The 55,806-nt window shown below is 73.3% G+C and carries 54 protein-coding genes and 2 pseudogenes (1 of these 56 only partly in view); 22 read left to right on the top strand and 34 right to left on the bottom strand.

Annotation, left to right across the window (positions count from 1 at the left end; all coding sequences use genetic code 11):
* From AB0D45_RS21475 to AB0D45_RS21455, 5 genes are all read left to right on the top strand, one after another.
* Window positions 1-1,215: the 3' portion of a hypothetical protein gene (locus AB0D45_RS21475; RefSeq protein WP_362461378.1), read on the top strand. Its footprint begins 4,488 nt before the window's first position; the window shows 1,215 of its 5,703 coding nt (coding positions 4,489-5,703); its start codon lies beyond the left edge, outside the window; the stop codon is at window positions 1,213-1,215.
* A 291-nt stretch (window positions 1,216-1,506) separates the two neighbouring features.
* Window positions 1,507-2,202, top strand: coding sequence for an RES domain-containing protein (locus AB0D45_RS21470; protein WP_361596721.1), 696 nt, complete (start codon window positions 1,507-1,509; stop codon window positions 2,200-2,202).
* Window positions 2,203-2,920: 718 nt separating this feature from the next.
* Complete coding sequence (locus AB0D45_RS21465; protein ID WP_361596724.1) at window positions 2,921-3,328, top strand: XRE family transcriptional regulator; 408 nt, start codon at window positions 2,921-2,923, stop codon at window positions 3,326-3,328.
* Window positions 3,329-3,843: 515 nt separating this feature from the next.
* The gene (locus AB0D45_RS21460) at window positions 3,844-4,053 is read left to right on the top strand and encodes a hypothetical protein (protein WP_361596727.1); all 210 of its coding nucleotides are present in this window, start codon (window positions 3,844-3,846) and stop codon (window positions 4,051-4,053) included.
* Between the two features lie 43 nt (window positions 4,054-4,096).
* Window positions 4,097-4,840, top strand: a complete 744-nt coding sequence (locus AB0D45_RS21455) for a restriction endonuclease (RefSeq protein WP_362461374.1) — start codon at window positions 4,097-4,099, stop codon at window positions 4,838-4,840.
* Between the two features lie 131 nt (window positions 4,841-4,971).
* On the opposite strand, the gene AB0D45_RS21450 is transcribed toward AB0D45_RS21455, so the two are convergent.
* A complete protein-coding gene (locus tag AB0D45_RS21450) occupies window positions 4,972-5,625 on the bottom strand; it encodes a hypothetical protein (RefSeq protein WP_362461371.1) in 654 nt (217 codons plus the stop codon).
* Window positions 5,626-5,756: 131 nt separating this feature from the next.
* Window positions 5,757-6,305 (bottom strand): hypothetical protein, encoded by a 549-nt coding sequence (locus tag AB0D45_RS21445; RefSeq protein ID WP_362461368.1) that lies wholly within the window; start codon window positions 6,303-6,305, stop codon window positions 5,757-5,759.
* Window positions 6,306-6,503: 198 nt separating this feature from the next.
* Between AB0D45_RS21445 and AB0D45_RS21440 the strand changes: the two genes are divergently transcribed.
* A complete protein-coding gene (locus AB0D45_RS21440; RefSeq protein ID WP_362461366.1) occupies window positions 6,504-7,046 on the top strand; it encodes an AAA family ATPase in 543 nt (180 codons plus the stop codon).
* Window positions 7,047-7,115: 69 nt separating this feature from the next.
* On the opposite strand, the gene AB0D45_RS21435 is transcribed toward AB0D45_RS21440, so the two are convergent.
* The 6 genes and pseudogenes from AB0D45_RS21435 to AB0D45_RS21410 all read right to left on the bottom strand — a co-directional run bounded on the left by AB0D45_RS21435 (window position 7,116) and on the right by AB0D45_RS21410 (window position 11,412).
* The gene (locus AB0D45_RS21435) at window positions 7,116-7,664 is read right to left on the bottom strand and encodes a hypothetical protein (protein ID WP_362461363.1); all 549 of its coding nucleotides are present in this window, start codon (window positions 7,662-7,664) and stop codon (window positions 7,116-7,118) included.
* Window position 7,665: 1 nt separating this feature from the next.
* Window positions 7,666-8,109, bottom strand: a pseudogene (locus AB0D45_RS21430) (matrixin family metalloprotease); the annotation flags it as partial.
* 220 nt (window positions 8,110-8,329) lie between these two features.
* A complete protein-coding gene (locus AB0D45_RS21425) occupies window positions 8,330-8,677 on the bottom strand; it encodes a metalloregulator ArsR/SmtB family transcription factor (RefSeq protein WP_362461396.1) in 348 nt (115 codons plus the stop codon).
* A gap of 174 nt (window positions 8,678-8,851) precedes the next feature.
* The gene (locus AB0D45_RS21420; protein WP_362461360.1) at window positions 8,852-9,226 is read right to left on the bottom strand and encodes a hypothetical protein; all 375 of its coding nucleotides are present in this window, start codon (window positions 9,224-9,226) and stop codon (window positions 8,852-8,854) included.
* Between the two features lie 262 nt (window positions 9,227-9,488).
* Complete coding sequence (locus AB0D45_RS21415; RefSeq protein ID WP_362461357.1) at window positions 9,489-10,247, bottom strand: MBL fold metallo-hydrolase; 759 nt, start codon at window positions 10,245-10,247, stop codon at window positions 9,489-9,491.
* A 151-nt stretch (window positions 10,248-10,398) separates the two neighbouring features.
* Window positions 10,399-11,412, bottom strand: coding sequence for a helix-turn-helix domain-containing protein (locus AB0D45_RS21410; protein WP_362461354.1), 1,014 nt, complete (start codon window positions 11,410-11,412; stop codon window positions 10,399-10,401).
* 467 nt (window positions 11,413-11,879) lie between these two features.
* Between AB0D45_RS21410 and AB0D45_RS21405 the strand changes: the two genes are divergently transcribed.
* Window positions 11,880-12,146 (top strand): DUF6225 family protein, encoded by a 267-nt coding sequence (locus AB0D45_RS21405; protein WP_361610938.1) that lies wholly within the window; start codon window positions 11,880-11,882, stop codon window positions 12,144-12,146.
* A gap of 68 nt (window positions 12,147-12,214) precedes the next feature.
* Here the strand turns inward: AB0D45_RS21405 and AB0D45_RS21400 are convergent, their stop codons facing one another.
* Window positions 12,215-13,816, bottom strand: a complete 1,602-nt coding sequence (locus tag AB0D45_RS21400; protein ID WP_362461351.1) for a TROVE domain-containing protein — start codon at window positions 13,814-13,816, stop codon at window positions 12,215-12,217.
* Window positions 13,817-14,110: 294 nt separating this feature from the next.
* Between AB0D45_RS21400 and AB0D45_RS21395 the strand changes: the two genes are divergently transcribed.
* Window positions 14,111-14,287 carry a hypothetical protein gene (locus AB0D45_RS21395; protein WP_362461348.1) on the top strand — a complete coding sequence of 59 codons (177 nt, stop codon included), beginning with the start codon at window positions 14,111-14,113 and terminating at the stop codon, window positions 14,285-14,287.
* A gap of 57 nt (window positions 14,288-14,344) precedes the next feature.
* Here AB0D45_RS21395 and AB0D45_RS21390 read toward each other — a convergent pair whose 3' ends face one another.
* A complete protein-coding gene (locus tag AB0D45_RS21390; protein ID WP_362461345.1) occupies window positions 14,345-15,571 on the bottom strand; it encodes a ParB/RepB/Spo0J family partition protein in 1,227 nt (408 codons plus the stop codon).
* Window positions 15,568-16,728 (bottom strand): ParA family protein, encoded by a 1,161-nt coding sequence (locus AB0D45_RS21385; RefSeq protein WP_362461342.1) that lies wholly within the window; start codon window positions 16,726-16,728, stop codon window positions 15,568-15,570. Before AB0D45_RS21385 ends, AB0D45_RS21390 begins: the two co-directional genes overlap by 4 nt.
* 310 nt (window positions 16,729-17,038) lie before the next feature.
* Here AB0D45_RS21385 and AB0D45_RS21380 point away from each other — a divergent pair, with 310 nt between their 5' ends.
* Window positions 17,039-17,413: a DUF6228 family protein gene (locus tag AB0D45_RS21380; RefSeq protein WP_362461339.1), complete on the top strand. Its 375-nt coding sequence runs from the start codon at window positions 17,039-17,041 to the stop codon at window positions 17,411-17,413.
* On the opposite strand, the gene AB0D45_RS21375 is transcribed toward AB0D45_RS21380, so the two are convergent.
* From AB0D45_RS21375 to AB0D45_RS21365, 3 genes and pseudogenes are all read right to left on the bottom strand, one after another.
* On the bottom strand, window positions 17,334-17,954 hold the full coding sequence (locus AB0D45_RS21375) for a hypothetical protein (RefSeq protein ID WP_362461336.1): 621 nt from the start codon (window positions 17,952-17,954) through the stop codon (window positions 17,334-17,336). The two genes, AB0D45_RS21380 and AB0D45_RS21375, sit on opposite strands and share 80 nt — an antisense overlap.
* A 601-nt stretch (window positions 17,955-18,555) precedes the next feature.
* The gene (locus AB0D45_RS21370; RefSeq protein WP_362461333.1) at window positions 18,556-18,888 is read right to left on the bottom strand and encodes a hypothetical protein; all 333 of its coding nucleotides are present in this window, start codon (window positions 18,886-18,888) and stop codon (window positions 18,556-18,558) included.
* A gap of 261 nt (window positions 18,889-19,149) precedes the next feature.
* Window positions 19,150-19,242: pseudogene (locus tag AB0D45_RS21365) on the bottom strand.
* Between the two features lie 967 nt (window positions 19,243-20,209).
* On the opposite strand from AB0D45_RS21365, the gene AB0D45_RS21360 reads away from it, so the two are divergent.
* The 5 genes from AB0D45_RS21360 to AB0D45_RS21340 all read left to right on the top strand — a co-directional run bounded on the left by AB0D45_RS21360 (window position 20,210) and on the right by AB0D45_RS21340 (window position 25,514).
* Window positions 20,210-20,911, top strand: a complete 702-nt coding sequence (locus AB0D45_RS21360; protein WP_361608566.1) for a hypothetical protein — start codon at window positions 20,210-20,212, stop codon at window positions 20,909-20,911.
* A 63-nt stretch (window positions 20,912-20,974) separates the two neighbouring features.
* A complete protein-coding gene (locus AB0D45_RS21355; protein ID WP_361608564.1) occupies window positions 20,975-21,394 on the top strand; it encodes a hypothetical protein in 420 nt (139 codons plus the stop codon).
* Window positions 21,395-22,349: 955 nt separating this feature from the next.
* Complete coding sequence (locus tag AB0D45_RS21350; RefSeq protein WP_362461393.1) at window positions 22,350-23,375, top strand: bifunctional DNA primase/polymerase; 1,026 nt, start codon at window positions 22,350-22,352, stop codon at window positions 23,373-23,375.
* The gene (locus AB0D45_RS21345; RefSeq protein ID WP_361608562.1) at window positions 23,372-24,919 is read left to right on the top strand and encodes a phage/plasmid primase, P4 family; all 1,548 of its coding nucleotides are present in this window, start codon (window positions 23,372-23,374) and stop codon (window positions 24,917-24,919) included. The genes AB0D45_RS21350 and AB0D45_RS21345 overlap by 4 nt, the downstream gene beginning before the upstream one ends.
* A gap of 208 nt (window positions 24,920-25,127) precedes the next feature.
* On the top strand, window positions 25,128-25,514 hold the full coding sequence (locus tag AB0D45_RS21340) for a DUF6009 family protein (protein WP_361608560.1): 387 nt from the start codon (window positions 25,128-25,130) through the stop codon (window positions 25,512-25,514).
* 166 nt (window positions 25,515-25,680) lie between these two features.
* On the opposite strand, the gene AB0D45_RS21335 is transcribed toward AB0D45_RS21340, so the two are convergent.
* The 5 genes from AB0D45_RS21335 to AB0D45_RS21315 all read right to left on the bottom strand — a co-directional run bounded on the left by AB0D45_RS21335 (window position 25,681) and on the right by AB0D45_RS21315 (window position 30,120).
* Entirely contained in the window at window positions 25,681-25,950 is a 270-nt protein-coding gene (locus AB0D45_RS21335; RefSeq protein ID WP_361608558.1) for a hypothetical protein, read from the bottom strand.
* A 97-nt stretch (window positions 25,951-26,047) separates the two neighbouring features.
* The gene (locus AB0D45_RS21330) at window positions 26,048-27,043 is read right to left on the bottom strand and encodes a glutathione S-transferase C-terminal domain-containing protein (RefSeq protein WP_362461328.1); all 996 of its coding nucleotides are present in this window, start codon (window positions 27,041-27,043) and stop codon (window positions 26,048-26,050) included.
* 110 nt (window positions 27,044-27,153) lie between these two features.
* A complete protein-coding gene (locus tag AB0D45_RS21325) occupies window positions 27,154-28,287 on the bottom strand; it encodes a hypothetical protein (protein ID WP_362461325.1) in 1,134 nt (377 codons plus the stop codon).
* Between the two features lie 68 nt (window positions 28,288-28,355).
* Window positions 28,356-29,192, bottom strand: coding sequence for a peptidoglycan recognition family protein (locus AB0D45_RS21320; RefSeq protein WP_362461322.1), 837 nt, complete (start codon window positions 29,190-29,192; stop codon window positions 28,356-28,358).
* 142 nt (window positions 29,193-29,334) lie between these two features.
* Window positions 29,335-30,120: a PIG-L family deacetylase gene (locus AB0D45_RS21315; protein WP_362461319.1), complete on the bottom strand. Its 786-nt coding sequence runs from the start codon at window positions 30,118-30,120 to the stop codon at window positions 29,335-29,337.
* 229 nt (window positions 30,121-30,349) lie between these two features.
* Between AB0D45_RS21315 and AB0D45_RS21310 the strand changes: the two genes are divergently transcribed.
* Complete coding sequence (locus AB0D45_RS21310; RefSeq protein ID WP_362461317.1) at window positions 30,350-31,249, top strand: aminoglycoside phosphotransferase family protein; 900 nt, start codon at window positions 30,350-30,352, stop codon at window positions 31,247-31,249.
* Between the two features lie 70 nt (window positions 31,250-31,319).
* Here the strand turns inward: AB0D45_RS21310 and AB0D45_RS21305 are convergent, their stop codons facing one another.
* Window positions 31,320-32,252: an NUDIX hydrolase gene (locus tag AB0D45_RS21305; protein WP_362461314.1), complete on the bottom strand. Its 933-nt coding sequence runs from the start codon at window positions 32,250-32,252 to the stop codon at window positions 31,320-31,322.
* Entirely contained in the window at window positions 32,249-34,261 is a 2,013-nt protein-coding gene (locus AB0D45_RS21300; protein WP_362461311.1) for an ABC transporter ATP-binding protein, read from the bottom strand. The genes AB0D45_RS21305 and AB0D45_RS21300 overlap by 4 nt, the downstream gene beginning before the upstream one ends.
* Before the next feature lie 494 nt (window positions 34,262-34,755).
* Between AB0D45_RS21300 and AB0D45_RS21295 the strand changes: the two genes are divergently transcribed.
* A complete protein-coding gene (locus tag AB0D45_RS21295; protein WP_362461308.1) occupies window positions 34,756-35,613 on the top strand; it encodes a Sir2 family NAD-dependent protein deacetylase in 858 nt (285 codons plus the stop codon).
* A gap of 198 nt (window positions 35,614-35,811) precedes the next feature.
* Window positions 35,812-37,206 (top strand): FAD-dependent oxidoreductase, encoded by a 1,395-nt coding sequence (locus AB0D45_RS21290; protein WP_362461305.1) that lies wholly within the window; start codon window positions 35,812-35,814, stop codon window positions 37,204-37,206.
* Here AB0D45_RS21290 and AB0D45_RS21285 read toward each other — a convergent pair.
* The 9 genes from AB0D45_RS21285 to AB0D45_RS21245 all read right to left on the bottom strand — a co-directional run bounded on the left by AB0D45_RS21285 (window position 37,193) and on the right by AB0D45_RS21245 (window position 45,342).
* Window positions 37,193-38,365, bottom strand: coding sequence for an MAB_1171c family putative transporter (locus AB0D45_RS21285; RefSeq protein WP_362461302.1), 1,173 nt, complete (start codon window positions 38,363-38,365; stop codon window positions 37,193-37,195). The two genes, AB0D45_RS21290 and AB0D45_RS21285, sit on opposite strands and share 14 nt — an antisense overlap.
* On the bottom strand, window positions 38,362-39,534 hold the full coding sequence (locus AB0D45_RS21280) for an MAB_1171c family putative transporter (RefSeq protein WP_361596224.1): 1,173 nt from the start codon (window positions 39,532-39,534) through the stop codon (window positions 38,362-38,364). Before AB0D45_RS21280 ends, AB0D45_RS21285 begins: the two co-directional genes overlap by 4 nt.
* A 3-nt stretch (window positions 39,535-39,537) precedes the next feature.
* On the bottom strand, window positions 39,538-40,131 hold the full coding sequence (locus AB0D45_RS21275) for a toxin-antitoxin system, toxin component (RefSeq protein ID WP_361596221.1): 594 nt from the start codon (window positions 40,129-40,131) through the stop codon (window positions 39,538-39,540).
* Window positions 40,132-40,653: 522 nt separating this feature from the next.
* Window positions 40,654-41,646 (bottom strand): CU044_5270 family protein, encoded by a 993-nt coding sequence (locus tag AB0D45_RS21270; protein WP_362461299.1) that lies wholly within the window; start codon window positions 41,644-41,646, stop codon window positions 40,654-40,656.
* Complete coding sequence (locus tag AB0D45_RS21265; RefSeq protein ID WP_362461296.1) at window positions 41,643-42,401, bottom strand: sigma-70 family RNA polymerase sigma factor; 759 nt, start codon at window positions 42,399-42,401, stop codon at window positions 41,643-41,645. Before AB0D45_RS21265 ends, AB0D45_RS21270 begins: the two co-directional genes overlap by 4 nt.
* Window positions 42,402-42,468: 67 nt before the next feature.
* A complete protein-coding gene (locus AB0D45_RS21260) occupies window positions 42,469-43,128 on the bottom strand; it encodes a nucleotidyl transferase AbiEii/AbiGii toxin family protein (protein ID WP_362461293.1) in 660 nt (219 codons plus the stop codon).
* Between the two features lie 4 nt (window positions 43,129-43,132).
* On the bottom strand, window positions 43,133-43,498 hold the full coding sequence (locus AB0D45_RS21255) for a hypothetical protein (protein ID WP_362461290.1): 366 nt from the start codon (window positions 43,496-43,498) through the stop codon (window positions 43,133-43,135).
* A 109-nt stretch (window positions 43,499-43,607) separates the two neighbouring features.
* Window positions 43,608-44,513 carry an erythromycin esterase family protein gene (locus AB0D45_RS21250; RefSeq protein WP_362461288.1) on the bottom strand — a complete coding sequence of 302 codons (906 nt, stop codon included), beginning with the start codon at window positions 44,511-44,513 and terminating at the stop codon, window positions 43,608-43,610.
* A gap of 13 nt (window positions 44,514-44,526) precedes the next feature.
* On the bottom strand, window positions 44,527-45,342 hold the full coding sequence (locus AB0D45_RS21245) for a hypothetical protein (RefSeq protein ID WP_362461285.1): 816 nt from the start codon (window positions 45,340-45,342) through the stop codon (window positions 44,527-44,529).
* 129 nt (window positions 45,343-45,471) lie between these two features.
* On the opposite strand from AB0D45_RS21245, the gene AB0D45_RS21240 reads away from it, so the two are divergent.
* From AB0D45_RS21240 to AB0D45_RS21230, 3 genes are all read left to right on the top strand, one after another.
* Window positions 45,472-46,014, top strand: a complete 543-nt coding sequence (locus tag AB0D45_RS21240) for a GNAT family N-acetyltransferase (RefSeq protein WP_362461282.1) — start codon at window positions 45,472-45,474, stop codon at window positions 46,012-46,014.
* 110 nt (window positions 46,015-46,124) lie between these two features.
* Entirely contained in the window at window positions 46,125-46,643 is a 519-nt protein-coding gene (locus AB0D45_RS21235; RefSeq protein ID WP_362461279.1) for a hypothetical protein, read from the top strand.
* Between the two features lie 995 nt (window positions 46,644-47,638).
* Window positions 47,639-48,556, top strand: a complete 918-nt coding sequence (locus tag AB0D45_RS21230; RefSeq protein ID WP_362461276.1) for a hypothetical protein — start codon at window positions 47,639-47,641, stop codon at window positions 48,554-48,556.
* 71 nt (window positions 48,557-48,627) lie between these two features.
* Here AB0D45_RS21230 and AB0D45_RS21225 read toward each other — a convergent pair whose 3' ends face one another.
* Together AB0D45_RS21225 and AB0D45_RS21220 are read right to left on the bottom strand one after the other, a co-directional pair.
* A complete protein-coding gene (locus AB0D45_RS21225) occupies window positions 48,628-49,098 on the bottom strand; it encodes a hypothetical protein (RefSeq protein WP_362461273.1) in 471 nt (156 codons plus the stop codon).
* Between the two features lie 359 nt (window positions 49,099-49,457).
* On the bottom strand, window positions 49,458-50,561 hold the full coding sequence (locus tag AB0D45_RS21220; protein WP_362461270.1) for an acetylhydrolase: 1,104 nt from the start codon (window positions 50,559-50,561) through the stop codon (window positions 49,458-49,460).
* An 89-nt stretch (window positions 50,562-50,650) separates the two neighbouring features.
* Here AB0D45_RS21220 and AB0D45_RS21215 point away from each other — a divergent pair, with 89 nt between their 5' ends.
* Window positions 50,651-51,616 carry a winged helix-turn-helix domain-containing protein gene (locus tag AB0D45_RS21215; RefSeq protein ID WP_362461390.1) on the top strand — a complete coding sequence of 322 codons (966 nt, stop codon included), beginning with the start codon at window positions 50,651-50,653 and terminating at the stop codon, window positions 51,614-51,616.
* Between the two features lie 30 nt (window positions 51,617-51,646).
* On the opposite strand, the gene AB0D45_RS21210 is transcribed toward AB0D45_RS21215, so the two are convergent.
* Together AB0D45_RS21210 and AB0D45_RS21205 are read right to left on the bottom strand one after the other, a co-directional pair.
* The gene (locus AB0D45_RS21210; protein WP_362461267.1) at window positions 51,647-52,789 is read right to left on the bottom strand and encodes an ABC transporter substrate-binding protein; all 1,143 of its coding nucleotides are present in this window, start codon (window positions 52,787-52,789) and stop codon (window positions 51,647-51,649) included.
* A gap of 130 nt (window positions 52,790-52,919) precedes the next feature.
* A complete protein-coding gene (locus AB0D45_RS21205) occupies window positions 52,920-55,049 on the bottom strand; it encodes an MFS transporter (RefSeq protein WP_362461264.1) in 2,130 nt (709 codons plus the stop codon).
* Between the two features lie 125 nt (window positions 55,050-55,174).
* Here AB0D45_RS21205 and AB0D45_RS21200 point away from each other — a divergent pair, with 125 nt between their 5' ends.
* On the top strand, window positions 55,175-55,762 hold the full coding sequence (locus AB0D45_RS21200; RefSeq protein ID WP_362461261.1) for a CGNR zinc finger domain-containing protein: 588 nt from the start codon (window positions 55,175-55,177) through the stop codon (window positions 55,760-55,762).
* Window positions 55,763-55,806: the final 44 nt, after the last annotated feature.

Below are 55,806 nucleotides of genomic sequence, written 5' to 3'. Positions count from 1 at the left end.
GCCGCCCTCACCCTCGGGGAACGCCACCTCCTCGCGGCCGGGGCGGGCAGCTGGATCGCCGTATGGGACGTCTCCCGGTGGGACACCGCCGCGAAGGAGCCGCCGGCGCTGCTCGGCGGGCACACCGCCGCCGTGACGGCGCTGGCCTCCCCCGAGGCGGGGCTCCTCGCCTCCGCTTCCACCGACGGCACGCTGCGCCTGTGGAACCGGGAGGTCCTGGAGCGGGCGCTGGCCACCGCCCGGACGCCCGCCGAGCCGGCGCCGACGGGCGGGGCGCTGCTCCTGCCGGGGCCGGGTCAGCCGAACGGCCCGTCCTGGTTCGCGCTCAGCGGCGGCCGCGGCGACATCGAGGTCCGGGACATCGCCACGGGGGCGGCGGTCGCCCGGCTCGACACCGGCCGGCCGGTGTCCGCGTTGGCCTGGGCCCACCGCAGGGAGGGCGGCGTCCTGGTGTCGGCCGGCTGTGACGACCACGGCATCCGGCTGTGGGACGTGGGCACCCGGCAGGCGTTGCCGGACGTCCTGGAGGGGCATTTCCTGCCCGTGCGCGCCCTGGCCGCCTGCACCACGGCGGACGGGCGGCACCTGCTGCTGAGCGGCGGGGACGACGAGACGGTCCGGCTGTGGGATCTGGACCGCCCGGGTCCGTTGCGGGAGTGGACCGGTCACGGCCTGCGCGTCCTGGCGGTGGCGGCCGCCTCGTGCGAAGGCGGCGGGGAGTGGTTCGCCTCGGCCGGCTCCGACGGGACCGTACGGCTGTGGGATGCGGAACGCGGTGCCGCGCTGGGCGCGCCCCTGCGCTGCGACCAGGGCCTGCTGCACGCCGTCGCCCTCAACCCCCGCCCGCTGGGCGGTGTTCCGCCGCATCTGGCCAGCGGCGGCGACACGGGCACGGTGCGGCTGTGGGACCTGCGCGAGCGCCGCCCGCTGGGCGAGCCGCTGACCGGGCACACGGCGGCGGTGCACGCCCTGGCGCTGTGGAACGCGGAGGGCCACGGCAGCTTCGTCGCCTCCGGCGCGGCCGACGGGACCATCCGGGTCTGGGACGCCGCGACCGGGCGGTGCCGGCTGCTGCTCGCGGCGGGCAGCCCCGTACGCGCCCTCGCCGCGCACCCGGCTTCGGCCGGCGGGCGCGTCGTGCTCTCCTTCGCCGGGGACGCGGGGGCCGCCGCGGTGGAGATCGACCTCGGCCGGTGCGGGGCGGGCGGAGCCTGATCACCTCCGCATGCGCCCCCCGCGTTCCCTCGTGCGCCCCCGGTGGCCACCGCAACCCGGTCGCTTCGGTCGTGGCCGAGCATGAAAATGATCGTTCGGCATGTGTCACGGATCAGTAGTACGCCGCACGGCGCGCGCCGACGGCTCATGAACGCCCCTCATGGGCACCACCGTCACGAGACCGGCTCTCCCCGCGGCCGGGCCGCCCCGCCGGCCCGGCCGCCGCACGAGCCACGAGCATCACCGGCCCGAGCCCCGCGCGGGGGCGGCCGGAGCAAGGAGAGCGGCCGCATGAACCGGGACACCGCACAGCTGGACGTCGTCCTCGTCCCCGCACCGGAGCAGGGCGTCTGGCGCCTGGGAAAGGCCAAGAACCCGGTCACGTACGAACAGATCAGCCAGGAGGACGCGTCCCGCACGGGCGGAAACCGCTGGAGCCTGGTCAGCTACGGAACCCTGTACTGCGCCTCCGAACACGACGGGTGTTTCGCGGAGGCGTTAGCCCCCTTCCGCGTGCACCCCCGGATGCGGGAGGTCATCGGGGACGACTGGAAGGAGCCGTACTACATCACCCCCGGCAAGATCCCGCGCGACTGGACCACGCGCCACATCCTGGTCCGCCTGCGGCCTCCCCGGGAGGCCCGCTTCCTCGACGTGGACGACGAGCGGACCCTCGAGACGCTCTCCCGCGAACTCAAGGACGAGCTGGCGGAGCAGGGGGTGGACAGGCTCACCACGGAGCACGTCCAGGGCTTCAACCGGCGGATCACCCGGCTGGTTTCGGCGTGGGCCATCACCCGGCGCACCGGCCCGACGGAGCAGGAGCGCCTCATCCACGGGATCGCCTACCGGTCCCGCTTCGGGATGCGCCAGTGCTGGGCCGTCTTCAACGACGTGGAGCTGAAGCAGGAGGAGAACAGCCTGATCTTCCCCGAGTCGGAGGCGCTGCGGCGGGTGGCCGAGGAGTACGGCCTGACGATGTTGTGAGCGGAGGGCTGGGCCCCGCTTGCGCCCGGACCGGAAACCCCCTGGAAGCCCACCTGGAAACCCACCGGAAAATCACCCCTCCCACGTGGTCCGAAAGGACGAAAACAACTCGTCCCCTGCCCGCCCCGAGCCACCGACCGTTCCCCCCAGCCGGTGGTGTCCGGGCAGGTCAGGGGGTAAGTGACAGTTGAAACAGGTCAGTTGACACTCCGTCGACAACGCGGCGGATTCTGCCTAAGCGGTGGAGTTGGGAGGTGATAATGGGTAACCTAACCACTACATCGACCAACTTGGAGCATGTGGGGGATCTCATGACCAACACCGGTTGCGCCGTCCGGGCGTTCTTACCCGTCGGCCTCGGGCCGTGCGTCATCGCGCCGTACGTCGTCGCGCCACCGCCGCCCGTCCCATGCGCCGCGCTCCCAGGTCTCCCCCGCCATCCCCGTGCCGGATCCCCGCGGACCGGAATACGTCGATGCTGAGCGGTGTCCGCTAGCCGGCACGCCCCACCCCCGCCCGCCCCGGTGACACGCTTCCCGGCGGGACGGGAACGCACCACGAAGCGTTCGCAGCTCGCCGAGACCGAGCGTCCCCTTCCGCCTGCCCTCGCGGCAGTGCGCGACAGCCGGGTCCGGCGGGCACACCTACACCCGTCGCCTGAACACGCGACCCGCCACCGGACGGGCGCGCAGTCCAGGGCAACGAGGGAGACCCGACCATGCCTTCTGACACCTCCATGCCCCCTGTCGCCCTCGCGAAGAGCGCCGCCAGCGCCGAGCGGGCGCACGTCACCACCGTGCGCATGCACATCAGCGAGATCGCCCGCTTCCTCCAGGACAACCTGGGGCAGCGCCTGACCGCGCGGATCGCCAACATCAGCGATGCGAAGCAGGTCGGCAAATGGGCGTCGGGCGACACCACGCCCCGGCACGAGTCCGAGGAGCGGCTGCGTGCTGCCCTGCAGGTCTTCCAGCTCATTCAGGACGCCGAAAGCCTCTACACGGCTCGTGCGTGGATGATCGGAATGAACCCGCAGCTGGAGGACGAGGCTCCGGCGCAGTGCATCGCCGACGGCCGGATGCGCGACGTGATGGTGGCGGCCCGCGCCTACGTCGACGGCGGCTGAAGGACGGGAACGGCGTTGCGGCCGCGCGGCCGTCCCTCGTATTCCTCCCCCACTCGTCAAGGGATGGACCCGTGGCGCATGTTCGAGGGCACTACCGCAAGGACGGCACCTACGTACGTCCCCATTGCCGGCCCATCGGAATCCCAACGGCTGCGACCGCTGGCGGCGGGGGCTTGCTGCTGCTGTTCCCCATCCTGGCCGTGCTCGGCGGCGGGGGTGGCGGTGCCACCCAGGCGCCGAACCCCTCGGCCCCAGCCACCGCTGCGGCCACACCGGGCGGGCTGCCCCGATAGCCAGTACGCGTGCACGGCGCCCGGCCGACGGCCGGGCCCCCGGCTGCTGGGCGCGGGGCCGTACGTCCCGGGGCAGAGGACTCTGAAACCGGCCAACCCATAGCATTGACGCCATTTCCCCCCAGTTCGGCCACGCGCTCGCCGCCTTCGGGCTACACAAGGGCAAGGGGCCGGACACTTCGCTCTGCCGCCCCGGGAGCGCTGGGACGGGGGGCTGGGCACGTGCTCACGATCAACGTGGCGGTACTGCTGGCGGTCATCGTTGTCTTTCGGCTGCGCCGCCGCACCGAAGCGCGGAGCCGGCGCGACGAGAAGATGACCGTGGTCATCGTTCTGGCCCTGGGCATCATCCTGGCCCCCACCGACCTCGGCCAGGGCATCGCGCGTGTCCTCGGCCAGCTCGTCACCACCGCCTCCCAGGCCGGCCAGTGACCGGCTCCGGCCGTCTGCGGGAAGCCGCTCCGGGCAGGGGCCGATGAGCGGCCGCCGCCGGCCCGTCCGGCGGGCCGTTCGCCGGTCCGTCCGGCGGGCCGTTCGCCGGTCCGTTCGCCGGTCCCGGCGGCGTGGGAACCGGGGCCTGGAGCAGCCGGCTCTCCTCGTCCTCTCTGCCGTGGTCCTGCTCGGCCTGGCGAGCGCCGTTCTGCGGTGGCTGGCAGCCCATCCCGGGACCGTCACCGCCTTCCTCCTGGCCGCTGCCGCTGCGGCAGCGGCCTGGGCCTGGCGCCGCAAGGAGGCCGCGCGGTGGGAGCGGGTCCGGGCCCGCGGCCTGGGTTACGCCCTCGGGCAGCTCGACGGCCTGCACCACCGGGCGTTCGAGTTCGCGGTACGGGACCTGATGCGCCGCGACGGCTGTGCGGACGCGCGGCAGGTTGGCGGTCGCGGCGACAACGGTGCCGACGTCAAGGCCACGGACCCGTTCGGGCGCCGCTGGGTCATCCAGTGCAAGCACCGCAAGGACGGCTGGTCGGGAAGGCCCGTCGGTACCCCTGACCTCCACGTCCTCAACGGCACCGGCAGGCAGGTCCACCGGGGCGACGTCCTGGTCATGCTCACCAACGGACGCATCACCGCCGACGCCGCCCACTTCGCGAAGTCCCAGCGGCTCCACCTGGTGGACCGCCACCTCCTGGCCGAATGGGCCGCCGGCTCCCGCCCCTTGTGGGACCTCTTACGGGCCCTCCCCCCGGCGGCGGGAAACACGCCATCACCGCGCGAGTAGACGGCCGGCAGCCGAAACCCCGGCGGTGGCGCCGGCTGTGCTGAGGCCGTACGGCTCATGGCGTCGGGAGGGCTCCTGCTCCCCGGAGAACTCTTCTGGTGGCGCCTTTTCACAACCGGCGAGGCTAGCGATCACGGGACGTGCCGGTGCCACTCATATCCGTCAGGCCAACGTGGGTTCGGCGTGCCGTCGTCGTTCATGTGCGCCCGCTGCCAGATTTCGTTCCAGCTGAACGGGATCTGCGGCACGACCCGGTGCCGCCGCCCGCACGGACAGGGCGCCAGCACCCACGCGCACCCACCGCACAGCTCGATCCAGCCGTGCCCGGTCGAGCTCAGCACCCGCGGTCCCCCATCCCCGCAAGCCGGGCAGCCGGGCAGCTCGACACCGTCCAGAAGCGCGTTCTGCCGGCGGACGTACTCGGACAGCCGCAGCGACGGATGGCGAAACGGGTCGTAGTACCAGAAGCGGTCCGGGTCCTGGCCGTCCCACCCGCGCCACACCCACCACGGCCGCGGGTCCGGTGCGGCCCGCCGCCCAGCCCGCTTCTCCGCTCGGCGTTGCGCGGTGTACTCCTCCGCCCTCGCGAGCCACAGCACCCGCGCTTCGTGGAGTTCCTCCACCGCCCGCACCAGCGCGTCAGGGTCCGCCTCCAGCCGCCGGGGGATCGCGGCGCTGAGCGTGAGGTGGTGGTACGTCGCCCGGAAGCCGTACGGCGCGAAGTGGGTGATGCAGATCCGCAGCGCGCTGTGCCGGCGGAGCAGAGGGAGGCGGCCATCGTGCACACGCGCTCGGTGGGTCAGGAAACTGGTCACGCCCGTGCCCGTGGGGACGGATCGTGGCCGAAGGAAGCGTCGGTCACCCGGAAGCCGCCGGCGGCGAACAGGTCAGGCATGGTGAGCAGCCCCTGCCGGGATCAGGCGCCGAGCGGCCACTGCGCCGGTTCGGCGTTGAAGCCCTGGAAGACCTCGACCGCGGCCGGCTTCTGCCCGGCCGGGATGAGGAACGCGGTGCAGATCTTCTCCGACTGGCCCGGGCCGAGGGTCTTGGTGCTCTGCGTCGGCGGGCAGTTGGGCCACTTCGCGGTGCCCATCATGACGATCAGGGCACGGGTCCTCAGGCCCGCCTCCGTCCTGATCATCAGGCCGCCGTCCATGTCGCCGAGCTCCATGGGCGTGCCGCTCTTGTGGGTGAGCGTCGACCAGACGAAGACGGGGATCTGCGGGCCGTCCTTCTCGTCCTTCTCCAGGCCGGAGTTCTCCATGTCCGCCTCGGTGCCGGTGTGCACCTCCAGCGGTGTCACGGTGTACTTGGCGTCCTTCGACGTCGTCTTCTGGCTCTCCTGCACCGGGCCGGCCTCGCCGAGGCGGTACGCCTTCTTGGCTGCCGCGCCGGTGCGCTGCGACGGCGAGCCGCTGCCCTTCGCCGCCCCCAGACCATTGCACCCGGTCAGAAGGGCGGCCACGGTCACAGCCCCCATCGCCGCCGAAGCAGCGCGCGTCCACGTACGCATTCCCAACTCGCCTTTCCCCGGGCCGGGGCGACACCCGCCACGACCCGCACCTCTACGTTCGAGCGATCATCCTCTCAGAGGTGTGCATGCCAACCCACAGTCTGGGTGTCCCCCGACCTCCTACTCGCCGTTCCGTGGCAGGGTGCGGTTATGGATCAAGCAGAGGTATTGCTCATAGGAGGGCGCGCCGGCGTCGGCAAGACGACGGTGGGGTGGGAGGTCTCAGCACGTCTGCGTGCTGCGACGGTTGCCCACTGTGTGATCGAAGGCGACTTCATGGGGCAGGCCCATCCAGCTCCGGAGGGGGACCCGCGCCGCAGGAAGATCGCTGAACGCAATCTGGCGGCGCTCTGGTCGAACTACGCCGAGCTCGGCTACCGCCGTCTGATCTACACGCACACGGTGAGCGTTCTGGCTGAGAACGAGGGGATGTTCCGGCGCGCCATGGGCGCGGACGTCAGGATCGTACGGGTGGTGCTCACCGCATCCGATACCACCGCTCGTGAGCGGCTGACCGGTCGGGAACTGGGCTCGGAGCTGGAGCAGGAGGTGGAGGGCAGCGCCCGCAAGGCACGGATCCTGGATGAGCAGGCGCCCCTGGACACGGTGCGGGTGGCGACCGACGGGCGTGCTGTGGTCGACATAGCGCGCGAGGTCGTGGGCGCTACCGGATGGCTGGGCGCCTCCGGGTAGGTTCTCGCCGCTCAGGGGCGATTCGGGGCGAGGATGGACGCCGGTACCGGGCCGAGACGCTTCGGCGGCTCACCCCGCGTGGACGTCCTCGCAGCCCGTGGTCTCCGCGTCCTCGGCGTCGCCGGCCAGGGCCTGCTGCCAGTGGTCCCGTTCCCCGGCGATGCCCCGCTGCGCCGGCTGGGCGTACCAGGCCCACGCCTCGGTGCCCGCGGAGCCCGTCGTCGAGCCCGACTGGACCGCGACGACGTACCGGCGACCGGGTTCGAGGACGGCGTACCGGTCGGGGTCCTCCGTGGCGTAGCGGCCCGGGGTGCCGCCGTTCTTCACGCCCTGGGTGATGTGCAGGACGTCGCCGAACCGTCCTTTGAAGGCCTCCAGGGTCTTCACGCGGGTGGTCAGGTAGGCGCTTCCGCCGTCCTCCCGGTAGCGGGTGTTCTCGACGGCCTCGACCACGGCCACGCCCTTGGACTTCGCCGCGACGACGTCGTCGCGGCTCAGGTCCGGGCCGCACACGGAGTGCACGGGCCGGGTTTCGTGGGCGCCGAGGGTGGACCAGGCCGCCGCGGCGGCGAGGGCGCCGGCCGCGAGACATCCGCCGACCCATGCTCTGACGATCACATCAGCCCCACAGCTTCTTGTAGTTGGCCTTGTCGACGGCGGTCGGCACGTCGGGGTACGGGGCGGCTTCGGGCCACATCACGGACTGCACGGCGCTCTTGCCGCTGTCCGACTTGTGGCAGAGCCCGAGCGCGTGTCCGAGCTCGTGGGCGGCTACCATCCGGCGGGTGGCGGCGTCGTAGGTGTCCATCCGGGCCTTGTTGAAGCGGATCACGTCCGTCGCCGCGGGGCCGGGGTGGCGGGCCCACTGTCCGGCCGCGGGGTTCCGGCCGTCGGAGAAGTCCTCGTAGTGCAGGTCGTTGACGGTCGTCGCGGAGTCCGGCGCGATCTTGATCTTGGCGCCGGAGTACGACCAGGCCCGGTTCGCGTGCCGGTACTCCGCCTTGTACTTCGTCCCGGCGGTCCACCGGATCTCGCCCTCGTCGACCGAGCTGTCCCCCCGGGTCTCGGTCGCGTCGTGGCCGGACTTCGCGAGGCACGGCGCCGCGGTGGCGGCGCGTGCCGGGCCGGGGCGACGAGCAGCACGGTGGCGAAGGCCGCGAGGCCCGCTGCGAGGTTGCGCATCCCATCAACGGTAGAGCAGCCGGAGCCGAGGACGATCGTTTCAGCGCGGCGGAGCCGGCCGGACCTGGAGCCGGGGGCGGACGGGACGCGGGAGGGAGGGGCTACGGGCCGGCCGGGGCGGGGTCGGACTCGTTCAGCTCGGCGATCAGGGCGTTGCGGCCGGCCAGCATCTCCGTGAGGATCCTGCGCGCGGCGCGCAGCAGGTCGGCGACGTCACCACCGGCGAGGGCGTAGGTGACGGTCGAGCCCTCCCGGGTGGAGACGACGATGCCGGAGCGACGCAGGACGCCGAGCTGTTGCGAGAGGTTGGAGGCCTCGACGTCGATCTGGGCCAGCAGGTCCCGTACGGGCATCGGGCCGTCCTGGAGCAGCTCCAGTACGCGGATGCGGACCGGGTGACCGAGCATCCGGAAGAACTCCGCCTTGACCTGGTACAGCGGGACCTGCATTCCCACGACGCTCCTGCTCCTCCTCGGACGGACTCCGGGCCGGGTGGGGATCACCACCCCGCCCATCGTCGCGTCCCGCCGGCCCACGCGGAACCGATGTTGACCAGATTTACATGTTCCGAGTTGAAGAACTCTTCAACTCATGGGCATGCGCGGGCCCGGCGGACACCGCGACTACACCTCCAGATCGGCTTCGATACGGCTGAGCTGGTGGCGGGCCATCGCCAGGTTCGACCTGCCGCGGTCCAGGACCAGGTAGAGGAAGAGACCGCCGCCGGAGCGGCTGCGCCGGATCCGGATCAGGTGGTACTGGCTGCCGAGCGTGATCAGGACGTCCTCGATCTCGTCCTGGATCCCGAGCATCTCCATCGTGCGCAGCTTGGCCCGGATGACGTCGGTGTTCCCGGCGGCCGCCACCATCAGGTCCAGGTCCTTGCCCCCGCCGAGCGTGCCCAGGGCCATCCCGCTGGCGTAGTCCACCAGCGCTACGCCCAGGGCCCCTTCGATCGAGGTCATCGCTTCCTTGAGCGACACTTCCACGTTCGCCATGGCTGTCCTCCGTCGGTGTCATGTGCCGTGCCCGGCACGGATCTTCCGCATCGGACGCTACCGATCGCGCGGCGCCGTACGGCGGGTTCACCGGATTTGGCGCGATCTCGACCCGTCCCTCGGCTGCGCCGATCCGCCGTGCCTGCTCCTGCTGCACGGCGGCGTCCGTGGTGGGCCTCTCAGGCGCGTGAGGTGTCCGCGGTCGGCGGCCCGACTTTTGTCCGCGGACAAAAGTCGGGCCGCCGACCGGCCCCGTGCCCGGTCAGACCGTGCTGCGTTCCGAGCGGGTGGAGAGGCGTCCGGCTGCTTCCCGTCGGGACAGCCGCTTGTGCTCCCGGGCCGCCCAGCGCCGGACCCGTTCGGGCTCCAGCGGGGTGCCGTGGCCGACGTGGAGGCGGGAGGGGTTGAGGGCCAGCATCGTGCGCAGACTGGCCAGGTTGCCCAGCGGGTCGTCGTGGAACGGAGGGTTGGCCGGTCTTCCCGGGAGGAGGCCGAAGAAGGAGTTGGCGACCAGATCGCCGGCGACGAGGTCTCCTTGGTCGGTGAGGACGGAGATCGAGCCGGGCGTGTGGCCGGGAGTGGGCATGATCCGCGCCGCGATCCCGAAGTCCTCCAGGTCCGTCTCGCCCCGTACGAGTACGTCGGGCTCGAAGGCCTCGACCTTCATGTGCAGGTTCTTGTTCCTGGCCATGAGCCGGCCCATCGGGCCGGTGGGCAGGTACGGTTCGCGGGCCCGGCCGCTGCGGAAGGGCTCGAGGTCGGCGCTGTGTCCCGCCACCGGGGCCCCCGTCAGGCGGTGCAGTTCGGCCGCCGATCCGAAGTGGTCGATGTGGCCGTGGGTGATGACGATCAGCGATATGTCCGCCGGGTCCACACCGTGCGCCGCGACCTGCTCGTAGATCCGTCGGCCGCTGCCGGGGGTACCCGCGTCGACGATGACGGGGCGGCGGCCCAGCAGCAGGTACGCGTTGATGTTGTGTCGGCCCATGACGGGGATCGGGATGACTTTGGTGGGGGACACTGCTTTCTCCCTGGTGTGTGTCGTGGTGTGCCACTGGTGCGGGCATGACCGGGTTCCGCCGGGCGGCTGTGCGCGGGCGGTACGGGAAGGTGGGGCGGGAAGGTGGGGCCGGCCGGGTCGTGCCGCCAGGTGGGGTCCGAAGAGGTACGGCCTAGCGGAAGCGGCGCCGGTAGGCGGCGGGGGTGGTTCCGAGGCGGCGCCGGAAGGAACGGTGCAGGCTCTCGACGGAGCCGAGTCCGCTGAGGGCGGCGATGTCCGGCAGGCCGAGTTCGCTGTCCTGGAGCAGCTGGCGGGCGGACTCCAGCCGGGCGGACTCGACGTACGCGGCGGGGGTGGTGCCGGTGCGCCGGCGGAACAGCCGGGAGAAGTGGCGCACGCTCAGGTGCAGCCGTGCGGCGAGCGCGTCCGCGGACAGGTCTTCGGTGAGGTGCTCCCCCATCCACACGCGCAGCTCGTCGATCCGGTCGCCGCTTTCGGCCGGCACCGCCAGCGGGACGCTGAACTGGCTCTGGCCGCCCGCGCGCTTCACGTACATGACCATGACGCGGGCGGTGGCCAGGGCGAGCTCGCTGCCGTGGTCCTCGGTGACCATCGCCAGCGCCATGTCCATCCCGGACGTGATACCCGCACAGGTCCACAGCCGGCCGGCCCGGATGAAGATCGGGTCGGGATCGACGGTGACGCGGGGGTGGTCGGCGGCCAGCCGTGCGGCCGTGAGCCAGTGGGTCGTGGTGGTCAGGCCGTCCAGCAGACCCGCCGCGGCGAGCAGGTGCGCGCCCGCGCAGATGGAGCCGGTCCGGGGGATCCCCGGCACGGCTTCCCGGAGCCAGTCGAAGATCCGCTTGTCGAGCACCGGCTCGACACCGTGGCCGTCCACGTGGATGGCACCCGATACGAGCAAGGTGTCCACGTTGCCGTGCACCTCGTCCAGCGTCAGGTCGGCGGTCAGCCGGACTCCGCTGGAGGTGGTGACCGGGCCGCCGTCGGCGGTCGCGATCTGGACGGCGTAGCCGGGCCTGCCGGTGCCGGTGCCGGTGCCGGTGCCGGTGCCGGTGCCGGTGCCGGCGACGCGCGTGGCGACCGAGAACACCTCGGCGGGGCCCGTGATGTCGAGCAGTTCGACGCCGGGGAAGGCGGCGATGACGACCCTGTGCGGTGGGAGCATGTGCCGATCCTCTCGGCCCGTCGCGGTGGCCGCAATGACCAGGTTCTGTCAGATCCGGTCATGCGGCGGGAGCACGGCACGCCCCCCGACTTTTGTCCGCGGACAAAAGTCGGGGGGCGGACGCCGGCTCCTGCCCGTGGACACGGGGTCCGCCCGCGGCAGCAACCTTTGTCCGCGGACAAGGTTTCCGGCCCGACGCCCACGGCCGTCGACCTTTGTCCGCGGACAAAGGTCCGCCCACGGTCCCCGACTCTTGCTCGCGGACAAGGGCCGCTCGCGGCCTAGGGCGCCTCGACTTTTGTCCGCGGACAAAGGTCCGCCCCCAACGGCACACGGCCCCCGTCTTTTGTCCGCGGACAAAGGTCCGCCCGCGGGCCCGACTTTTGTCCGCGGACAAAAGTCCGTCACCGCGCGGCATCCGGCGTGGCATGTTCCGGCGGATGAGGAGCCGTCACTACGCTCGGCTCATGGAAGACAGGTTCGATCACACTCCTGCGGTGTGGACCGCACGGCAGCTGCGCTCCGCCCTCGCCGACGTCCCTGACGACACCCCCATCAGCATCGGCGTCGCCGGCGCTCCGGGGGACTTCGACGAGTACGACGAGTTCGTCCTCGTGGGCGCCGAGCCCGTCGAAGTCGACCCCGGCGACGGCGAGGCGTCCGGCGTGCCGCAGGTCGAGTTCACCCTCTTCGCCGACGCCAAGGCCGGGCTCTACTACCTGGACATGGAATGACCTCGAGCCGGTCCGCGAGCACCGCCACGGCCTTCGCATCATCCTGAGGCCACGGCCGTCCTTCCGGATCAGCTGGGCTCGGCGGTCCACGGCCAGGCGGCCTCGCGGCCGGCTTCGATGAGGCCGACCATCCGGAACGCGGCGTCCGTGAGGCCGCCGAAGGTGTGGCGGTGGGGGCCCGCGGGCCCGTGGGCGGGTCGGTAGCCCGCGAGGTTCCAGGTGTAGACCGGGATGCCGGCCGGGACCGGTTCGGCCGGCTGGCGGGGGCCGAACGGGGCGGCCTGCTCGTCGGTGACGATCAGTACCCGGTCGTGCTGCCGGTAGTGCGCCCGCACTGCCTCCGTGGTGCGCGTGCCTCCAAGACACTGGAACCGCTTCAGCACCTCCAGCACCGACTCCCCCGGCTCGAACCGCACCCGTCGGCTGCTCCAGCCGAACTCCACCAGGTCCGCCTGTTCGGCACGCATGGCCAGCGCCGTGCCGAAGACGGCCGCCGCGTCCGCCCGGGTCAGCCGGGACCGTTCGGAGACGGTGTCCCAGAACATGGAGTCGGACCGGTCCACCAGGATCAGGGTGCGGCCGGGCAGGGCCGGTACGTTGGCCAGGGAGTGGCCGAGGGCCCGTTCCAGCGGCGTCGCCCAGCGCGGTGACGGCGCGTGCTGGTGGGCCGCGAGGTAGCGGAAGGGGAACTGCCGGGACCGGCGGACCTCGGCGGCGTCCGAGAGGCGTGTCGCGACCCGGGCCGCGACCTCGTCCGAGACTCCCGCCTCGTCGAAGTTCCGCAGGTTCCGCAGGAGCGCCATCGGTCCCATCGCGGGAATCACGGCTTCCCAGACGGCGGCGTCCATCGGGCCGTGGAGCCAGCCGGCCACGGCTTCCCAGGTCATGCCGGCCGCGGCCAGCCGCTCGGAGCCGCCCGGCCCCGTCACCACCGCCCGCCGGTCGTCCGCAGCCGTCTCCATCAGCGCCCGGTGCGCGGTCAGGAGCGGGTCGGACGCAGGCGGTACCGCCTGCTCCGGGTGGTGGCGGCGGTCCAGGGCGTACCGGAAGAGCGCGCCCTGCCAGGGCTTCTCCGGGTCGGGGGAGGCGTGTACCAGGTTGAGCACGTCGCCGAAACGGAAGCCCTGGGACGCGGTGTCGTACTTGAGCAGGGACCGGGACGTGTACAGCCGGCGTACGCCGTCGGCGATGCCGCGCTTCACGGGCTGCGGCACGTTCCGCCCGTACGCCGAGATCCAGTGGGCGAGCAGCTCGCTCGGTTCGTCGGCGCGCTGGAGCACCGAGTCGATCACGGAGCGATTGGAGGGGCCTGCGGACACCCCGGCCTTCCGTCGCGCCCGTACGTACGCGGCGGCGCCCACGAGGGACGCCGTACGCATGTTGCCCTCGCCGCGGAGCCACCGCAGCAGCCCGGCCGTCCACACGGGGTCCTGGACGGCGAGTTCGCCGACGAGCCGGGCGTAGCGGCCGTCCCGCTCCTCACCGCTCTCGTAGAAGGTCCGCTGGGAGACGAAGTTGCCGACCGCGAGGAGGAAGAGCTCCTCGCGGGGCTCCCGGACGAAGGCCGGGCCGCCTTCGTAGGTGCGCAAGCCGGGCGGGGTGGTGCCGTGGCGGAGCGGGGGAGGGGAGAGGGAGCGGGCGGCCGCCGAGACGTGCGGGGCCACGAGCATCTCGGACCAGACCTTGGAGACGCGTGGGGTGTGACGAGGCAGCGAATCCCCCCGGATTCAATGGATGGGGCGGCCCCGGTCGGGAGGTCCCTCCGGGGCGAACGCCCGCGCCTGCCGAGATCAAGAAAGGCGGCGGCGTCACTTGGTTGTCAGAGGAAGTAGCCGCAGCCGAGCGCATCGGAGGCGCGGTCGCCCTGCCAACGTACAAGGGCCCCGGGCCGCAGACCAACGATTAACGCGGGCTCGCGACGGCCCCGACTTTTGTCCGCGGACAAAAGTCGGGGGCCCGCTCCGGTGGATCGGAAGCCTCTGGAGGAAGCGGACCGGCCGGTGCGAGAGGCCGTGGAGCGGCGGATCGCCGAACAGGAGGCCCGGCGCGTCGAGCGGGTGACCAAGGTGATCAGCGCGACGGTGGCGGCCCAGGAATCACCGGTCCTCGGCGGTCGGCCCGGCGCGGGGTACCTATGGTGACGGCCCGACTTTTGTCCGCGGACAAAAGTCGGGCCGTCGCCGTGGGGGGAGCGGTGGTCAGCGGTTGCCGGTTCTGCCGTTGCTGTCGATCAGGAGCATGGTGAGCTCCGCGCGCTGCTTCGGCGGCATGTTCTGGCGGATCGCCTCGAAGACGGCTTGGGGGTCGCTCCATGCGAGCGGGCTCGTCTCCGTGCTCTTCGCCTGCTCCGGGATCGCCCTCTCCGGCTCGGGCTCCGGCGTCCTGGGTGCCTCCTGCGGCGGGGGAGCGGGGCTCACTTCGGCCGGTTCGGCGGCGGCTGGAGCGGAGGGTTCCGCGGCGGCCGCCGGCGGGGACTCGGGGGCCCGACTTTTGTCCGCGGACAAAAGTCGGGGCTGCGGATCGGCGTGCTCCGCACCGCCGACGGCGACGGCCGCGCGGGGCGCCTCCGCCGGAACCGGCACCGGCACCGGCACCGGCACCGGCACCGGCACCGGCACCGGGGGTTGCTCCTGCGCCTCGCGCAGGATCTCCCGCTGCACCGCCTTGACCTGCGCCTCCTGCGCCTTGTTCTCCTTGAGGAGGTCCAGCAGGGAAGCCGCATCCGCGCCCGGCCGGTCCTTCGCCGCCCGCGCCAGCAGCCGGCCGTCCCGCTCGGGCAGCTCCCCGGCGCTCAGCATGCTCTGGATCTCGTCCGGCAGTTCCAGCAGCACCAGCTGGTTGGTGACCCAGGACGGCGACTTGCCCAGCCGCTCCGCCGCGCGCGACTTCGCCCCGTGCTCCCGGCCCTGCTCCGCGCAGATCTCGACGAGCTGCTGCACCCCGCGCGCCCGCTCGATGACGTCGAAGTCCTCGCGCTCGAGGTTCTCCGCCAGAAGGTGGTCGATGAAGTCGGTGCGGGAGGCCGCGAGGTCGTCGCGTACGACGAAGTCGAGGGACTCCAGCCCCACGTGCAGGGCGCTGCGGAAGCGGCGCTCGCCGTTGATGAGGACGTACGAGGCCGCACCGATCCGGCTCGCGTGGTCGGGCCACAGCGCCAGGTACGCGCTCCGGCTGACGACGACACAGGCGGAGAGCTGGGCCTGGCGCAGCTCCTCACCGAAGCGGGTCTTGTCCTCGTCCGTGCCGAAGTTGCGGCGCGGGTTGAGGGGGGTGGGGGAGACCTGGTCGAGGGGGACGCGGATGAGTTCGTACTCGGGCACGTCGCCCTGCGCGATGGCCTTGGCCCGCCCGCGCTCGCTGCGGCCGCCGGTGCGACGGGCGTTGCTGAAGGCCGCGCCGGTGCCGAGGAGGTCGCTCTTGCTCATGCCGCGATCCTCCGGGCGATCTCGCGCATGGCCTCGGACTGCTCGCAGTCGGGCGCGTAGTGCAGCAGGGGCAGCTTGACGCGTACGGCTTCGCGTTGCTCCTTGAGGTCGGCGATGACGGTGATGACCGGCGGGTCGCCGAACTCCTTCCAGCTGTTGAGGGAGGAGGTGACGACGTAGCCCTTGCGGCTGTCGTAGAGGTTCACGACGAAGCCGAGCTGCGCGATGTCGATGTCGAGGTCGTCGATGAGGTCCTCGAGCTGCTCGCTGAGCATGTCGTAGGCGTCGGCGGACGTGTCCTCGGCCTGGACGGGGACGATGAGGCCGGAGGTCTTCGGGGCCTCGCCCTCGCGGGTGCGGGCGTAGTAGAGAGCGGTGTCCATGGTGTAGCCGAGGCTGGGAGGGCAGTCGACGACGATGTAGTCGAACTCCTTCTCCAGCTCCTCCAGCGCCTTTTCCAGCGCGGTCTCCTTGGTGCGCACGTGGCGGGTGGTGGCCAGGCGGGCGTCGAGGAGGAACGCGTCCTTGCAGGACGGCAGGAGGAAGAGACGGCCGGCGAAGACGCCGTGCTCGATGGGTACGAGGAGGTCGCGGATGCGGCCTTCGATCTCTCCCAGCATGTGCTTGGCGAGGCTGGGTTGCTTGATGCCGAGCATGTCGGCGCCGAGGTGGCGGGTGAGGTGGCCCTGGGGGTCGAAGTCGATGACGCAGACCCGGGCGCCGGTCTCGGCGAGGGCCTGGGAGAGGCCGTTGCTGATGGCGCTCTTGCCGACGCCGCCCTTCTGGTTGCAGACCACGATCCGGCGGGCACCCTCGTGGGACGGCCGGCGGCGGCCCGTGGGGGAGGGGTGGGTGTCGAGCCAGAGGCGGATCGACTGGGCGACGCCCTGGTTGTACGGGATCTCCCGCGTGCGGCAGTCGTCCTTGAACTCCCCGTACAGGCCGGTGGGGAGGTAGGTGGAGAAGGAGGAGGCGCCGGAGGTGTCCACGGGGGTCGCGGCCGAAGCGTCGGCGCGCCAGGCGTGGATGCCCTCGGTGACGGCGTCCTGGATGTCCACGCCCAACTGGGCGGCACGGACCTTGAGTTCCTGCCTCAGGGACGCCGGCAGTTTGGCAACTACCTTTTCCCTGACTTCCGGATCGTATGGGGCGGTCATGCGGGTACCTTACTAACCTTCTTGCGGGAAGGCGAAGAGGCACACCGAACGATGTCGCCCGTATGTGTGACCTGTCCCGCTGGAGCCGCACCTGGGAGTGCTCGGCGAAGACGAAGTTCCGGCTGACTACGCCGACGCCCCGGGTGGGCTGCGCCGTCGGCCACCGAAGGCCTGCGGCCGGCCCGCTTCGAGGAAGCCGACAGGTGCGTGCGTTCCCGTCGCCGTGCACTATGCCGTCGAGCTACGGGCGCCCGGCCTGACAGCTCGTGCCGACGAGGTGGTCGCCTGGTGATGGGACAGCGATCTCAAGGTGTTCCTCGAAGAGCTCGCTGCCGACTACCGAGGGTGGGACGGCGAGCGAAGCTGGCAGACCAACGACCGGTCCGGCATGCGCCTCACCCGGATGCCGTCGCGATCCGGGTGGCTGGGCGTCGGAGGCCCGTTCTGCGGGCCCGCGGGCACGGCGATGCGGGGGCGGCCGGGGCTCCAGACGCTGCCGACCGCTTGCGGGGCGAGCAGGCCGCTGGAGGGGAGCCCCTTCGTGTACGCATCCGCCCTCACCCTGACCGCGACCCGACCTCACACCTGCGACGCCGGCCGACGCCCTAAGGCAGGCCCACCAGCCCCCAGCCGCGGCGCGCTGCCTCGGTGGTCACGTCGCCCCATTCCCGCAGGAGCGCTGTGAAGTCCTCGAAGGTGTCCGGGCGTCCTGCCCAGCCCTCGCATTCGGCGGCGAACGGTTCGCGCAGCTCCTCGAGGCGGGTTTCCACCTGCGTCCAGGCGCGAGCCTTGTCAGGCAGGGTCTCAGGCGGGCATACCAGGAGGAGCGAGGGATGCCAGCGGTCGGTGGCGGGCGGGAAGAATCCTCCGCCGCCGGTCAGCGCGGGGTCGTCGGCCGGGTCCGCGTCCCAGATCAGACCGCCGAGGAAGGTGTCCGTCGCCTGACGCAAGGACGCGTCGAGGAGGGGCCGGATGTCGGCCCACGCATCCCCCGCGCGGGAGTGCGGGCGATAGGCGCCCGTCGTGGTGAAGAAGTCGTACGTGGCGCACCATGCCGACTCGCGGTCCGGAAGCCACGTCCAGCCGCCGCGCGGCCTGCTGAGATAGTCCTCGTCATCAAGCTCCGGTGGCCAAACGGCATCGTGCAGCGCCTCGACCCGCTTCTCGACGGGTATGGCACTCAGATGTTTCCAGTCCGCCATGAACAGCATGAGATCCAAACCCATGGCGGCAGCATAGGCAGGGCAGCGCCGCATGCCGACTGGATTCCCACATCGCCCTCGCGCCCCACCGCCAGGCCATGCTCAAGTGCCGTGGGACGCCTGCACCCTCTGCCGAAAAGCCCTGTACGGCTCGCTGACGGCCTCCCGTTGCCGGGAAGGTCGCGGGGCACCGGGGGAGTGGAGATCGGCCCTCTGAGGGGCCGTTCTGGCGGTCGATTTTTGTCCGGATCGCCGGAAATCACGGGGCGGCCCCGGAGCTGACCGCTCTCATCCAATCGAGGCGTTTACTCACCGAACCCAGTCGTTCGGCCTTCCGCCTCAGCGAACCTAGTCATGCAGGCAATCGCACTGGGGGTTCTGGGTGGCCGTACCGGCTGGGGTGGATCTTGCAGACCCAGCGCAAGCGTCTCGAAGGAACATCCCCTTCGACCCCTCCGCCGAGGCTGAAGCAGCCGGCGAAATGCACTGTCTGCTCGACTCCCCTCAAGCCAAGGGCAGCGGACCTCGACGCCGGACATGCTCCACGACGTGCCGCCAGAAAGCACTCCGCCTGCGCAAACAGGCTCCGCTCGACGTCGAGAACGGACCAGCGGAGCAGGCTCACTCAATCCACAACCTCTGAGGCGACCGCGTCAATCCCTGACGCCCGTAGCTTGCGGGCCAGGAGCTCCATCTCGGGCAGCGTCCCTGAGTACTGCCCGCTGAGGACCTGCCCCAGCACGGCCTTGACGCCGCCCAGGCCGATGCCGAGTTCCGCTCGCAGCACCCGCATGATGATGGCGCTGCTCGCTGGCGCGCTTACCCGCAACCGCGCGCGGCCACGCTCGGAGAGCAGTCGGCTACGCAGTTCGTCCGGCAGGTCACCGCCGCAAACAGCCATGGCGAGCCCGCAGGACGAACACGTCGACTCAACATCCCACCGCAGCGTCTCGCCCACCAGCCCCTGGACACCGCACCACTCTGCCTCGGCACCGCACCCCTGGCACACAGCGGAGTACCTGACGGACTCGACCAAGATCGAATTTTCCATGATTCCACCCCTCACCAGAGAAGAGGTTAAGCGGCAAGCCGAACGGCTTCCTGGGCTCCAATGCTCGGCATCGAACCCGCCAGCCCGACGGTCGCGGCCGCACCGATGCCTCACGAAGCTGTCTCATCCGGGCGACTGACTTCGCTGAGACAGGACAGGAGCTGTGGGTGGCGGAGAGGGCAGGATTCGAACCTGCGTGGATTCCGTGGAACCCGAACGACCAGTGGCCGGTCCCCGATCAACCGCTCCGGGCACCTCTCCCTCGTGACCGGCCAACCATCCGCCCGGTCACGACATCCAGACTCCGCCACACCCCCTGACCCCGCGCTGACGAGCTGTCGGGCTAAGGGGTTCTTGTCCCTGGGCGGCTGCGGGCCGTGAATCCCAGGGGCCAGCCCCTGGACCCCGCCAGCGCCTGGGCCGCGCTGGACCGGCCGTGGCATGGGGGGCTACTCGCCCCCCAGACCCCCTCGCCAGGCGCTCGGGCGCCCTGGACCCGCTCCCCCTCACGCCCTGCCCCCGCTCCCTGACGGTCGCGGGGGCACCCCTCGGGCGCTGGGCGCCCTCACTGGGCATGAGGGCCGGGCGGACAAGGGGGCCATGCCGGACGGGGCAGAGGTGGGGGACTGCCGGTCGGCTTGCCGCCTGCGCGCCGCCGTGGTGACGGTGTGTCGGCTGAGGTGGTGGCCGGTGCAGTCCAGGGTGCGCCGAGTCGGCAGTGCAGGAACCCCCGACAGGGGGGCAGGGACCGGACCGGGGGTGATGTGCTCCGCCGTCGGCCGCCGCTCTTTTAGTAAGAGGGCGCCGCGCAAACAAGCCTCTGACCTGCGGTTTTGTGAAAGTCAATGTGCTCCGCAGGACACATTGGAGACCTCGTTGTGTGTACCTGGCGGACACATAACGCCGAAAAATCAAGCAGGCGTTGAGTTTTGAACGAAGACGGCACGGCTCGGAACACCGCAGGTCAGCGCGTCGCGATAGCCGACTCCTTCGACGCGCCCCCGTCAATGGCCCCTACATGAATGTGCCGCCATGCCGACAACAAGAATCAAGCCACCGTGGAGTTCCGGGGCCTGCGCGCGGAAAAACTCCACGCCCCGTTGAGTTTCGGCGCAGTGTTCGAACAGGAGGGGCGGGGGAGGTGCCCTCCGGCGCGTCGAGGTGTCAAAAGACAAGCACACGTTGATTTTTGGATAGTCTCGGACCGCCTGAGTAACGAGGAGGTCCTGTGACATCTGATCCGCCCGCCCGTCGACGGCGCGGGCCCCGGCCGGTACCCGCTCCCAGCGCCGCGGGCAACGAAGCCGAGTACGGGGACATCCTCGCGGTCCTCGGGCGGCAGCTCGGAGAGAAGGTCGCCGAGACGGCCGACCCCGCGGGCCGCCGTCGCCTCACGGGAGTCCACTTCGAGTACGCCGCCGACCCGCGAGCCGTGCACGACATGGCCGGGGGTTCCGGGTACAGCCTGGCCAGCAACTGGTTCACGCAGCTGCTGGCCCAGTTGGCCGTCGCGAACAGCATCACCAAGTCCCAGCTCTGCGTGTTCCTCTTCGTGGCCGGCGGGCAGGTGCCGGGGACCGGAGTCACCCCGTACACGCAGCAGGAGATCACCGACGGACTGAACAAGATCGCCGCCCAGAAGGGCGGCAAGATGATCACGCGCTCCACGGTCAACCGCGCCGTCCAGGCGCTGTGCGGCTACAACTGGGTGGAGAAGGCCGGCAGGGGCCGGATCCAGCTCAACGTGCGCCTGTGGTTCCACGGCAACAGCACGGCCCAGCACGACGTACTCGCCGAGATCGCCGACCGGCACGAGCACGACGTCGAGGCGTTCCCCTACGCTGTGGGCCCGCAAGGTGCGCATCAGGAGGAACTCGACCTCGACTTCGGGTCGGCAGCCGACTACCGCGGAAGGAAACGCACCGGGTGATAGTGCTGCCAGGCCCGTCCTCCATCACGGCCCACCGCCACCGCTCACGAGGAAGGCTGTCCCATGGCTAACGTCATGTCTCCGATCGTCGCGGAGCGCATCTGGGCGCTGCCGCTGTCCGGGTCCGCCGTCAAGTTCCTCCAGTACCTGGTCGCCCGGAGCGACTTCGGGGGAGCGCTGGCGGTCCGGCAGAAGGACATGGCGGCCGAGTACGGGGTGACGCCCCAGGCCGTCAGCGGGCTCATGGCGCCGCTGTGCGAGCTGAACATCGTGCTCAGGCCCCGCAGCGAGGAACGCAACGGCAACTCCTACCGGCTCCACCCGCTCGCGGCGAAGTACGAGAGCCCCGAGAGCATGGAGGCGGCGTTCCGCGCGGCCCTCGTCCGCATCCAGGAGGGCGACCTGCCGAACCTGAAGCTGCCGACGTACCACCAGGCCCCGCCCAGCCCGACGACGGGCCGCCCGAAGCTCCAGGTGGCCTGAACGGGCTCCAGAGCCCCCGCCCTCGGCGCCCCGCCCCCGCGTCGCCGGACAAGACGAAAGGCCCTCCACCATGTGGAGGGCCTTTCGCGCCTGAGTAACTCGTGCGGCCACTATATCCGCCACGGCCCGGCTGGGGACGGCTGGACCTGACCTCGCACCGGACCGGTGTCCCCGACGGCTTCGACGGCTTCGGTCCCTTGCGCGTGGCGGTAGGGACCGAAGGCGGGGCTCGTTGCGCGGGCCCTCTGAAGAGGGTCCGTAGCGGCCCGGAGTGCTCCCCCGGTTCGGTCCCTCAGTCACTCGGTCCCTGAGTCCCTTTACGTTTCCGCAGGTCAGAGCATGTTCACGATCGAGGACAGGGACTGAAGGGACTCAAAATCCGCTCTTCCAGCCTTTACGTGCGTGCGTGTATGCGCGGGCGTGAGGAGTACCAGTGCCATATTCTCGTTATAACTGGAAAGTTGAGTCCCTTCAGTCCCTTCGAAACGGCGGGAAACCGGCTGACCTGCAGGTTTGTCAGTGACCGAAGGGACCAGGGACCGAAGAGGGACTGACGGCCGTTCCGTCCCTGTTCAGGGGGTGGGAGGGGGCCAGGAGGGAGGGGGCTCCAGGGTCTCCGCCATGTTCGGTCCCTGCCTCCACGACGCGCAGGATCCGGCGATCCGAGTGGAATCAGACATTCCGGCTGCGTCGCCACGGCCTCCCAGAGGGACTCAAGGGACTGAAGAATCACAACAGTCACAGCAGCCTGCACCGCTTCGGCGTGTCGCTGCGCTAGGCTCCGGCATTGTGAAAGTTTGGTCCCTTCAGTCCCTGTCCAGAGCAGGGGCCGAAGCCCCGACCAGCACACACAGCCCTACCGAGCCCAGCCGCACCGCCGAGGAAGAACCACGTGCCAGCCCCCAGCGCAACGCCGCCACCGGCGGCAGCCGTCGGCACCGCGCACGGTCTCGAAGTGGCGCTCTGGCTGGCCGCCAAGGGCATGCCCGTCCACCCCCTCGCCCCCGGGGCCAAGACCCCCGCCGCGAACTGCACCCGGTGCCGGGAACAGCACCACGCTCCCTCGGACTGCCCCTGCACGGCCGAGGGACGCTGGTGCCACGGCTTCCACGCCGCCACCACGGACGCCGACGTCATCAGGGACTGGTGGCGCCAGGAGCCGGAGTTCGGCGTCGGCGTCTCCTGCGGGCCGGCCGGTCTCGTCGTCATCGACGTCGACACCCACCCGGCCCCCCTGCCCGGACGGGGACGGCTGCTGCCCGGCATCCCCATCGACGACCGCGTCGACCTGACCGGGCTGAGCTCCGGCTACGACACCCTCGCCCTCCTGGCCGCGCTGCGCCGACGCCCCGATCCCGCCCGGGACAGCGGCACGCTGCGCGTACGCACCCCCAGCGGAGGCCTGCACATCTGGTACCGCGCCCCTCTGGGCAGCCCGGCGATCCGCTCCTCCAGCGGCAGCGGCAGCCGTGCCGCCCTCGCCTGGCAGGTCGACGTCCGGGCCACCGGCGGCTACATCGTCGCGCCCGGCACCCGCACGGCCCACGGCACGTACGAGGCCCTGCCCGGCCCCCGGATCCCCGCGCCCCTGCCGCTGTGGCTCAACGCCGAACTCGCCCGCACCGGCCACCACCCCGCCCTTCCGGAGCCGGAGCGGGCTCCCGCGCCCCCGCGTGCCCGCACCGGGCCGACGACCGCAGGCGACGACGCCCACCGCATCCTGAGCCCCCTCCTCGACGAAGTCCGGGACTGCGCCCAGGCGCCCTCCGGTACCGCGTTCAGCGAGAAACTCAACCGGGCGGCCTTCACGGCCGGAGGCCTCGCGGCCGCGGGCCACATCACGCTGCCCGAATGCACTGGCCTCCTCACCGACGCCGCGAACGCGGCCCGCCCGGGCCAGCCGCGCCGCAACCAACTCGTCATCGACTCCGGGCTCCGCGCCGGCAGCCACCGCCCTATCCACCCCAAGGGACGCTCATGAGCAGCGCAGGAAGCACCGGCTTCGACGCGCACGCCGCCGCGGAGCAGCTCGCGGTCTTCGCGGCCGAGACCCCCGCGACCCCCCAGCTGCCGGCCCAGCAGGCCGCCCCGCCCGCGACCGGAGCCCGCGCGGGTGACTTCGTACAGTCCGGCCTGCTCGTCAACCTCACCGACCGGGGCAACGCCAAGCTCTTCGCCCACCTCCACCACCACCGCTTCCGCCACGTCGAGGGCCTCGGGTGGTACGTGTGGGACGAGTACCGGTGGAAGCGCACGGGCGGCGAGAAGGCGGCGATCTGGGCGGCCGGCGACATGGCCGAGGAGATGCCGCTGCACGACCCCCGGGGCCACTTCACCGACCGCGAGCTCGCCCAGCACCGCAAGCGCGCCATGTCGACCTCCGGGGTCAAGGCCATGCTGGCGCAGGCCAAGGCCTCCCCGGAGCTGGCGCTGGACCCCGACACCCTCGACGGTGACAAGTACGCCCTGTGCACCCCCGCCGGCGTCGTCGACCTGCGCACCGGCGAGCTCCGCAAGCCGGACCCGCTCAGGGACCTGCACTCGCGCGCGACCTTCCTCGCGCCCGAGGCCAGCCCCACGCCCCGCTTCGCCCGCTTCCTGAGGGAGACCTTCGGCGACGACGACAAGGGCAAGGAGATGATCACCTTCGTCCATCTCCTGCTCGGCTACTCCATCACCGGCGACGTCGGCGGCCAGGTCCTGCCCTTCCTCTACGGCATCGGCGCCAACGGCAAGTCCGCCCTCATGGACATCGTCATCAAGATCCTCGGCGACTACGCGGACGTGGCGCCGCCCGGCTTCCTGATGGAACGCGGCAAGTTCAACGAGCACTCCACCGAGCTGACCGAACTCCACGGCCGCCGCCTGTTCGTGTGCAGCGAGCTCAAGCCGCACGACAAGTTCGACGAGGCCCGCGTCAAGCTCCTCACCGGCGGCGACCGGCTCAAGGCCCGCCGCATGCGGCAGGACTACTTCAGCTTCGAGCCCACCCACAAGCTGTGGCTGCTCGGCAACCACCGCCCCGAAGTCGGCACCGGCGGGCACGCCTTCTGGCGCCGCATCCGGCTGATCCCGTTCGACAAGGTCGTCCCCGACCACCGCAAGATCGACAACCTGGCCGAGGAACTCGTCAACCACGAAGGCGCCGGCATCCTCCACTGGATGATCCAGGGCGCCATGGCCTACCTCAGGACCAAGCCGTCCCTCACCGGACCCACCGTCGTGCGCACCGCGACCCAGGCCTATGCCACCACCGAGGACCACATCGGCCGCTTCCTCGCCGAATGCTGCACCAGCGGCGACGGCTCGGAGGAGCCCCGCGACTTCAAGGTGGAGCAGGGCGCCCTCTACCGCGCCTACAGCACCTGGTGCCAGGAGGGCGAGGGCCTGCGACCGGCCACCACGCGCGCCTTCGCCACCCGCATCCGTGCCGAGGTCGGCATCTCCTCGCCGAGCGAGATGCTCCGCTCCAACGGCCAGAAGTTCTACCCCGGACTCGCCCTGCTCGCCGACGAGCCGGGATGACGACGCCCCGGCGAACGGGGCAGCCCGGGGGTGAACCGCCCGGGCCTACTGTCCGCCACCGCATCCAGCCGCCTACCATGGACACGCAACGAATGAGCCAGCCGCAGGACGCCGCGCCGCACACCGCCATAGCCCGTGCCCGGCGCCCGGAAGCGTGGTCGGTCCGGACCGCGCAACAGGTACGTCAGACCGAGAGGGGACCAAGGCCATGAGCTCGCTACTGCAAGCAAGCGATCTCACCCACGAGGACAAGGTGGTGTGGCTGGAAGACCCCGCTCAGCTCGACTACGTACGCCAGGCCCTCGACAAGACCCCGCGCCGGCGCGGCAAGCCCCGCTACTACCGGGACGGCCGCATGGTCGGCTTTGCCGAGCTCTGCGACAGCGCGGAGGCCGACCCCGACAGCGGGCTGCAGAAGCGCAGGGTCTTCTACCTGCTGCCGCACGACCGCGACGCGGAGCCGGACGGCCTGTACCGGGCCGGTGCTCCCGGCGAGGCGGTGGATCCCCGCACGGTCGAGCCGGGGCACGTGGGGATGAAGACGGAACGCTCCCAGCGCGGGGTGGCGGGCGCCGCCACGCGCACCGTCGCCTGACGCGAACGCCTTTCGAAAACCCGGTCCCTCCGGTCCCTGGGCGGGCCCCGCCGACCCTCTGACCTGCACCGGCTGTCAGGGCCGACGGCGGGGCTGACAGGGCCGCAGGGCATGGCGGTGGAGCCGGCGTCGAGGACGACGCCGGCTCCGGTGCTGCTGCCGCGGGCTACGGGGCGGTGGCCGCCGCGGGTATCGGGCGGAGCACGGTGCGCATCCGTGCGCCGTCGAACTCCACCGCCTCGCCGGGCAGGACCAGCAGTCCGCCCTCCGCGTCCTGGCAGGCCGCGCCGATCCGCCGGATCTGGACCGCCGGGCCGCGCGCACCGGCCATGAACACGGTCGGGTCGATCTCCCAGCCGTGCCCGGCCAGCCACTGCTCCAGCGCCGCGGCCTCCAGGCCGGTCGCTTCCCGCGGCCACTCGTACGTGTTGTCCATGTCCGTCCCCCTCCGGTGCGGCCGGATGCCCGGCACCGTGTCGATCCTCGCACCCGCCACCGACAACCGGCCGGGCGCCGGCCCGGCCGCGGCCGTCTCAGAGGAGGAGCGGGACGGTCTCGGCGGGGGAGGGCGGCTCGGGCGGGGTGCCGTCCCCGAACGGGCGCCCGCCCAGCGCCTCCCGGCCGTGCGGTGCGAGCCAGCCCGACGGGTCGGGGCCCAGGGGGACGATCCCCGACGGGTTGATGTGGCTGTGGACGACGTAGAAGTGCTTCTTGATGTGGTCGAAGTCGACGGTGTCCCCGAAGCCGGGCGTCTGGAACAGGTCCCGCGCGTACGCCCACAGCACCGGCATCTCGGAGAGCTTGCTCCGGTTGCACTTGAAGTGGCCGTGGTAGACGGCGTCGAAGCGCACGAGCGAGGTGAACAGCCGCACGTCCGCTTCGGTGATCGTCTCGCCGACGAGGTAACGGGACCGCTCCAGCCGCTCGGAGAACCGGTCCAGGCGGGCGAAGAGGCGCTCGTACGCCGCGGCGTACGCCTCCTGCGACTTGGCGAACCCGACGCGGTAGACGCCGTCGTTCACGTCCGCGTAGATCTCCTCGTTGACCGCGTCGATCTCCGGCCGCAGCGCGGCCGGGTACAGGTCCGGTGCCCCGTCGCGGTGGTACGCCGTCCACTCCAGCGACATGTCGACGGTGATCTGCGCGTAGTCGTTGGTGACCACCGCGCCGGTCGGCACGTCCACGATCGCGGGCACGGTGATGCCCCGGTCGTAGTCGGGGTCGCGGGCGAAGTACGCCTCCTGGAGCCGCTCTATGCCCAGCACCGGGTCGCGGCCGTGCGGGTCGAGGTCGAAAGTCCAGCTGCGGACGTCGTGCGTCGGCCCGGCGACGGCCATGGGCAGGGCCTTCTCCAGGCCGAGGAGCCGCCGGACGATGATCGCGCGGTGGGCCCAGGGGCAGGCGCGGCTCACCACGAGACGGTAGCGGCCGGGCTCCACCGGGAAGCCGTCGCGTCCGTCGGCGGTGATCCGGGTGGTGATGTAGCGGCTGTCGCGCTTGTACCCCTTCTCGGGGCGTACGTTGCTCATTCCAGGGCCCTACCCAGGAACGGCGGTGACGAGCGGCCGCTCCACCGGGGCTCCGCCGCCGCTCGTCCCGGCCCCCGTTTTCCGGCGGCTCCGGAGCACGGGGGCCGGGATCACCGGCTTCGTACGGGCGCCGGCGCCGCGGAGTACAGCAGCTCCAGCCGGCGCCGTACGGCTTCCACGGCGCCCGGGCGCGCCCCGGGGACGCGGCGCCGCAAGGAGACCAGATCCGGGCCGAGTTCGCGGGCCCGGCGGGGGTCCGGGAGCTGCTGCCACTGGTGGTGGGCGCGGTCGACCGCACCCACCACCGCCGCGTCGTCCGGGGCCTGATGGCGGGCCAGGCGCGCCGTGGCCGCCGCCATCCACAGCTCGCAGCTGCCGGCCGGATCGCCGGCGACGTGGGCGAGGTCGGCGCGCACCTCCAGCCAGTGGACGGCCTCGGCCGACCCCGGACCGTGGGTCCCCAGCGCCCAGTGCTCCCACCGGGCGGCGAGCGCGGCGGCCTCGCCGTGCCGTCCCGCGTGCGCGGCGGCAAGGATCGCCGGCAGCGGATCCTCAGGAGGTTCCGGGGGAGCCGGTACGGTGCGGGGCAGGACCGGGGCAGCGGTGGCGTCCACGGCGAGCAGGAGCGCCCCGGCGTGGCCGGCCTGGGCGGCGGCCTTCGCGTGCAGCTCCGGCAGCGGCGGGTTCAGGCCGCTGCGCCAGGTGGACGCCACGGCCTGGAGGTAGGCCGGTTCGGCGGCGCGGTGACGGGCGGGCGGCGGGGTCACGCGGCCGTAGAGGGACGTGCCGTGGCCGAGGGTGAGGCCGTGCGCGAGGATCCGCTGCCAGGCGTCGGGGGCGGCGATCAGGTCGACGATCACTCGTGTGGTGTCCGGGCGGCGCGGTTTGAGCTCGCTCACCAGCCACGTCCAGGGGAGCGCCGTGTAGCGCAGGGCCGCCGGGGTCGTCCGCGCCAGGGCGAGGTGGAGCTGGTGCTGCCTGGTGTCGAGGTGGAGTTGCCCGGCGAGGATGAGGGTCAGGGGGCCGGGAGCGGCGGCGGCCGCGCGTATGCGGGTGAGGACGGTCTGCTGGTCGGTCGGGTCGGCCAGTTCGACGATGGTGCCGGACGGCGTCCGGGTCAGGGCGCTGGGTGGCACGGCGGCGAGGGTGGGCAGCACCCTGGTGGCGTCGATGAGCCGCCCTCTGCCCGTCGGTGCGGCCGCGAGCAGCAGCGCGGTGCCCATCATGTCGTCCCCTGTGATCACGGCAGCACGGTACGCCCTCACGGCCCCGGCCGGGGGCGTGAGGGCGATCCTCGCTGCCGGTCACGGCATCAGCGGGCCCGTAGCGGGTCGGTCAGCCACCCCTGCGGCAGGTATTCCGCGAGGGCGTCGGCGACGGCCGCCGGATCCGCGGGCCAGGCGGAAGGCGGGTTCAGCGGCCGGCGCGGCAACGGCACGGGCTGGGTGCCACCGAGCCTGCGGCTCACGTCCTCACGCAGCTTCGGCAGCATCGCGTACAGCCTGTCGCCGGGGCAGGCGGTGCTGTTGAAGTCCCGGTGCCCGTAGATCTCGGAGGCGGGCACGTCGTACTGGCGGCAGATGCGGGCGCACAGGTCGGCCAGGGCGGAGAACTGCGCCGCGGGAGGCGCCTCCGTCATGTAGGTGCCCTCGTTCTCGATGCCGATGGCCACGCTGTTCTGGCCCACGCAGTGGGCGCCCCGTACCAGCCGGTCCCCGGCGTCCAGCGCGGCCAGACTGCCGTGGCGGCCCTCCAGGGCGAACGCGCCGCGGCTGACGGTGAAGTGCTGACCGGTGTCGATCCAGCCCTGCATGTCCATGTGGTACGTCTGGATGGCACGGGCCAGCCGGTGGGCCCGCTCCCGCGAGTAGTCGGTGACGTTGGCCGTGGCCGTGTGGTGGACGATGATCCGCTCGGGCCGCTCGTCGAGGAGCACGACCGGCTCGGACGCCTCCCGCGCCCCCCAGCCGTCGCAGTCGGTGATCTCGGGCACCGTGGAGCCGTCCCGGCCCCTGAACACCCCTCCGCCGGCGGCGGATCCGACCGCGGCGGCGGCAGTGGTGGCGGGCAGGACGGTGGCGGCTCCGAGTGCGAACGCGGCGGAGACCAGGTGCCGGCGGGAGAACCGGGCGGAGGGGGTGGACGTCATGGACCAGCCTGTTCCGGTGAGGGACGGGCGTCCATGAAACGGGGCCGGGCGGCGCGGGGCACGCAGGCGCTCCGGGAGCGCGGGCCGTTGGCTCTCTTTGGCCCTGCCGTCGCGCGCCCGGGGCGGGGCCGTTACGGGGAGGTCAGGCCGTCCCCCCGGAAGGGACCGAAGCGCGACGGCCCCGGCGGGCCGGGACGAGGTCGTGGCGGATGAAGTACTCGGTGCCGAGGACCACTTCCCTCTCCGGAGCCGGCAAGCCGCCCAGCAGGGCCGGGAGCGAGCGGCTGCGCGCCGCCTCCGAGCGGTGCGCCCGGATCGCGGCCCACTTCCGGTCGACCCAGGGACGGATGTCCACCGCCGCGCCGACCAGGGCGGCCGGGACGGTGTGCAGGCGCTTGCCGACGCTCGCGACGAGGCCGGCCAGGATCGCGGTCGCGGGGTCCGGGTCCGGGTGCGCCGACAGGTACAGGGCGCCGGGCCGCCACGGCGGCCCGGCCACGGGGTGGAGGTCCGGGCGTCCGGCCGCGTGGGCGGCGAGCAGCGTGACGCGGTGGGTGTGCACGTGGTCGGGATGGCCGGAGGAGCCGTGGGCGTCGTGGCTGACGACGATGTCCGGGCGGAAGTCGCGGATGTGGGCGACGACGCGTCCCACGGCTTCCCCCAGGGGCGCGTCGCAGAACCGGGGCTTCCCGGGAGCGGAGTCCGGGACCCGGTGGTCGGCGTATCCGAGCATGCGGGGCTCCGCGGCCACCCCGAGAAGCGCGAGGGCGTCGGCGAGTTCGGCGGCGCGATGGCTGTCGGGGGCCCAGGTGGCCGTGACGACGGCGGTGCGGGCGCCGGCTGCCGCGTGCCGGGCGAGGATCCCCCCGGCCGCGAGGGACTCGTCGTCGGGGTGGGCGTAGACCGCGAGGACGCTCGGTGCGGGCACGGACGGCTCCGTTCTGCCGGGAGGCGGGGGTCTCGGGTGGTGACGGGACGGCCGGTGGCGGGTGTCGGGGACCTGGGGCAGCCAGACGGCGCTGCCGTGGTGGCTCTGGTCGGAGCGGCCCGCGGTGCTCGGCGGTGGGTTCTCCGAGAGGGCTCGTCGATTCCGGTCGGAGAGCCGGGTCTTTCGGGAACATCGTCGCCTCCGCGTGCGCCCCGTAGGGTGACTCCGCATGATCGAACACAAGACCGAGATCAGCGAGGACCTGGTTCGCGACCTGCTGCGGGACCAGCATCCCGACTTGGCCGCGCTGCCCATCCGCGAGGTGGCGGGCGGCTGGGGCAACCAGATGTGGCGCCTCGGGGACGAGTTGGCGGTCCGCATGCAGCGGATGGACACCGACCCGGATCCGCAGCTCAAAGAGCGCCGGTGGCTGCCGATGCTGGCCCCGGGCCTGCCGTTGCCCATCCCGGTCCCGGTGCGGGACGGTGCGCCGTCCGAGCGCTTCCCGAAGATCTGGACCGTCATGACGTGGGTCGAGGGCACGCCGCTGGACCATGCCTCGATCACCCGCGGCGACCACGCGGCCGACACCCTGGCGGCCTTCCTCAAGGCCCTGCATGTGGAGGCGCCCGCCGAGGCGCCGGACGCCTCGGACCGCCGCCGTCACCCCAAGGAGTGTGCGGAGGGCTTCGAGCGCGTCCTGCGGGCCGTGGACCTCGGCCACTTCGCCCAGGACGACATCCGGGCCGTGTGGGACGACGCGGCCGCGGCTCCGGGGTGGCAGGGCCCGCGCGTGTGGGTCCACGGCGACCTGCACCCCGCGAACGTCGTCGTCGCGGAGGGGACGCTGACGGGCGTCGTCGACTTCGGCGACGTCTTCGCCGGCGACCCGGCCTGGGACCTCGCGGCCGCCTGGGTGCTGCTCCCCGCGGGCGGCGCCTCCCGGTTCTTCGACAGCTATGGGCAGGCGGACGAGGCGGCGGTACGCCGGGCGCGTGGGCTGGCCGCGATGAAGAGCCTGTTCCTGATGCTGATGGGGCAGAACGGGGACCGCGGCCTGCCGGGCGGCAAACCGCACTGGGGGCCCGCAGGCCGGTCGGCGCTCGAACGCGTCCTGAAGGGGCTCTGACGTCCGCACCGGTCGACCGACGCAGGACTCGATGGTCCGGCACAGGCAGCCGCCGGTGCGGGCGGGTCGGTCAGGTCCAGCCGAGCTCGGTGTAGAGGCGGCCCGCGCGGATGCCCTCGATCGCCGTCCGCGCGTACGGCACGATCCGCTCGGGCAGTGCGTCCACCGGCCACCAGTCCCAGGAGACGCACCGGTCGGGCTCCCGTACCTCAGGCGTTCCCGTCCACCGGTGCGCGCGGAAGACGAGCCCCATGCGGGGCTGCCCGCCGGCGTGGTCCACGGTGTGGACGACGTGGACGAGTTCCACGCCGGCCCGGTCGATGACGAGGCCGGTCTCCTCCCGCGCCTCCCGGACCAGGCAGGCGACGGCCGATTCCTGCTCGCAGTGGCCGGCCGGGAAGTGGTGCGCGGAGGGCGCGAACGCGGAGTCGGGGTGACGGAGCCCCAGCAGGACCTTGCCGTTCTCCTCCAGGTACAGGTGGACGCCCACCACGTGGGGGCGGGCCCGGCCGCCCGGCCGGGCCCGGGCCGGCAGGGGGACGCGGGCGGGGAACCGGGCCTGGTGGAGGGCGATGACGTCCTTCGTCCACGGGCACATCGTCAGGAAGGGGACGGTGGCCGCGTCGAAGTGCCGGAACATGATGCCCTCCGGGCAGGGGAGTGCGTCCGCGTCGCCGTCCCAGGAGCCGAGGTAGACCCGGATCCGCCCCTTGGCGCCGCCCGGGCCCACGCTGTCGACGACCGTGAACTCCTCCAGCGGCACCGCCAGCCCGGTCTCCTCCCACAGCTCCCGGGCGACCGCCTCCCGGGCCGGCTCCTCTCCCTCGCGGTCCCCGCCCGGGATCGACCACGTGCCCGGGTCGCAGATCTCCTTGTTGGCGTCGCGCAGGTGCAGCAGGTACCGGCCGCTGCTGTCGACCAGCAGCGCGGCGGTGCCGCGGGGTTCGTCGTACGGGGGCATCACGGGCTCCTCGGGGAAGGGGGTGCAAGGGGGGATGGTCACGCGTGCTCCCCGCTGGGCAGGCGGTCGTGGCCGCCGGTTCGCTGGGGCGGGAGGGAGTCGGTGAAGGCGTTCGCCTGGACGAGGTAGGCGTCGCGGAAGTCCCCGGTTCCCGTCCGCTCGTCCATGAGCTCCTCGAAGGTGCCGGATTCGGCCAGTCGGCCGTCCTTGAGGACGTGGATCAGGTCGGCGTGGCGGACCGCGTGCAGCCGGTGGGTGATCAGCACGATCGTCTGCCCGCCGGTGGCCCGCTCGCGGATCCGGTCGAAGACCTTCTGCTCCGCCATCGGGTCGAGGGCGCTGGTGGGTTCGTCCACGATGAGGATCGCGGCGTCGCGGTAGTGGGCGCGGGCGATGCCGATGCGCTGCCACTGGCCGCCGGAGATCTGGTGACCGCCGCGGTAGCCGCGGCCCAGCAGCGTCGTCAGGCCGCGGGGGAGCCCGGCGAGGACCTCGTCGGCGCCGGAGAAGGCGGCCGCGGCCCGTACGGCGTCGTCGTCGATGTCCGCGCCGGGCCGGCCGATGCCGATGTTCACCCGGGCGGTGAAGGGCCAGTTGTAGAAGTTCTGGGACATCAGGGCGACCCGTTCGAAGATCTGCCGGCGGCACGCGCCGCGGGCGTCGACGTCGTCCCACCACACGGTGCCGCCGCCCTCGTCCGGCAGGTACAGCCCCGACAGCAGCTTGACCAGGGTGGACTTGCCGGAGCCGTTCTCCCCGACGAGCGCCACGATCTTCCCCATGGGGAAGGTGAGGGAGACCTCGCGCAGGGCCGGCTCGGGAGCCTCCCCGGAGCCGCCGCTGCCGGGATAGGTGAACGTCACCTTCTCGAACCGCACTTCGCGCACCCGCTCCGGGAGGGCGGCGCCGCCGGCCGGGATGGCGCGGGCCTCCGCCTCCGCGCAGAGGTGCTTGAAGTCGGCGACGAAGAGGCTCTCCTGGTACAGCTCGGTGACCTGGAGGACCAGGCTGTCCAGGCTGGCCGCGCCGGTACGGATGGCCAGGACCGCCGTCCCGGCCACCGCGAGGTCCATCCGGCCGGCCCACAGCAGCAGCCCCAGCGCCCCGTAGGTGGCCAGGGCGGCGAGCCCGCCGGCGGCGTCGGCGGCGAGGCCGGTCCGGGCGGCCCGGCGGGCCAGCCGGGTCTGCTCGCGTTCGTTGGTCTCGGCCATGCCGCGGAAGTGCGTGAGCAGGAACGGGCCGACGTCGTGCACGCGTACCTCGGCGGCGGCCTGCTGTTGGGTGAGGAGCTGGCCCAGCAGGTGCCCGGCCCGGGCGTGCTGGAGGAAGGAGTGGAAGGAGACGTAGCGCTGGCGGCTGATGACGAGGGCCCCCCAGGCGCTGGGCAGGGTCATCAGCACCAGCAGGGGCAGCAGCAGCGGATGCAGGACGGTCAGCACGCCGGCCGCGGCGATCAGGGAGACCGCCGAGTTCAGGACGCTGGTGCAGTAGCGGATCATGCGGCGGGCCGAGTCGGCGCCGTAGCGGGCGGCGTCCATCAGCCGGTGGAACTCGTCGTCCTCGATCGCGGTCAGCTCCACCCGGTGCCCGAGGTCCAGGTACTGCTCGGTGGCCAGCCGCTGGACCTTCGGCTCCAGCGCCCCCGTCGCGGCCGTGGAGGCCGACCGCAGCAGCGACCCGAGCACCCCGGTCACGGCCGTGAGGAGCAGTGCGGGCACCGCCGCGGTGAGCCGGGCGGTGGTGGGGCCGGAGGCCATGAGGTGGCCGAGGACCGCGTTGACCGCGACCAGCCCGGCGGCCTGGGCGGTGCCGCGGCCCAGCTCGGCGGCCAGCACGGTCCGCAGGGCCGGCGCGTCGGCCAGGCGGGCGAGGCGCAAGGCGGTGCCCACCATGGCGGGCAGGTCCCGGGCCATCGTCCACAGCCCGAGCCCCAGCCAGGCCCCCTCGTGCTTGTCCCACCCGATGTCGTACGCCAGCGGCCCGCCGAACAGCAGCCGCTCCGACTCCGACACCCCCGCGGCGGCGGCCGCGGACTCCGGTTCCCCGCTCATGCGGCCCTCCCCGTACCCGGCCGCGAGCGGCGGCAGCCCGGGCGCGCGGGGCCGTCAACACGGCGCCCGGCGCTTTCGGGCCGGCAGGACGCGGGGCGGGGGTGTTCGAATGCGGTGGGGTCTGCGGGGCGGGCGGGCGCGGGCTTCACGGCATCCTCCGGATGGGCGTACGACTGGCACAGGTGCTCTAAGAACGGCTCCCGGACGGGTCCGTCACGGCCCCTCCGAGGGCGTTTCGTGAACGAATGTTCTGGAGGTCGGCGCCGGTCTTGCGGGGCCTGATCCGGCGGGGTTCAAACTCGCTCGAACAGGGCCGGGTCACCCGCCCGGGGGATTGCGGGCCCGGCCCGGGGGCGGCTGCCGCGCGCGGCGCGGGCGGGGCCCGCCGGTACGACCGGTGCCGGCGCGGGCGGGGCCCGCCGGTACGACCGGTGCCGGCGCGGGCGGGGCCCGCCGGTACGACCGGTGCCGGCGCGGTTCCGTACGCTGGCAGCATGCGGATGCGTCCCACCCTGAGCTGGACCCCCACCGGGAGCCTGCCGCCGCCCACCACCGATCTGGGCCCGGTCGCCGACGCGCTCGGCGCCGGCGGCGTGCTGGTGCTCACCGGGGCGGGCATCTCCACGGAGTCGGGCATTCCCGCCTACCGCGGCGAGGGCGGGAGCCTGACCCGGCACACGCCGATGACCTACCAGGACTTCACCGCCAGTGCTCAGGCGCGCCGCCGGTACTGGGCGCGCAGCCACCTGGGCTGGCGCACGTTCGGCCGGCACGGGCTGCTCACCGGGTTGATCACCCAGAACGTCGACGGGCTCCACCAGGCGGCCGGCAGCGACGGCGCGGTGGAGCTCCACGGGAGCCTCGCCCGGGTCGTCTGCCTGTCGTGCGGTGCCGCCGGCCCGCGCAGCGAACTCGCCCGGCGGCTGGAGGAGGCCAACGCGGGCTTCGCGCCGGTGGCCGCGGCCATGAACCCGGACGGCGACGCGGACCTCACGGACCAGCAGGTCGGGGACTTCCGCGTGGTGCCCTGCGCGCTCTGCGGCGGCATCCTCAAACCGGACGTGGTGTTCTTCGGCGAACCCGTCCCCCCGAGCCGGGTCGAGCACTGCCGCGAACTGGTCGGTGCGGCCACGTCCCTGCTGGTCCTGGGCTCCTCGCTGACGGTGATGTCCGGGCTCCGCTTCGTCCGCCAGGCGGCCCGGGCCGGCAAGCCGGTCCTGATCGTCAACCAGGACCCGACCCGCGGCGACGAGCAGGCCGCCGCCCGGGTCGCCCTCCCCCTGGGGGCGGCCCTCACCGCGGTGGCGGCCCGGCTGGACGTCGCCGTGACGGGCCGGGCGACGCCCTCGTAGCGGCGGCGCGGCCGCCGCGGAGCCGCGCTCCCGCACCGCGGACGGGTGAGCCGTGGCCACCGGGCCGCCCGCCGCCCGCGATGGCCCCCCGCCTCCCGGCCGCGCGCCGCCCGCGCCGCCCGCGATGGCCCCCGCCTCCCGGCCCAAGATCGCCGAGCGGTAGGCTCGATCCGCAACACGACGCGAACAGGAGCTTCAGTGGCGCGAGTTGCGGTGATCGGCGGGGGTGTCAGCGGGCTGGGAACGGCCCTCATGCTGGGGCGGCGGGGCCATACGGTCACGCTGTTCGAGCAGGACGGGCGAGAGGTCGCGGAGGCTCCGGAGGGCCTCGACCGGGACTTCTTCCACTGGGACCGGCCCCGCGTCCCGCAAGCCGTACAGCCCCACTCCTTCCTGGCGCCCGTCCGCACGGTGCTGCGCGACGAGATCCCCGACGTGTACGCCGACCTGCTGGCGCGCGGGGCCCGCGAGTACCACGAGTTCGACTGGTTCGCCGAGCACCCGCCGCACCGGGACGGCGATGAGGAACTGGTGACCCTGCGCACCCGCCGCATCGTGCTGGAGGCCGCCCTGGCCGCCGCCGTCCGGCGGGAGCCCGCGGTCGACGTACGGCGGGGCAGCCGGGTGAGCGGCCTCCGCATCACGCAGGGCCGCCCTCCCCGGGTCACCGGCGTGCACGCGGAGGGGCGGGAGCACCCCGCCGACCTCGTCGTCGACGCGTCCGGCCGCCGCTCGCCGGTGCCCGCCTGGCTGACCGCGGCCGGCTGCCGCCCGCCCGTCGTCGACAGCCACCGCACGGGGCTCGCGTACTTCTGCCGCTGGTACCGGCTGCGGGCCGACGGCCCGCGCGACCCGGGGCGGGTCAAGACCGGCTCGTCCGCACCGTTCGCCCTCGCCGGCGTCTTCCCCTCCGACAACGACGCCTTCGCCCTGCACCTGGTGCTCTCCACGGGCGATCCGACCCGCGGTGCGCTCACCGACCCCGCCGTGTTCGAGGCCGCCGCCCGCCGCTTCCCCGCCGCCTCCGCCTGGCTCGGCCTGAACCCCGAACCCCGGTCGCCCGTCCTGGCGATGGCCGGCCTGGACAACCGCTGGACCTCCCTCACCGACGCCGAAGGCCCCGTCGTCACCGGCCTGGTCAACGCCGGGGACAGCCTCGTCCACACCAACCCCACCCTGGGCCACGGCGCCGCCCTCGGCCTGCGCGCCGCCCGGCACCTCGCCACCCATGCCGACCGCACAACCGCCGACCCCATGGCCTACCACACCTGGACGGCCCAGGCCCTGCGCCCCTGGTACGACGCCCAGGTGACCGCCGACCGCGCCAACGAGCAGCGCCTCGCCGAGAGCACGCCGCTCTCCGACCGGCGGGCCGCCGCGGTGGGCGCCTGCGCCTTCGACGACCCGGTCGTCATGCGGGCCCGGGCCCAGGTGCGCCACCTCGTACGCCGGCCCCCCGAGGCCTACGGCACCGACGAGGTGGACCGCCACGTCACCGCCTGGCTCGCCGCCCGCCCGGACTTCACCCCCGCGCACGACGGCCCGACCCGGGCCGAGTGGGACGCCCTCGTCGACGCCCTCATCCCCGCCTGAGCGCTGCCCCGCGCGCGCCGCTCTCCCGGCCGGACGGGTGGTCGAGGACGGCCAGGACGCGCAGCGCGTCCGAGAGGCGGACCAGCTGCGCGTCGTCGCCGGCGAGCATGTCCTCCAGGCTGGGGTCCGCCTGGCCGGGGCGGGTGCCGCGCAGGGCGGCGAACGCCGCGGCCACCAGGGCCACGTGGCGCGCCGCGTCCGGCTTCAGCGCGCCGGGGCGCGCGTCCCCCCGCCCGCCCTGCTCCGCCCCGCGGTCCAGGCGCGGCGCGATCAGCCGCAGGCCGTCGCGGATGTCGCAGGTCCGGCGCAACTGGCGCTTGCCGAGCGAGGACCACCAGGGGATGCGTACCAGCTCGTACGGGGTCACCGCGCGCATGGTCAGCCACAGCGGGCGCAGCCGCCGGTACCGGGACCAGCGGCGCCACAGGCTCGTCACGCCCTGGCTCGCGGAGGGCAGGGCCAGGCCGACGCACTGGAGGAGGGAGGCCAGGGAGGACACCGTCGGGGCGACGGTGGTGCTGACGCCGTCCCAGTCGTGGCCGGTCCACCGCGCCCCGATGGCCAGGAACTTGCACGCGACGTACCCCAGGCTCAGGACCGAGCCGGTCACGATGAGCAGCAGCCCGCTGCGCAGCAGGCCCGGCACCTCCCGGGCCCAGCGCCAGCACAGGCGGGCCAGGACCAGGTTCGCCAGCCCGTACGACAGCACGCACAGGACGACCATCTCCCGCAGGTACGGGGTGGTGGCGTAGTAGGTGTCGAAGTCCCGCAGGCGTTCGTCGGACGCGTCCCCGAGGGCGAACAGGGCGGACTGCGCCGCGATCACCGCCCCGTACACGCCCACGCACCAGCGCGTGGCGCACCGGCGCCGCTCCTCCGGGCCGCCGCGCCAGATGATGGTGAGGTTGACGAGCGCCGCGCTGGCGGCGGTGACGATGCCGTACACCAGCGGAACCGAGAAGTTCGGGACGCCCGTGAGCGCGTTCACCTGCGAGATCGTCGGCGGCGCTGCGAAGAAGAAGACGGCGGCCCCCAGCGGCAGGAGCAGCGACACCGAGCGGACGAGGGGATCGCGCCAGTGCCGGAGGAGCGCGGGCGCCCTCAGGGCGAAGGCCGCGCACAGGACGCCGACGAGGAGGTAGAAGTACACGGAGGTCATGCGTGCTCCCTCTCCGGGGCCGGCCCGACCGCGGCCCCGGTGGGGATCCGGGCCAGCGCCTGCGAGATCCGTACGAGATCGCGCGGTTCACCCGGGTCCGCCTGGAGGCCCCGCGAGGAGGCGATCACCTGGCGCTCGGGGTCGGCGCGCAGCGCCTCGACCGCGGCGACGACCATGACCGCGTCCGCGTCCGCCGACGCGTCCTCGTCGGCGGCACCGTTGGCCAGCGCCGTGGCGCGGGCGCGTGCGCGCAGGGCGAGGTCGAAGTAGGGGTTCAGGGTGAGCAGGCCGTCGTGGATGCCCGACTCGCGGTGCAGGCGGCGGACGCCCGCGGTGGAGAGCAGGGGCACCCTCACCGAGGAGGCGGTCGGCGTCAGCTCGCGGAGCAGCCGTGACAGGGTGCCCAGCCGGCGGTAGCGGGTCCACTCCCGCCAGGGCTCCTTGAAGCGCTGGACGAAGAGGGGAACGCCGAAGCCGAGGAGGACGAAGGTGAAGGAGGCCGTACCGAAGGGCCGTGCCGCGTGGGTGCTGAGGTGGTCCCAGTCCACGCCGGCCCAGCGGGCGCCCACGGCGGCGAACTTGCACACGTCGAAGCCCAGGGCGAGGGTGTACCCGGCGATCAGGAGGCCCAGGCCCGCACGGAGTTCCCCGGAGACCTCGCGCAGCCAGCGCCAGCACAGGGACGCCATGACCACCGCCGCGGCCGAGTGGCCCACCAGGTAGAGCACGGTCATCTCGCGGATGTACGGCGTGTGGGCGTAGTAGGTGTCCAGGTCCTCCAGCCGCTCGACGGGCGCCTCGCCGAGGGCGAACAGCACGAACATCGCCGCGCCCAGGACGGCGTAGGTCCCCCCGCACCAGCGGGTGGCCCGCCGGATGCGGGCCGGCGGACCGCCGCGCCAGTTGATGATCAGTACGATGCCGGAGCCGCAGCAGGCCATCAGGATCGAGTACAGCAGGGGCGCGGCGAAGTTCGGCACGCCCGTCGTCTCGTTGACCTTGACGATCATCGAGGTCGACCCGAAGTAGAAGACCCCGGTGGACGTCAGCAGGAACACCACCACGGCCCGCAGGAGCGGATCGCGGGCGTTCCTGCGCAGGCGGGGGAGCCGGACGAGGACGGCCACCGTTCCCAGCGCCGCCAGGACGAAGAAGGCGAGGTCGGACACCGGTCAGCCCCGTATGCCGTGCTGGCCGAGCGCGGCCGCGATGCGGCCGGAGGTCGTGGCACGGTCGAGCACGTCCGGACCGGGGGCCGCCAGCAGGTGCCGTACGGCGTGGGCGAGTTCCAGGCCGTAGCGCTCCGCGGCCTGCTCCTCGCCGGCGTGCTTCCTGGCGGCGGAGCGGTCCTGCTTCAGGAGCGCGGGGCTGTGGCGGCCGGCGACGGCCAGGGCCGACGCGACCGCCTCCTGTAAGCCGGCGTCGTGGCGCAGCAGACGCGCGGCCGCGGAGCCGTCGGTGACGTGCTGGTGGCAGTGCCCGAGCTCCAGGTGGCGCAGCTCGTGCCCGGTGATGACGATCTGGTGTTCCGCCACCGTCCGCTGTTCCACGACGACGAGGTCCCGCTCCCCGAGGTTCAGGGCGAGACCGCTGGCGGTGCCCGGCGGGAAGGAGGTGGCGCGGAACTCGATCCTGCGCCCCCGGCGCCGCCCCATGGCCTCGCAGAGCGCGCGGCAGATCAGCTCGGCCGGCACCGGCGAATCCAGGTGGCCGATCCCCTCCACGAGAGCACCCACCGACTGCCGTATGTCCCGTTGCTTGAACACGTGTCTCCCCCATCCCCCTGTTCCGCCGGGGGCAGGAGTCCGTGCCCCCGCGGATTCCACACGGCCGGCCCGCGCGGCCTCTGCCCGCGCACCGCCCTCCGCCCTCCGCGCCGCGAGCGGCGAAGGGCACCACCCCCCGAGTGCCCGGGCGCGTACCGCGCGGCGCGCCTCGGCGCGCATCGCCGGCCGGTTCATGGTCCCCCCTCGGCGTCCGCCCCACCCGTCTTCGGGGGCGTCGAGCCGTTCGAGCGGCCTGTTACGCCCCGCGCCGGGCAGCCGGGAGGCGTGCGGCGCGAAGCCGCCGGCGCCGTGGCGCGCGTACGGACCCGGCCGGCCGGGTCCGTACGCACCCTCCCGGAGCAGCGCCGTCCCGACGACGGCCGGCGCGCAGGACGCGGCGCCGCCACCTCGGCCCAGTACAACGCCGATGCTGCCACAGGGGCGGCGGCTGCTCCACGGATCTTCGGCCAAACTGCCCCGGGATGGCAGGAAGTCGGCCCCGCCCGGCGACACGCCTCCCGCTTACGGAAGCTGCTCCGGGCGGTCGGTGACGCCCCGGCCGACGACGGCCACCGACGTCACCTCGCTGCCGGCCCTGCCCCAGGTGCCGTCCTTCAGGAGGACGGTGCGCTCCCCCATGAACCCCAGGCTCCCCTCGTCGAAGATCCACTCGGTCCGCTCGCCGTCGTGCACCCTGGCCACCGCGACGCCGGTCCGCCCCGCCGCGTCCGTCGCCCCGGGAACGAGGACGACGCCCGGGATGCGGGCCGCGACGCGGTAGAGGGCCGCGCTGAGACCGGGCGGGGTTCCGCCCCTCTTCAGGATGTCGCCGATCATGACGAAGGCCTCCTGGTCGGGGCCGGTGGTCGACCCGGAGCCCGGGCCGTGGTTCAGCCGCGCGTCGGCGTAGATCACCTTCCGCAGCCGGTCGGGGTCGGTCGGCAGGGTCTCCAGGAAGCGGTACGTGGGGCCGTTGAGGGTCGGCTTCCCGTCCGGCGGGTGGGTGCCGGTGCCCCGTGCCGTGCGCGTGGTCGTGGCGGCGGTGCCGTCGACCGAGACCCAGACCTCGGCCGACTGGTCGATGCGGGACGCCTCCATCCCGCCCCCGGCGACTTCGGACAGGGCCGTGGAGTGGCCGACCGTCTTCGTGTAGAGGAACTGCCCGTCGCGCACGGACGGCGCCGGCGCCTGGGCCGCGGCCCAGGCCACCCGGTCCAGGAACCGCACGGCCGCCGGCTCGGGGCGGGCGGCCCGCGGGTGTTCCGCGGGGCCGCTGTCCGACAGGACGAAGGCGCCGACCACGGCGCATGCGGCGGCCGCCGCCGCCAGGGAGAGGAACAGGGGGCGCCCGGCGCGGCCGGCGGCGGGGCGCCCTTCCGCGGCTTCGCGCATCAGGTGGCCCTTGATCAGGTGCTGCTTGCGGAAGGGCAGTTCCGCGTCGGAGAGCCCCGGCAGGCGCCGGAGGACCTCTTCGCGTGCGGACGGTTCGACGCGTGCGTCGTCGGCGGCGTTCACAGGTTCTCCTCCTGTGCGGTATGGCGTACGGAGGCGGGCCCGTCGAGCGGCTCGCCGAGGGGTCTCCGGAGCGGTTCGCCGAGCGGTTCCCGCAGTGGTTCGCCGAGCGGTCCTCGGAGCGGTTCCCGCAGTGGTTCCCCGAGCGGTCCTCCGAGCGGTTCCCGCAGTGGTTCCCCGAGAGGCCCTCCGAGCGGTTCCCGCAGTGGTTCCCCGAGCGGTCCTCGAAGCGGCTCCCCGAGCGGTTCCCGGGCGAGCTCCGCGGTGGTGAGCGTGCGGAGCCGCCGGCGTGCCCGCGACAGCCGGGAGCGGGCCGTGGCCTCCGGGACGCCGCACGCCTTCGCGACCTCCGCCTGGCTGAGGCCGGACCAGACGGACAGGACGATGACCTCGCGGTCCGTGCGCCGCAGCCGGTCCAGGGCCGCGAGCGCCGCCCGGGACCTGGCCGTGTCCGTGATGCGGGAGACCACCGCGTCCGCCAGGTCCGGGACGGCCTCCGACCGGGGGAGGCGGGCCATCGCCTCCCTGTGCCGGCGCGCGGCCCTGCGGGTGTTGCGCATGACGTTGGTGGCCACCCCGAGCAGCCACGCCCGGTGGCTCGTGACGTCGTCCAGGGTCTGGCGGAGCCGCCAGGCCTCGAGGAAGGTGAGGGAGACGACGTCCTCCGCCCCGGTGCGGTCGGACGTCATGCGGACGGCGTGCGCGTACACGGCCCCGGCGTGCGCATCGTAGATTTCCGCGAACAGTTGCTGGTCCACAGCGGGTAGTGTCCGCTCGGCCCGGACCGTTGCATGTGACGCCCGACACACCGCCGGCCGCTACGGCTCAGAACCCGTCGTCGTGCAGGCGCTGCCCGAGGTCGGTGGCCCAGTCCAGGGCCCATGCCCGCAGGTCCGCCGTCTCGCGCTCCGTGAGGCCGTAGGCGGCGAACTCCTCGTCGTCGGCCCAGTCCGCGCCGACGAGGCGGTCGCGGAGGTCGGCCAGGCGGAACTCGTCGCGGCCGTGGCGTTCGCCGAGGCGTTCGAGTTCGTGGAGGGTGCGGTGCCGGGAGGCGGCGTGGACGTCGATGAGGTCGCGTACGGCCCCGCGGTCGGCCAGCGCGCGGACCTTGGTGCCGATGACGGAGTCGAGGGCGAGGACGGGCCCGTACGCGGTCTGGGCCGGGGGCGTCCAGAAGTGCTCCTTGAGGACGTCGACTTCGCACCGCCCGCCGGTGTCCGGGTCGGTGACCATGAGGCGGGCGGAGAGCGCGTCCACGTCGATGACCTCCACCCGCCAGCCGCGCTCCGTCAGCCCGCCCTCCAGCCCCGCGACGATCTCGGCCATCGGGGCCGGGTTCTCGGTGGCGACGTCGAGGTCCTGGCTGAGGCGGTCGACCAGGCCGTGGGCCTGGACCGCGTACCCGCCGGTGATGACGAGGGGGTAGGGCGCGCCGATGTCGATCACCGCGGCCAGCAGCCGACGGTGCAGATCGCTGAGGTTCACGGGGTCACGCCGCGGCGGATCCGGCGGGCGCCAGCTCGGGGAAGGCCTCCTCCCAGACCTGCCGGACGTGCCGGCTGACCAGGGTGCGCAGGACGGGCCACTGGGCGAGGAGCAGGTCCCGGTTGAGGAGCTTGACCAGGTCCTCGTGCTGCCCCTCGGCGAGGACCGTGCGGTAGAGGCCCATGCGCAGGCGCGGGCGGTCCAGGTCGTAGGACCGCAGCCCGGACCAGGCCACGTGCAGGGGCAGGTCGATCACGCCGTGCTCGGGTCCGGCGAGCTCCTCGAGGGCGGCGGGCAGCCGGCCCGCGTACCGGGCGTGCAGGACCTCGGCCGCCGACGGGCCGGGAGGGGAGGAGTGCGGCGTGACCATGCCCCCGATTATCCCGCGTCCCGCCCGCCCCCGGTACCGCAGACGCGTCACACCACCCAGTGGCACGCCGTCGCCCCGCTCCGCCCGGCCGGCTCTGCCGTACGACCGGCTACGGGACCTCGTACGGCCGAGAGCTGCTCGAGACTGCGACGTAGGCCAGGCCGTCGTACGCCTCGGCCAGGATCACCGGGGTCCGGTGGAAACGGTAGGTCCAGCGAGGCACCAGCGCGCCGAAGGTCCGCGTCGGGTGGGGGTCGTGCAGCCACTGGCGCACGGCCGGCGGCGCGTCGGCCGTCCGGCGGAGGTCCAGGAGGTGGTCGCCCGGGTGCGCGGCGGCCAGCTGGGCTTCCAGTGCGGCAGCGCGGGCCGGGCCAGTCCGATGGGGGACGACGGCCCTGGGACGCGGCCGTGCCCATGGGCCCGGCCAGATCCGGCCGGCCGGGAACGAACCCCGGCCGAAGAGCAGGCCCAGGGCGTAATAGGCGCCGCCGTGCCGGGCGCGGAGGTGGCCTCCCAGTGCCGGTGCGGTCCGACCGCTCGGGGCGGCGGTGATGTGGCCGTTGTGTGCCCACAGCGCGACTCGGGCCGACGGATCGGCGAGGAGCCCGCTCACGGCGTCGGCCATGTACCGGTCGCGGGCGGCGGAAGCGGTCCGCCGGCCCTCCCGGTGCCACCGGGGCAGGGTCACCACGTCGGCGGCCTGGCGGAGGATGCGCGCGTGGCGCAGGGCGTCGGCTTCCCCCGGGGCGTTCGCCACGAGGAAGTCCAGCAGCCTCTCGGCGTCGTGGACCAGACGCTGCTCCGGATCGGGGCGCGATCCCGGTTGTGCGCGGGCGAGTACGCGGAGCGGGGAGAGGTACGCGGCCACGCGTGCGGCTCCCAGACGCTGCAACGAGGCGTCGAGCACGGCGAGGGAGCCGCCGCACTGCTGCGGGTCGACGCCTGCGAACCGCACCTTGTGGGCCTCGGACCGGCCCCGGTTGTAGGCCCGCATCCACTCGATCACCGCGAGCACCTCCCGGGGTGTATCAGTGGGCCCAGGGCAGTCGTACGGCCTCGATCTGCGGGTCGTCGAGGAGGGCTTCGACGAGGGGGGCCGGGCCGGCGACCTTCGTGGCCCACAGGTCGTAGTCCGTGCACAGGACCCAGGACCGGTCGTGCGCCCAGAGGTTGGACGGGGTCCACCACCCTTCGTCTGGGTGGTCGTACAGGGCCTTGGCGTCTCCGAGCCAGCCAGCCCGCACGTGCAGGGTGTCGAAGTCCTCGGCCCCTTGGCCCAGCGGGGTGTAGTAGGCGAGGCAGCGGGTGTCCGGCCCCTGAGGGCTGTGCTCGGTGAGGATCTCGACCAGCCGGTCCCAGTCGGGACGGTCCATGCTGCCCTCGGGCGCCCCGGTGATGCCGACCGGCCAGCCGCCCTGATCGCGGAGCGACGGGAAGGACGTGTGGCAGGGCAGGCAGCCCTCGGCGGCCACGGGATCCCCGGTCCGCCGGGCGAGCTCTGCCCAGTGCAGGCGGCGCCAGCGCGGTCCGGGGTGCTCGCCCCTGGAGGGGGCGAAGGTGTCCGAGGGATCCTCGAACACCTCCGCGGGGTCGAGGCCCGGGATGATCTCGCGGCCGTCGCTCTTGCTGTTCAGCAAGGCCCGCCGGTACTCGGCGTACGACATGTCGAAGGGGCCGAGTTCGTGTTCGTACAGGGAGTGGAGCACCCAGGCCGCGTCGGGCATCGCGGGCGGCATGAACCCGGTGAGCCCGTCGTCGTCGGCCAGCTCCCGCAGCCAGTCGGTCTCCCCGGACGCGGCGAGGGGCCAGCGGGCGGTCGCCAGAGCTGCTGGGGTCTCGAACACCAGCGCAGGATACGCGCACGGCAGGAACCCCGGCCGGTGCCCTACGCCTCCCCCGGAGAAATGCGCGCGCGCCCGGGCCGACGGCCTGGTTATGGTGCCTCGTTCGGAACACGCCAGGGAGGCCCCACCATGAGCAGCACCACGTCGTCCTTGCCCGAGCGGATCGAGCTGTCGGGGGAGGGGCTCGTGCTCCGCGACTGGACGGAGCAGGACCTGGCAGCGATGCCGGGGCTGTTCGACCACCCCGACATCGCGTACTGGACGCCGATCGTCTCGCCCTTCGACGAAGCCGCCGCCCGCGCCCGGCTGGACCGGGACCGGCAGCTGCGCAGGGAGGGCACGACCATCCTGCTCGCCATCACCATCGACGGCGGCGCTCCGCTCGGCGAGGTCATGCTGAGGCGCGCCCCGGAGGGCATGGAGATCGGCTACGCGGTCGGCCCGGCCCACCGGGGCCAGGGGCTGGCAGTTCGGGCGGTGCGGCTGATGGCGGCGTACGCGTTCGAACACCTGGGAGCGGAGCGGGTCATCCTGGAGCTGGAGGCCGAGAACGACGCCAGTGTCGCCGTGGCCGGCAAGGCCGGCTTCAGGCTGCTCGACGTGCCGCTGATCACGGGGGAGGAGAAGGGGAGGCCCTTCGCCCTGCAAACCTGGGGCCTCGACCGCCCTTGACGCCGCCCTGCGTACGCCGTGCCGAACGCGCAGCGGGTCATGACCACGATGGTCGGCGCGGGCCGCGGCGGTACGCGCAGTGACGCGTCCCGCGGTGAGGAGGAGAACCGGTGAAGGGGAGGACGGCCGCGGTCACGGTGGGGCTGGTGGCCGTGGCGGCCGCGGGGCTGGGGATCGCGGCGGGCTGGGTACCGGAGCCGAGGGACAACCGCCCCGTCACACCGCGGTGGCTGGAGGGGGTGGGGGGCGAGCAGGCGGCCGCTCGGCTGCGCGTGACCGTACCGGCGGACGCCCGGGACGTGAAGGGCGCGGGCGCGGACGGCTGGGACGCCGACAGCTACCTCCTGTCCTTCACCGTGCCGCACGCCGAGGCCGAAGCGATCGCCGCCGACCTCCGCCTCGACCAGCCGCTGAAACCCCACCCCCCGCTGCCCCCGGCGCAGAACCCGCCCCCGGTGTCGTTCGAGCACCTGGGCCTGCCCGGCCCCGACACCGTGCCGAACGCGCGCACGGGCAGCGTGTGCCCGCCGTGCATCGGAGACGAGCGCAGGTCGAAGTTCCAGACCATCGGCATCACCCTCCAGGACCTGGGGGACGGGCTCACCCGGGTCTACCTCGGGGGGCAGTGACACCCGCGACGCCACACCGGGCGGGCGCCTGCGCGAAGGCGCCCGGTGCGGTACGTGCACTGCCGTGGCAGGATGGCCTCATGTTGATCCGAAAGGGCGATGCCGCGTAGGCGTCCCAAGGCCGTCCGTGCAGGGCGGTGGCGGCCACGATGGCAGGATCCGGTCCTGAAGGTCCCCGGTGTCTCCGCGCGGACCCGTGCAGCGATCCGCCGGGTCGAAGACCAGGAGTTGTGGCCCAACGCGGTCGCCGAGGCACTCTCGCGTTTCGAGTGGGCCTTCAAACAGCCCGGACGCTACCTGGAGGCCTCCGCGTTCGATTCGCCCGGGGTGGGAGATGCCCGTGACGACCTGGAGTGGGCGATGCTGTACCTTCCGCCCGGAGCCAAGCGGGACTTGGGCCGATTGATCACGCGTATCGATGAGGAACTCGAGCGCCGCACCTTGCCGGATCCCCACGTCAACGCGTGGGCGACGACGCACTGGTGGTGGACGAGAACGCGTGATCTCTGACGGGCCCCGAGGCCGCCGCCCTCCTTGGAATTTCGACGAAGCCGTCACCTGCCCCTCAGTCCTCCAGGAAGCGCTGACGCCACCATCCGTATGCGCCCCACGGGCGTGACAGCAGGAGGTGAGGGCTGAGGGGGGCGGTCCGGCGGTCGAATTCGGCATCGAGCCTGCCGACAATCCTGCCGAGGTCTTCCCGCGCCCCACGGGGAAGCCACAGCAGCACGTCCTCCAGGCGGTCCCGCGCCATCAGGGGGTCACAGCACTCGCAGCCCATCACCGGATCCGGCAGCATGCGTCCCGGCTGACGGAGATACCACCGGCAATCGGCCAGGGCCGCGGCCACAGCCCCCGGCCACAGCCGGTCCTCCTCCAACTTCCGGACCGCTACGCGAGTCGCGGCGGACACACCGCGGATCCGGCGGACCGGAACACCTCTTCGGGGCGCCCCTGCGGGGGCTGTTGTCAGAGGGGTGTGTCAGAGTCGGCGCATGCTCGAGATCGTGGTGAAGACGGAGAACGGGGAGCGGCACGTCCGTGTGTCCGCCGAGGAGCTGGCCGGGCTGGTCCGGCGGATCGGTGGCGACGGTGACCGGTTCCTGGTGGTCCAGCGGATACCCGACCTGCCGGACGTTTTCGCCCAGGTCTGGCACGAGGCCGGTGACGACTACACGCTGGAGTACCGCGACGGCGCCGCCGACCGGCACTTCCAGCTGATGACCGACGGGGTCCAGGACGTGATCGCGGCGATGACCGGCTGGGCCCGTCAGGAGGCCGGCTGGGGTGACGGTCTCGCCTGGTCGCCGCTGGACATGGGCCCCGACCGCGAGGTGCCGCCGCTCGAACTCGCCGAGGACGAGCGCGCGCAGCTGGAGGAGCGCGTCCGCCTGGTGCTGGCCGGTGGGTACGCCACCCGCGCCGAACTGGCCGAGCTCGCCGAGGACTACCTCGTCACCCGGGACCGCAGGCCCGTCTCGCGAGAGCAGGCGCAGGCGCTGGCCGACCGGTTGTGGCTGGAGCGGGTCGCCGAGCAGGCCGCGTGGCAGGGTGAGACCGACCCCGAGCGGCTCACCCGCGCGTTCGCCGCCCTGGGGGATGCCGGGATCACCGCCCGCGAGAACTTCACCTGCTGCCGTGGCTGCGGCCAGTCCGAGATCGGCGGCGAAGGCGGGCCCGATGCCCGCGGCTTCGTCTACTTCCACACCCAGTGCACGGACTCCGCCGCGGCCGGCGGCGGGCTGACGCTCCTCTACGGCGGCTTCGACGGCTCGTCGGAGACCACCGCAGCCATCGGCCGGGAGGTCGTGGCCGCCCTCGAAGCGGTCGGCCTCCCCACCGAGTGGGACCACGACCCGGGCAGCGCCATCACCGTCACCCCCCTGGACTGGCGCCGCCGCCTGATCGGCTGAGGACCGCCGCCCCAGCACTGACGCCTCCTCCCCGGCAGCGCCCGCGGCGGGAAGCGGGAACACCCGTCACGTCAGCCGTTGGCGGGGCTCAGCAGCGTGGCGGCTGCGGCGACGAAGGCCACGGTCGCTTCCTTGGCTGCATGCCGCCGGGCGTCCAGCCCGGAGCGGTCGGTGGCCTTGCGCAGCGCGTACGTGGCATCTGCGGCCTGCTGTGCGGGGCCGGCCAGCTCGGGGACCAGGACCTGAAGGCGGATGTGGGGCGCCGTGATCGCGGCTCGGGTGTCGTGGGACCTCGTCTGGGCCTCCAGCTGGTGCTCAGTGCCTGCCTCGGCCAGGGCCAGGCGCTCCCGGTGGAAGATCGCCGAGCGGTGGGCGTCCAGGGCGGCCGCGAAGTCGGTGACGGCGCTGAGCTGGTCCTGGCGGTGGCTGTCGGCGCGCTGCTCGGCGCGTGCGGTGTGTGCCGAACGGTGCTGGAGGAGCCCGGCGGTCAGGGCACCGGCGAGGGTGCCGAGTACGGCGACGATCGAAGGCCATAGGGACATCGGGAGTCAGGTCCTCTCGGGTGGTCGGTTTCGGTAGTGAGGCCGACAGCGAGGCACGCGGCGGTGACGTCGGTGCTGCGGCTGCGCCTTGGGCGCTTCGGACCCGCCCTCGCGGTCAGTCTTTGCGGCTTGGGCCAGAGACATGAGTCCGGGACCATGATCACCTGCTCCGAGCCGACCAGCACACGAGACGGCCGGAAACTCGCCTGGACCAGCCGGCCGGGCAGGACCGGTCCGCCGCCCACGTCCTCTTCGCTGTACACCCTGGCGAACAACGAGGTACCCGGCCGCACGCTGTTCGGCTCCGACGCCCCACTACGGCGACCCGTTCGGCGGGCTGCGCCCCGCTCGTGGTCGCGCTACCGCAGGTGGCGGGTGAAGAAGGTGCCCACCTCGCGCCGTACGCCGGCGAGCGTCCCCACCGGGTCGCCCGTGCCGACGAGCGCGGTCCGCGCCGTCGCCGACACGAGACCGGCGCTCTGGAGCTGCGGGACGAGCGAGCCGTAGTCGGTGAACGCCCAGTGGCTCGCGCCGGTGAGCAGTACGCGGCGGCCGGGAAGGTCCCCCCAGGAGGACTCGACACCGGCGGCGCCCTCGAAGCCGTCGGTGCGCACCAGCAGCAGCGGCCGTCCGAAGCCGGCCGGTGTCGGGTACAGGGCGAGGTGGCCCTCCAGGTTCGCCACCGCGCCGACCCGGCGGTCGTCGCGGGCCGCGTACACGGCCGCCGTGCCGCCCGCGGAGTGCCCGTACAACCCGATCCGGGTCCGGTCCATGACCGGGGCGAGCGGCAGGCCGCCGAGCCGGTCCAGGACGAAGCGGAGGTCCGCGATCCGGGTGTCCGTCATCGTCCGGAAGGTCGCCGGCTCCGGCGGCCCGGTCAGGACGGTCGTCCGCATCCCGGTCGGCAGCTCCACCTGGGAGGCGTCACCGGGGTGGTCGACGAGGACGACCACCCGGCCGTGGCTCGCCAGGTCCTCGGCCAGGCTCGTGCCGAGCGTGCGGGAGTCGCCGCCGCCCGGGGAGTACACCAGGACCGGCCGCCGCCCGGGCAGCGGCGGCGCGCCCGCGTACCCGTGGGTGAGGACCGCGCCCCAGTCCACCGCACCCGGCTGCGGCAGGCCCGGGTGGACGCGCGGCGCGTACGCGGCGAACAGCCGGGCCTCGGCCGGGGTGAGCTGCGGCGCGCGGGAGAAGCCGCGCACCGATCGGGCCGGGTACAGGACGGTCAGCATCAGCTCCCGTACGCCGCCCACCCACGGGTCGCTGCGGGCCGGGTCCGTCAGATGGACCGTCCGCATCCCCACGGGGTACGGGCCGGCGGGCGCGGGCAGCCGGAGGAACGGGCCGCTGCCGCGGGCGGACGCGGGCGTGGGCAGCAGGGCGGCGGCACTCCCGCATAGGGTGCCCTTCAGAAGAGTGCGCCGAGAGGTCATGCGCCGCGAGGTCATGCGTCGAGAGGTCATGCCGACATCCTCGGGACGGGGGCGGCGCGGCGCGAAGGTTCAGGTCCTGGCCGAAAGGCTGGCCCCGGGCGGGGAGTTGTGCTGTGGGCGTGCTGCGGATCCACTTCACCGCGCAGGACTTCGCCCGGACCCGTTTCGCACCCCGCCCGGCGCCGCTCCAGGAGCTGCACGCCGCCCTGGCGACGGCCGTGGCGCCGCGGGGCGGGCCGCTGTTCGCCCCATGGCGCGGCCGTGTCCTGCGCGCCCTCCCGGCCGCCGCCGGCCCGCTCGCCGACCTGGTCCCGGCGGGCCGCCCGCCCTCCTTCCTCGACGTCCTCGGCGACACCCTGGCCGACGGCTTCCGGCAGATCCGCGCGACCCGCCCCGGCCTCGTCCGCGCCGAGCTGGAGCGGGTCCACGCCGCGGGGCCCGCGCCCCGCTGGCTCCGCGGTCTGCACGCGGGCGACGAGACGGCCTGGCGCACCGTGCAACGGGCCCAGCAGGCCGCGTACGAGACGGTCCTCGCCCCGGTCTGGCCCGTCGTACAGGACCTGCACCGCGAGGAGTTCACCCGCTACGCCCTGGCCGTCGCCGAACACGGCCTGGCCGCCGCGCTGACCGGCCTGGCCCCGGGCAGCCGGCTCCACGAGGGCGTGTGGGAGTGGCCCGGCGCGGTGCCGGCCCGCGACGTACGCCTCGACGGCCGCGGCCTGGTCCTGCTGCCGACCTTCCACCACCCGGCGGGCCCGCTCCTACAGGACGCCCCGGGCCGTCCCGCGGTCCTGACGTACCCGGCCGGCCCCGGGATCCCGCCCGCCGCGCAGCGCCCGGCCGTACCCGCCGGGGCCCCGGCCGCCGTCCTGGGCCGCACCCGGCTCGACGCCCTGCGCCTCCTCGCCGAGCCGCACACCACGACCTCCCTGGCCCGCGCCCTCCACGTCAGCAACGCGACGGCTTCCTCCCATGCGGCGGCGCTCAGATCGGCCGGCCTGGCGACGACGACCCGCACGGGCCGCTCGGTCACCCACCGGCGCACGGCCCTCGGCACCCTGGTCGCGGGCGGCGGGCCGCCGTGAGGTGCCCGGCCCATCCCCTTGGGCCCGGTCTCAGCCGGTGTGCAGGACCCGCAGGCGACCTGCTTCCGCCGGATCGCGGTCGACGACCTGGACGGGCGCCCAGGCCCACTGCCACACGCTGATGCCTGCCGTACGGGAGAACCGGATCTCCCCGCGGGTGCCCTCGACCGCGACGCGCTGCCAGGCGTCGGCGGGGAGCGCCCGGTCCGCACCGTGGGAGCGCAGCACCTCGGCGAGGACGACGACCGTGTCGTAGCCCTCGAAGGCGACGAACGACGGCGCCTCGCCCAGCCGCGCGCGCAGGGCCGCCCCGACCCGCGTACCGAGCGGGCCGAGGTGCTCGGGCAGGTAGCGCAGGAACGGGACCGCGGCGCCGTCGCCGCCCAGCAGCTCCGCCCAGTCGCCGAACTCCGGCTGTCCGGCCGGGGCGCCGAGCAGGACCTCGGCGAGGCGCTGGTCGCGGCGGACCGCCCGGACGACCGGGACGGCCGGCTCCGGGAAGCCGGCCAGCAGCAGGAGGGCCGTCGCGCGGTGGGCGACGAGCTCGTCGCACACGGCCCCCGGGGTGAGGGCGCCCAGGTCGAGGGGGATGACGGTGGCGCCGCGCGGGGTGAGGTGGTCGCGCAGCACGCGGGTCCCCGAGGCCCAGTACACACTCGGCTCCGCCGCCACGGCGACGCGGCGGTGACCCGCGCCGAGGAGGAAGTCGGCGTAGACCCGCCAGCCGTGGGACTGCGCCGGTGCGAGGCGCGCCACCCACTGCGCCGACTGTTCGGTGAGCGCGTCGAGGACCGCCGACGAGCACAGGAACGGCAGCCCCAGGGCGTCGGCCCGGGCGGCAGCGGCGCGGGCGACGACGCTGTGGTACTCCCCGGCCACGGCGGCCACGCCCAGGCCGGCCAGCTCGTCCACGGCCGCCGCGGCCCGCCCGGGATCGGCCGCGGTGTCCCGTACGAGCAGTTCGAGGGGTGCTCCGGCGATCCCGCCCGCGTCGTTGACCTCGCGAACGGCCAGCTCGAGGCCGGCGAGCAGGTGCCGGCCCGCCTCGGCCCAGCCGGGCCGGGTCAGCGGGACGAGGGCGCCGATCAGGACGGGCCGCGGCCCGCCGGGCGGCGCCGCCCGGCGGTGCGCGTCCGTCTCGTCCCGCCCGGGCGGGCGTACCTCAGGGCTCATGCGGCACATTGCATCCGCCGCGGCCGCCCGGGGGCAACCGGATATCGGCGCACCGAGCGGGCGGACCGGGCCGACGGGCGACGGCGGCCCGGCCCCGAGAGGGGCCGGCCCGGGCCGTGATGACCACCGGTCAGGCGGTGCAGCGGAGCATCGTCAGCGGGCGGTTCGCGGCGTAGTCCGCCCAGAACTCCTCGCCGTACTTCTCCAGGCCCGCCTCCGAGACCTCCAGCCGCACCCACTCGATCCCGGTGAACCCGGCCGCCTTCAGGGTCTGCTCGAAGGTCTCCTTCGACGGCGTGGTGGCCTCGAACGAGACCGGCGGGTCCAGCAGGGCGGTGAGCCGGATCCCGCTGCCGATCTCGTTGTCCTTGCCGGTCGACTCCAGCAGGAACCCGTACTTCTCCAGCGATGGGCCGCCGAAGTCGTAGTCGGGGTTCTGCATGAACAGGAAGAACGAGCCGCCGGAGACGAGGCTGCGCCGGATGTTGCGCATCATCTCCTCGATCTCGGCCACATCGCTCGCGTAGTTGAACGCCTGCACGGCCACGGCCACGTCGAACGGCTGGTCGAAGGTGCGCAGGCTGGCCGTGTCGCTGACCTCGTACTCGACGCCGAGGGGCTCGGCCTGCTCGATCGCGTTGGCCGTGTCGATCATCGCGCCGGAGATGTCGAAGCCGAAGACGCGGGACGCGCCGCGGCGCTTGAGCTCGCGGCTGTAGAAGCCGGTGCCGCAGGCGACGTCGAGTACGGACTTGCCGCTGACGTCGCCGACCAGGGCGAGGAAGCCCGGTACCTCGGCGTAGCGGATGATGGGCAGGGTCTTGAAGCCTTCGAACGCTTCGCCGATGCCGTCGTACAGCTGACCACTCATCGCGGTGTTTCCCCCGTGGGTTGGTGGCGTCGGCTCCCAGAACGAGCCGCGGCCCTCGGCGGAAAGTCTGCTCCGTCCCCTCTCGGGCTCCGTACTGGCGGAAAGCACGAACCTGTCGGGGGTGCCGGCGAGGTGCGTACAAACAAAGCCGGGGAGTCGGCCCCGCCTCCGGCCTGTCCGGAGCGGGACTTGACGGAGCGTCACCGCGCGGCGGCGCCCGTTCCGCCTGACCAGTACGTACACCAGCGCGGCCGCCGCCTGCAGGACGGCGATGCCGGTGAGGTACCAGGGGGCGGTGGCGACCGTGGCCAGAGCGGCGAGAGCGGAACCGGCAGCGGCGGCGGAGATCTTCAGGCCCGCCCCGATGGTGAACACCTGCGTCCGCGCTCGCGGCGGGGAGTGGTCGGCGCGGATGCGGAGCGTCGCGGTCAGGACGAGGCCGTCGCACGCGCCCGCCGCGGCGAAACAGGCTGCCGCGACCGGGACCGCGGGAGCCGCCGCCGCGGCCGCGAGCCCGACGCCGGTGCCGAGCAGACCGCCGGCGGCCAGCAACTGGGGCCCCACCGTGCGCCGCAGCCGGGTGATCCCGAGCGTTCCGGCCAGGGCGCCGACCGAGAACGCGGTCATCAGCAGGCCGCCGGCTCCCGCGTTGCCCAGGCCCGTGGCGAGGAGGACGCTCGTCGTGGTCAGCGCACCGACACCGGCGAACGCCAGGCAGGTGGCAGCGGTGACGGCGCGCAGTTCCCTTTCACGCCACACCGCCCACACGCCGTCGGCCAGGTCCCGGCCGAGCCGCTCCGGGGCGCGCGGCGGGCCGTCGGCACCGGCACGCAGCGGAAGCAGCGGCGTCAGGACGCAGGCGCACCCGGCCGCCGCCGACAGGACGAGGACCGCCGTCGCGGGGGAGAGGGCCGAGGCGACGAGCCCGGCGCTCGCGGGGCCGGCGACGGCGGCGGCGTTGTAGACCACGGCGTCCCAGGAGTAGGCGCGGTCCCGCTCCGGGCCCGCGGGGAGCAGTCGCGTGATCAGGCTGGAGAGCCCGCCGGAGACGACCGGGCCGCAGCAGCCCCCGGCCGCCGTCAGGGCGAGGACCAGGGGAAGGGGAAGGCGTCCGAGGGTGAGTGCCGTGGCGGCGATCGCCAGGGCGAAGCCGCCGAACGCGCCGGCGTGGAAGAGCCGCGGCCGGCGCGCGCGTGCTGCCGCGGCACCGGCCAGCGGGGCGGCGAGGACGTGCGGAGCCATCCAGGCCGTCAGCACGAGCGCGCCCTGCGCCGCACTGCCCGTGCGGTCCACGGAGAGCAGGACCACCGCCACGGCCATGCCCTCGTCGGCCAGCCGCGCGCAGAACGCGACGACCAGGTACCGCAGGATCCTCGACCGCCCGGGCATCCACCCCTCCAGCGTGTAACGGGATAACGCATGAAGCCGTTACGATGGAGAGTACCGTCTTCCGCGGCAGACAGCCGTCGGCCGTCAACGTGGACGGGACGGGACGGGGACGAAGGAGCGCAGCCGTGAGACCCCAGGGCTTCCAGGCCGCCGAGCGCCTGATCGACCTCGCCAATGCCGTGCGGGCCCACTCCGGCCTGCCCCGCGACGTGGCGGTGCCGCTCCTGGCACGCCATGGTGAGGGCCCGCAGGACCTGACCGAAGAGGCGCTCTCCGACGCGGATCTCCGGGATCTGGGGGACGCCGCTCTCCGGATGGCCGACATCCTCACCGAGGGCGACACCGGCCGGGCAGCCGCCGCCCTCAACGAGACGCTGGCCGCCCACGCCGCCGCTCCCCGGCTGTCCCGGCACGACGGCCACCCCTGGCACCTCCACGTCGACCACGGCGACGCCGGATGGGCCGACTGGTTCCTGGCTTCCAGTGCTCTGGCCCTCGCACAGATCCTCACCGAACACGGTCGCGCCACCTGGGGCGAATGCGCCGCCGGGAACTGCCGCACCCTCTACCTCGGCACCGGCCCCGGCAGCCCGCGCCGCTACTGCTCGGCCACCTGCGCGTCCCGCGCCCGAGTCGCGGAACACCGCCGCCGCAAGCAGGCATCCGCCTCGCCGCCGCCTCCCTGCCCGTGTACTTCACCTCCGTCCTGCTGATCTACGGAGTCATCCGCGTCGCCGGACTCCTGCCCTACCCCACC

Source organism: Streptomyces sp. NPDC048352 (assembly GCF_040651895.1).
In the GTDB taxonomy this organism is placed as follows: Bacteria; Actinomycetota; Actinomycetes; order Streptomycetales; family Streptomycetaceae; genus Streptomyces.
The sequence above is the reverse complement of the archived record's forward strand: the minus strand, read 5'-3'. Positions and strand labels throughout refer to the sequence as shown.

What these genes read in the sequence shown, in the direction of transcription:
- AB0D45_RS21470 (WP_361596721.1), top strand. Translation starts at nt 1,507, where the DNA reads ATGAACCGGGACACCGCACAGCTGGACGTCGTCCTCGTCCCCGCACCG.
- AB0D45_RS21465 (WP_361596724.1), top strand. Translation starts at nt 2,921, where the DNA reads ATGCCTTCTGACACCTCCATGCCCCCTGTCGCCCTCGCGAAGAGCGCC.
- AB0D45_RS21455 (WP_362461374.1), top strand. Translation starts at nt 4,097, where the DNA reads ATGAGCGGCCGCCGCCGGCCCGTCCGGCGGGCCGTTCGCCGGTCCGTC.
- AB0D45_RS21440 (WP_362461366.1), top strand. Translation starts at nt 6,504, where the DNA reads ATGGATCAAGCAGAGGTATTGCTCATAGGAGGGCGCGCCGGCGTCGGC.
- AB0D45_RS21425 (WP_362461396.1), bottom strand. Translation starts at nt 8,677, where the DNA reads ATGCAGGTCCCGCTGTACCAGGTCAAGGCGGAGTTCTTCCGGATGCTC.
- AB0D45_RS21420 (WP_362461360.1), bottom strand. Translation starts at nt 9,226, where the DNA reads ATGGCGAACGTGGAAGTGTCGCTCAAGGAAGCGATGACCTCGATCGAA.
- AB0D45_RS21410 (WP_362461354.1), bottom strand. Translation starts at nt 11,412, where the DNA reads ATGCTCCCACCGCACAGGGTCGTCATCGCCGCCTTCCCCGGCGTCGAA.
- AB0D45_RS21405 (WP_361610938.1), top strand. Translation starts at nt 11,880, where the DNA reads ATGGAAGACAGGTTCGATCACACTCCTGCGGTGTGGACCGCACGGCAG.
- AB0D45_RS21400 (WP_362461351.1), bottom strand. Translation starts at nt 13,816, where the DNA reads ATGCTCGTGGCCCCGCACGTCTCGGCGGCCGCCCGCTCCCTCTCCCCT.
- AB0D45_RS21390 (WP_362461345.1), bottom strand. Translation starts at nt 15,571, where the DNA reads ATGAGCAAGAGCGACCTCCTCGGCACCGGCGCGGCCTTCAGCAACGCC.
- AB0D45_RS21385 (WP_362461342.1), bottom strand. Translation starts at nt 16,728, where the DNA reads ATGACCGCCCCATACGATCCGGAAGTCAGGGAAAAGGTAGTTGCCAAA.
- AB0D45_RS21375 (WP_362461336.1), bottom strand. Translation starts at nt 17,954, where the DNA reads ATGGGTTTGGATCTCATGCTGTTCATGGCGGACTGGAAACATCTGAGT.
- AB0D45_RS21355 (WP_361608564.1), top strand. Translation starts at nt 20,975, where the DNA reads ATGGCTAACGTCATGTCTCCGATCGTCGCGGAGCGCATCTGGGCGCTG.
- AB0D45_RS21345 (WP_361608562.1), top strand. Translation starts at nt 23,372, where the DNA reads ATGAGCAGCGCAGGAAGCACCGGCTTCGACGCGCACGCCGCCGCGGAG.
- AB0D45_RS21340 (WP_361608560.1), top strand. Translation starts at nt 25,128, where the DNA reads ATGAGCTCGCTACTGCAAGCAAGCGATCTCACCCACGAGGACAAGGTG.
- AB0D45_RS21335 (WP_361608558.1), bottom strand. Translation starts at nt 25,950, where the DNA reads ATGGACAACACGTACGAGTGGCCGCGGGAAGCGACCGGCCTGGAGGCC.
- AB0D45_RS21330 (WP_362461328.1), bottom strand. Translation starts at nt 27,043, where the DNA reads ATGAGCAACGTACGCCCCGAGAAGGGGTACAAGCGCGACAGCCGCTAC.
- AB0D45_RS21320 (WP_362461322.1), bottom strand. Translation starts at nt 29,192, where the DNA reads ATGACGTCCACCCCCTCCGCCCGGTTCTCCCGCCGGCACCTGGTCTCC.
- AB0D45_RS21310 (WP_362461317.1), top strand. Translation starts at nt 30,350, where the DNA reads ATGATCGAACACAAGACCGAGATCAGCGAGGACCTGGTTCGCGACCTG.
- AB0D45_RS21300 (WP_362461311.1), bottom strand. Translation starts at nt 34,261, where the DNA reads ATGAGCGGGGAACCGGAGTCCGCGGCCGCCGCCGCGGGGGTGTCGGAG.
- AB0D45_RS21295 (WP_362461308.1), top strand. Translation starts at nt 34,756, where the DNA reads ATGCGGATGCGTCCCACCCTGAGCTGGACCCCCACCGGGAGCCTGCCG.
- AB0D45_RS21285 (WP_362461302.1), bottom strand. Translation starts at nt 38,365, where the DNA reads ATGACCTCCGTGTACTTCTACCTCCTCGTCGGCGTCCTGTGCGCGGCC.
- AB0D45_RS21255 (WP_362461290.1), bottom strand. Translation starts at nt 43,498, where the DNA reads ATGGTCACGCCGCACTCCTCCCCTCCCGGCCCGTCGGCGGCCGAGGTC.
- AB0D45_RS21240 (WP_362461282.1), top strand. Translation starts at nt 45,472, where the DNA reads ATGAGCAGCACCACGTCGTCCTTGCCCGAGCGGATCGAGCTGTCGGGG.
- AB0D45_RS21230 (WP_362461276.1), top strand. Translation starts at nt 47,639, where the DNA reads ATGCTCGAGATCGTGGTGAAGACGGAGAACGGGGAGCGGCACGTCCGT.
- AB0D45_RS21225 (WP_362461273.1), bottom strand. Translation starts at nt 49,098, where the DNA reads ATGTCCCTATGGCCTTCGATCGTCGCCGTACTCGGCACCCTCGCCGGT.
- AB0D45_RS21220 (WP_362461270.1), bottom strand. Translation starts at nt 50,561, where the DNA reads ATGACCTCTCGACGCATGACCTCGCGGCGCATGACCTCTCGGCGCACT.
- AB0D45_RS21210 (WP_362461267.1), bottom strand. Translation starts at nt 52,789, where the DNA reads ATGAGCCCTGAGGTACGCCCGCCCGGGCGGGACGAGACGGACGCGCAC.
- AB0D45_RS21205 (WP_362461264.1), bottom strand. Translation starts at nt 55,049, where the DNA reads ATGCCCGGGCGGTCGAGGATCCTGCGGTACCTGGTCGTCGCGTTCTGC.